Here is a 43,882-nt window from a genome sequence, read left to right on the forward strand (position 1 = left end):
TATGAGAAATTTGGCCTGCTGGGTCAGAACGGCTTGTATGGCCACGTCATCCATTTGGAAGACCGCGAGCGCGACCGGCTGCGCGAGGTGGATGCGGCGCTGGTGCATTGCCCGACTTCGAACACTTTCATCGGCTCGGGTCTTTTTGACATGAACGGGCTGATCCATGACGGCCACCGGGTCGGGCTGGCCACCGATACGGGCGGTGGGTCCAGCTTTTCGATGCTGCGCACCATGGCCGCCGCATACGAGATCGGCCAGTTGCGCGGCCGCCCCCTGCACCCGGCGCAGTTGCTGTGGCTGGGTACAGTCGGCTCGGCGCGAACACTGCGGATGGAGGATTGCATCGGCAATATTGCTCCGGGGATGGAGGCGGATCTGATTGTGATCGACCTTGCCTCGACCCCGGCGATTGCCCAGCGTGAGGCCCACGCAGATGATCTGTGGGAGGCCGTGTTCCCGACCATCATGATGGGCGACGACCGCGCCATTGCCGAGGTCTGGATCGGAGGCACGCAAGCCGCTTGCTGAATGCGCCTTCGGCACATGCCTCCGGCGGAGGTATTTTTAGCCAGATGAAGGGCGGATCCCGCTATTGTGCAAGCGCGCGCGCCAGACGGTTTTGGGTTTCGATGGCGCGTGGCAGGTCGATTGTTGTGATCTGACCGCCCCTCACGATCTGACGTCCTTCGACAAACAGATGTTTGACCTGCATCGGTCCGGCCAGCAGCAGGGCCGCGGGATCCCAACTGCCCGCGCTTTCGATGCAGCGCGTATCCCAAACGGCGATGTCGGCCCGTTTGCCCGGCATCAGTCGCCCGCAATCTGGACGTCCCAGCACATCCGCGCCGCCACGGGTCGCGATCTCAAGCGCTTCGCGGGCGGACATGGCGTCGGCCCCATTGGCGACACGTTGCAACAGCATGGCCTGCCGCGCCTCGAGCATCAGGTTGCCGTTGTCGTTGCTGGCCGACCCGTCCGCGCCCAGACCAACTTTCACGCCCTGATCGCGCATGGTTCGCACCGGCGCGATGCCCGAGCCGAGACGGCAATTGGAGCACGGGCAATGGGCGACGCCTGTTCCGGTTTTCGAGAACAGGTTGATTTCAGCCCCGTCCAGCTTGACGCAATGGGCGTGCCAGACATCGGGACCGGTCCAGCCCAGATCTTCGGCATATTGTCCGGGGCGACAGCCGAATTGCGCCTGGGAATAGGCGATATCCTCGTCATTTTCGGCAAGATGGGTGTGCAGCATGACGCCCTTGTCGCGCGCCAGTAGGGCCGCATCGCGCATCAGATCGCGGCTGACCGAGAAGGGCGAACAAGGTGCGAGGCCGACGCGGCACATCGAGCCTTCGCTGGGATCATGAAACGCATCCACCACGCGGATCATATCGTTCAGGATGTCGCCTTCAGCTTCGACCAGACTATCCGGCGGCAGGCCGCCATCGCTTTCGCCGATGCTCATCGCGCCGCGGGTGGGGTGAAAGCGCAGGCCCAGATCAGAGGCGGCGGCAATCGTATCCTCAAGCCGAGCGCCATTTGGGTACAGGTACAGGTGATCGGAACTGAGCGTGCAGCCGGACAGCGCCAGCTCTGCCAGCCCAATCTGGGCCGAGGTAAACATCTCATCCGGCCCGAAGCGGGCCCAGATCGGGTAGAGCGTTTGCAGCCAGCCAAACAGCAATGCGTCCTGTCCGCCCGGAACCGCGCGGGTCAGGGTTTGATAGAGGTGATGATGCGTGTTCACCAAACCCGGCGTGACCACGCAGCCCTTGGCATCATGCACCTCGCCTTTTGTCGTCAACCCATGGCCAAGCTGCGCGATCTGACCGTCGCGGATCAGAATGTCCGCACTGGTCAATTCGCGACGGTCGTCATCCATGGTCAGGATGGTATCGGCGTTTTTGATGAGAATTTCGGTCATATCAGCACTCCTGCATCTGCCCGTCTCATGCAAGGAGTGTGCGGCCGGTGGAAAACGGGCGTAAGAACCGGCTGTTGCTTACTGTAATTGCAGGCCCGGCAAGCGGCAACCAATTTCAGTGGTTGCGCAGGATCTGCAAGGCTGCGGCGTGGATCTCGGCGTTGGCGGCGGCCAAAGCGCGGCCGCCATTATGGGCCGGCCCGCCCTGCCAGTCGGTGACAATGCCGCCAGCGGCTTCGATCACAGCAATCGGTGCCTGGATGTCATAGGAATTCAAACCGGCTTCGATCACCAGATCCGCCTGCCCTGCCGCCAACAGAGCGTAGGCGTAGCAGTCCATCCCATAGCGCGTCAGCTTGACCTGTTTGGATACAGCTTCGAACCCCGCGCGATCCTGCGCCGTGCCGACCTCGGGGAAAGTTGTGAACAGGATCGCCTCGTCCAGCGTTTTTGTTTTGCGTGTCGCCAGATCAGATGTGCCCAACGGGCCCTTCAGCTGCGCTATGTCTGAGGATCCCATGAACCGTTCGCCGATATAGGGCTGATCGACCACACCCAGGAAAGGTCCATCCGCTGTGCCCAGCGCGATCAGAACGCCCCAGGTCGGTGTGCCGCTGACGAACCCACGTGTGCCGTCAATCGGGTCCAGAACCCACACGCGTCCGCTGCTGCCTTCGGTCTGGCCGTATTCTTCCCCCAGAATACCGTCATCGGGGCGGTGGCGGCTGAGAACCTCGCGCATTGCCTGTTCCGCAGCGCGGTCCGCTACGGTGACCGGGTCGAACCCGTCTTCCAGCTTGTTCGAGGTTTCAAGATCGCGTTGGCGAAAATGCGGAAGAATAGCCGCGCGCGCCGCGTCGGCCATTGCTTCGGCTACATCCATGTCGGTCAAAGGCGTCTGGTGCATGGGCCACTGGTGCGGCCAACGCCCGGCAGAGTCAAGCGATCAGGCGACGTCGCTGAGAACCCGCGCCAGTTCAAACAGACGGCGGCGCTGGTTTTCCGGGATTGCGTAGTAAGAGCGCACCAGATCCAAAGCTTCCTTGTCCCCCATCAGGTCAGCAGGCACCGATTTCTTGTCTGACGGGCTTTTTTCCGCTTCTTCGAGACCTTCAAAGAAAAAGCTGACCGGAACGTCCAATGCCTCGGCGATGTCCCACAGGCGGGATGCGCTGATTCGGTTGGCTCCGGTTTCGTATTTCTGGATTTGTTGAAACTTGATACCAACCTGCTGCGCCAATTGCTGTTGGGTCATCCCAATCAGCCAGCGGCGATGCCGAACGCGCTTGCCCACATGGACATCGACGTGATGAGTCATTGGTATTCTCCTTTACTACACAAACATCTGTACGGGATTGCGCGACGTCCGTGATCGCAACCTTAGCGAGCGGGCCTTAACCACTCCCTAACCTGGATCGTGCCACCCCCCGATTACAGCACTAGGTGCCTATATTGCTGCTTTTGGAATTTTTTTCAAGCTGGTTGAGTCATGCACCCGACATGGTGGTTTGTGGTTGTGTCCCTTTGGACCCTACACCATTGGTTGTATTCGACGGGCCGATTATGCCCGACGTGGCGTGCATATTGACAAGCGACGCGCGACGCGCGCCTATTCCCGCAAATCAAGGGGCGGTCAATCTATGCTGGCATATCGTGTTCAATCCGACGGCGCAGTCGCGCAATTATGTGAGGTCGAGGTTCCGGCCCCGTCTGCGGGTCAGGTGCGCGTTGCCATCAAGGCCTGCGGGCTGAATTTTGCAGACCTGCTGATGCAGAAAGGCACCTATCAGGACACCCCCAAGACCCCGTTCACGCTGGGCCTGGAAATTGCCGGGGTGATCGAGTCGGTTGGCCCGGACATCACGCATCTCAAACAGGGCGACCGGGTCGCGGTTTACTCGGGTCAGGGTGGTTTGGCCGAGTTCGGGGTATTTGACGCAGATCGTGTGATCCCCCTGCCCGACACGACCAGTTTCGAGGATGCCGCTGCGATCCAGATCGCCTATGGCACCAGCCATCTTGCGCTGGATCACCGGGCCCGGCTGCAACCGGGCGAGACCTTGCTGGTCACCGGTGCCGCGGGCGGGGTTGGTCTGACGGCTGTCGAGGTTGGCAAGCTGATGGGCGCGACCGTGATCGCTCAGGCGCGAGGGGCCGAAAAGCTGGCCGTTGCAAAAGATGCGGGTGCGGATCACCTGATCGATGCGTCCGAGGATCTGCGTGAAACCGTCAAAGCACTGGGCGGTGCGGACGTTGTTTACGACGCCATTGGCGGCGACGTATTCAAGGCGGCCTTTCGCGCCACCAACCCTGAAGGTCGCTTGCTGCCCATTGGATTTGCCGGTGGCGAGGCTCCGCAAATCCCGGCCAATCATCTGTTGGTCAAGAACCTGACCGTGATCGGCTTTTACATCGGCGGCTATCTCAGCTTTCGCCCCAAGATCGTTCAGGACAGTTTCAAAACGCTGTTTCGCTGGCACAGCGAGGGCAAGATCAAACCGCATATCAGCCACACCCTGCCTCTGGCGGATGTGGCCGAGGGGATGCAATTGCTGAAAGAACGTAAATCCACCGGCAAGATCGTTATCACGATCTGAGCGCGCCTACCCGACGACCGCCCGCAACTGGCTGCCGCCCAACATGCGGAAGTTCTGCCGGACCAGTTGGGCCAATGCCTCGACAACCGGGTCACGCCCCGAATCGCCGCCGTAGAGGTTGATCATATGCGCGGGCAGGTCCGGAAGCGCACCGCCCGAGTCGATCTGTTCCAGATGCGCGGCCTCGGTCCCGTCCAGCATCGCGTGAACGGCCAGATCGGCGCTGACGGTGGCCTCGATGGTCCGGTCGTTTTCGGTTTCGACAGACAATTCCCACGGGATACCCGCCGCGTCCAGCGCTGCGATCACCTGCGGGCGGAACAGACACCGCCGCCCCAGCGCCAAGGGTAGCGGATTTTTACGCCAGGCAGACCCGCCCGGCGCGCCGATCCAGCGTAGCGGCAGTTCGGCAATCGTCTCAGCCCCGTCCGCCGAAGACGGTTCGGTGGTCAGGATCACATCGCACTCACCGCGTTTGAACATATCCTTCAACTGGAGTGAGTAGGACGAGACCAATTGCACCCGTACGCGCGGGAAGTCGGCATTGAACCGTTGCAGGACACGGGGAATCGCCGGGTAGACGATGTCATGGGGCACGCCCAGCACCACTTCGCCCTCAAACGCCTGATCAGTGAGTTTCGAAATCACCTCATCATTCAACGCAATCATCCGTCGGGCATAGGCCAGCAATTGCTCGCCCGAGGCCGTCAACGCAATGGTCCGTCCGCTGCGGTCCAGCAGTTCAAGGCCCAGAAGCTCCTCCAACCGTTTCAACTGCATTGAAACTGCGGATTGGGTCAGGTGAAGGAATCCGGCTGCGCGGGTTACACCACCCTGATCTGCCACGGCCACGAAAGAGCGCAGGGTTGTAATGTCCAGATTTCTCATCTTCACGATTCCTTATGGGTTACATCATAAATATTCGTTTTCAAAATATGACATGCTTTGCCATATCAATCAAGGAAGTTGATCGATGGCGACAAATCCATCGAAAATCGCAGAAAGGACAATTGCTATGACCCAAATTGCAATCCATCACAGCTGCAAACCCGCCAAACGCTCGTTCGTTTCCTTGGTGCTTCAGGCGCTTTCGGTGAAGCGTCAGCGTCGCAAACTGGCACAACTGGACGATGCCGCGCTGAAAGACATTGGCATTACCCGCGCCGAAGCCTCGGCAGAAGCGGATCGGTTTTTCTGGGACGCGCCGCAAATCTGGAAAAGATGACCTGGATAGTCATGTTTTCCCGAGCGATTGGTGACGCAGTGTCGCCTGTCGCTCGTTTTGTTGGGTGTTTTCGTCGGTTTTCCGCCGGAAAGTCTTGAAACACAGCCATTAGTTGCCGATATTTGAGGGGAAAACCGCCCCGCCCTGTCGGGGCGTTCTAACAGGACGATAAGGGAGACCCTTTGATGGCACAATTCGACACGATCCGGACGGTATCCGGCGCGCGCGCCGCCGAGATTGATCAGGGCCTGCGCGCCCATATGAACAAAGTCTACGGCACAATGTCCGTCGGCATGCTGATCACGGCGCTGGCCGCGTGGGCAATTGCCGGTCTTGCCGTAACAAGCGATCCGACCAATGCGGTCGCTCAGATCGGCGCTGATCGCTATCTGACCAGCCTTGGTGGCACCCTGTTCCTGACGCCGCTGAAATGGGTTGTCATGTTTGCCCCGCTGGGCTTCCTGCTGTTTGGCTGGGGCGCTCTGATGCGGCGCGGATCGGCTGCGGCTGTGCAACTGGGCTTTTTCATCTTCGCCGCCGTTATGGGCGTTTCGATGAGCTCGATCTTCATGGTCTTTACGCCCTATTCGATCACGCAGACTTTCCTGGTGACCGCAATCGCATTCGCCGGCCTCAGCCTGTACGGTTACACCACCAAGCGTAACCTCAGCGGCATGGGCACCTTCCTGATGATGGGCGTGATCGGTCTGCTGGTTGCCATGATCATCAACCTGTTCCTGCAATCGGGCGTGATGATGCTGGCCATTTCGGCCATCGGCATCCTGATCTTCGCCGGTCTGACCGCATTCTACACGCAGGACATCAAGAACACCTATGTGGCACACGCCGCGCATGGCGATCAGGAATGGCTGGACAAAGCTGCCTTTGACGGCGCGCTGAGCCTGTATATCTCGTTCCTGAACATGTTCCAGTTCCTGCTGATGTTCATGGGGCAACAGGAATAACGACTGCAAGGCGAAACGATTACGATGGGCCGGTCAGTGACCGGCCCTTTTCTTTTGCCCTCCGTCCAACAAACAAAAACCCCCGCTGCGAAGGCGGGGGCTGTAATTCCAAATCGTCTAAGTTGTCAGCTGCAGTTCAATGGCACCGCAAACCCGCTGCTCCGCTCGGACGAGCCTTTGCGGAACACGTCCCCCGCAGGAAGGCATCCAGTAAAGCGCTCAGTTTCGCTGCCGAAGGTTGCACCGATCGAATTGTCAACGCGGGTGCTGTTGTTGGATGTGCGCAGCACTCCGAAAAGCGTGCCATTCACGTTGACCGTGCTCAGGTACAGGTTGGTATCGCTGCCCGACAATTGTACGGCGGTGTCCGGGTTCCGGCCGCCATTGTCGATGGCAACACGGGCCACCTTGTTCGGATCGACCTGATCCGAGAGAACTGTAACGGTTGGCAATTCGGCCAGTTCAGCCGGGATATTCGTTGCGGGCGGGACAAAGGCCACCGCGCCCGGAACGTCGGAAATGGTGCGGGGTTCGCCATCAATTCCAGTAAACCCAACACCTTGGCGGTTGAACGGGTCTTCACAAGCCGTAAGGGTCAGAACGGCAATTGTGGATAACAAGATTTTTTTCATGGCGGTCAACATTTTGTGGCGGTTTGCTCAACCGTAAGTGCAGCGGGTCGCAAAAAGCAAGCCGCCGCCCAAACGATTGCCCCTTGCCCTGATGCGCGGCTGCAACGGACTGTGCGATTTAGCAGTCGTTGAATGACATCAATGCCAGCACGAAAAAAGGCCCTGCCGCAGCAGAGCCTTTCCCGAAAGTCAGTTCAGAACGGCAGATTACTTGATCTTGCCTTCTTTGTACTCGACATGCTTCCGAACGACCGGATCGTATTTACGAATGGTCATTTTCTCGGTCATGGTGCGTGCGTTCTTCTTGGTCACGTAGAAGTGGCCCGTGCCCGCGGTCGAGTTCAGACGGATCTTGATTGTCGTCGGCTTCGCCATGGTTGATCTCCTGCGTCCGAAAAGGCAGGGGCCTTTCGGTTGAATTCCTATGAGCGTGCGCTTTTACGCGCTGCACCGCCCATGTCAAGGCCAATCGGCCTCGTGTCGTTCAGGATTCGCGCCCATCCTCAGGCGGACAAGGTCGGGGCGCCCATATAGGCGTGAATCTGGTCCCGTTCCGCGTCGGACAAGCCCAGCGCAGTGGCCAGTTGCAGCAGATACGCCGCCTCACGCTCGTTATCCAGCCGAATCGCGGCCAGGGATGTGGCATAGATCTGCGTTTTGAGCGGCCCGCCCGAAGCCGCCGCCAGCCCCATGACATCGACTGGGGATTCGAGCTGTTCCAGAACAAAGGCGCGTTCTTCGTCGCTGATGTCGTCGCCCAACTCTCCGATGATGGACTGTTTCTCCTGCTCGTCGAGCTCTCCATCGGATTTCGCGGCCTGGATCATGGCGCGCAGCATCAGTTTGGCCTGCTCTTCCATCGCGGCCCCGGCGGGTGTGCCGCTGAACACCGTCTCCATCATGTCGGCCGTTTGCTGGCTGCCGGTCTTGGCAGCACCCTGCATGGCGTTCAGAAGGCCACTCAGACCAGCAGCACCGGCGGCCCCACCGCCCAGCCCCATTTTGCCGATCATGTCCTGTAATCCCGACGCACCGCCCGGCATTCCGAACTGTTCGGCCATTTTGCCAAGCTGGTCCATACCAAAGCCACCGCCGGACCCTTGCATCATTTTCTGCAACCCGGCCATGCCGCCCATTTCCTTGTATTTTTCCATTCCCTTGGCCGCCGCAAAACCTACGGCAACCGATGCCAATGCCTTCATGAAACTCATAACAATCCTCCCGGGTTCACTAATCCCTGTTTACAAGCGTAGCAGCGGAACAGGGTTGAGAACACCATTTGCGAGGTTCTGGGCGGATCGCCACTTATGGGTTGGCCGGATTTTGGATACGCGCGGAGGGCCTGTAAGCCGGATCTTGTTCCGGGGTTGCCCCCTTCGATGACCATTCCTCTAGGCCGTGCATTGCTGCGCGGCTCAAGCTGCCAACCCGGTCCCTCTCGGCCAAGACGCGCTTAGCGGCGGTATCGGCTGACGCCGACCGGCCCGCGCGGGGACCCTATTTGGCATTGCTCCCGGTGGGGCTTGCCGTGCCGCCCCTGTTGCCAGGGGCGCGGTGGGCTCTTACCCCACCGTTTCACCCTTACCTTCGACCGAAGCCGCAGGCGGTCTGATTTCTGTGGCGCTTTCCGTCGGGTTGCCCCGCCCGGGCGTTACCCGGCACCGTTGTCTTGTGGAGTCCGGACTTTCCTCTCGGGTCTTGCGACCCCAGCGGCCATCCGGCCCTCCGCGCGTGGGTTGGGTATGCGCAGTGATTGACGGCGTCAAGAGTGGATAGGGTGCTGAAGGGGCCGGCCCCTTCTTGGCCTGCGGCCAATTCATCCCCGAGATATTTTTGGCCAGATGAAGGGCGGATCAGGTCTGTGGGCCAGACCGGATGAGCGGGGTGAAGTCAGCGGGGCTTAGAGGGCCTTTGCCCCAGGGTCGGTATCGCAGGCGGACCGCGGCGAGAAGGGTGTCGTCGTCCACATTTGCCGTAAAACCTGAGTCTTGGGCCAGGGTGCGGAATGCCTGTGGGGTTGGGTCTGGTAAGGCTGCGCCCTTACCGCGCTTACCGGCCAGACATTGTTTTTCGAGGCGGTGCCAGTCGAATCGGGGGCCGGGGTCGATCTTCCGGCCCGGAGCCATGTCGGAATGGCCAATGACATTCTCAGGTCGAATGGACCAGCGTGCCATGATGCCCTTTATCAACCTTTCCAACGTGGTCATCTGGGGGTCGGAAAACGGGTGCGCGCCCGTATTGTCCAGCTCGACCCCGATGGAGCGCGAGTTGATGTCGTCCTGACCGAGCCATTCACCCGCCCCGGCGTGCCAGGCGCGATCTTGTTCGCGCACCATCTGCCATAGCGTGCCGTCATTGCCGATAAGGTAATGCGCCGAGACCTCGGCCTGTGGATCGCAGAGCCGGTCCAGCGCAGCCCTTGCGCTGTCCATAGCGGTATAGTGCAGGACGATAATGCCCGGTGTCAGCCCATCCCGGCGCGGACCGAAATTGGGTGAAGGATGCCAGACGGCGGACGGGTGATCAGTTGCTGACGGCACTGCGGAACGGGCTGGGATCCCAGCCGCAGGCATAGCCATCGCCATCGGGGTCCAGCCCCTTGCGGTCGCGCTGCGGGCCGCCATTGGACAGGAACTCGATCTGAGCCTGATCCGCCGATGGGAAGCGCGCGCAGTTGCGTTGGGCCTTGGCCTGCAGGTTAAACCCCGCACGACTATAGAGCTGTGTGCCAACAGGGTTCGACGTGCTGAGCGCATATTGCACGATGTTGGGTTGACCGTCCGCACCACGCTCGGGCACGGCGGTCGGGGCGACCAGTTCGTAGGTCTGGCGGTTCTGCTCGATCCGGGCGGCGTCGGATTCGATGCTGCGACGCTCGGACACCGCGGCAAAGTCCTGTTCATCGGAAATTGCGGGGTTGCCGGGCGCAGGTACCGTTGCCTGCCCCGAAGTGCTGGCCAGCGCCGCCGCAGCCTGGTTCGCGATATCTGCGTTTTCGCCCGTCGCCACGGCGGTGCCGGGCGCGCCCAATGGCTGCTGCGATACGTCGACCGGGGCCAGCAACGGGTTGCCTGCAATGCCCTGTCCGGCCAGTTGCGCCTCACGCTGGGCCTGGTATTCCGGCGTGTTGAACCCTGTGCCCTGAACCGGTGCAACCGTGTTACAGGCCGCCACCAGGGCAACAAAAGGGATCACTGGCAAAAGACGCATATAACCGCTCCGATACTGGTGAACTGGCAGCCCGAGGCTTACCACCATTTCGCTGGTTTTGCCACAAACCCGGCGGCGTTTTCCAGCGCGTAGGCGGTGTTGAGCAGATCGCCTTCGTCCCACGGGCGTCCGATCAGTTGCAGACCCAGCGGCAGCCCTTGTTTATCGAGCCCCGCGGGCACCGAGATACCCGGCAAACCGGCAAGGTTCACAGTCACTGTAAAGACGTCGTTCAAGTACATTTGAACAGGATCAGCCTCGGTCATCTCGCCCAGACCAAAGGATGCCGAGGGCGTGGCCGGGGTCAGGATCGCGTCGACGCCTGCGGCGAAGACATCCTCGAAGTCTTTCTTGATCAGGGTGCGGACGCGGCGGGCGCGGTTGTAGTAGGCGTCGTAGAAACCTGCGGACAGAACGTAGGTGCCGACCATCACGCGGCGCTGCACCTCGTGGCCGAACCCTTCGGCGCGGGTCTTTTCGTACATCTCGGTGATGCCGTCGCCCTGTGCCAGCGTCGCGCGGCGGCCATAGCGGACACCGTCATAACGCGCGAGGTTTGAGGATGCCTCGGCAGGCGCAATCACATAATACGCAGGCAGCGCGTATTTGGTGTGCGGCAGCGAGATGTCGACGATTTCGGCCCCTGCGTCTTTCAGCATCGCCGCACCGTCGGCCCACAGCTTTTCGATCTCGGCGGGCATCCCGTCCATGCGGTATTCCTTGGGGATGCCGATCTTTTTGCCCTTGATGTCGCCGGTCAGCATCGCCTCGAAATTCGGGACGGCCAGTTCGGTGCTGGTGGAATCCTTTGGGTCGTGACCGCACATCGCCTCAAGCATGATGGCCGCATCGCGAACATTCTTGGTCATCGGTCCGGCCTGATCCAGCGAAGAGGCAAAGGCCACGATGCCCCAGCGCGAGCAGCGGCCATAGGTTGGCTTGATGCCGGTGATGCCGGTAAAGGCGGCGGGCTGACGGATCGAACCACCGGTATCGGTGCCGGTTGCGGCCAGACACAGGTCAGCGGACACAGCCGAGGCCGAACCGCCCGAGGAACCGCCCGGTGTCAGTTGCGCGTCGTCATTGCCGCGCCGCCACGGGCTGACCGCGTTGCCGTAAACCGAGGTTTCGTTGGACGACCCCATCGCGAACTCGTCCATGTTCAGCTTGCCCAGCATCACGGAACCCGCATCTGCCAGTTTCTGCGATACGGTGGATTCGTATTCCGGCTTGAAACCTTCCAGAATTTTCGAGGCCGCCTGCGAGGGCACGCCCTTGGTGCAGAACAGATCCTTGATGCCGATCGGCAGACCGCACATCGACGGCGCGTCGCCGCCCTTGATCCGCTCATCAGCCGCCTTGGCACGCTCCAGCGCGATTTCGGGTGTCTTGTGGACAAAAGCGTTCAGCGCGTCGGCCTCGTCAATGGCCTTGAGGCAGGATTCGGTCAGTTCAACCGAGGTCACGTCACCCTTACGCAGCGCGTCGCGGGCCTCGGCCAGGCCCAGTTTGTTCAGATCGCTCATGTCTTACTCCACCACTTTGGGGACTGCGAAGAACCCTTCGCGCGCGTCGGGGGCGTTGGCCAGAACCTTGTCCTGCTGACTTCCGTCCGTGACCACATCCTGACGACGTTTCAGGCGCATCGGCTCGACCGAAACCATCGGCTCGACGCCCTCGACATCAACCTCGTTCAACTGCTCGATGAACCCCAGGATAGTGTTGAACTCGGATGCCAGCGCCGGCAGGGCGTCATCCTCGACCTTGATCCGGGCCAGTTTGGCCACCTTGGCGGCGGTGCTTTGGTCAATCGACATCGGAAAACCTCATATACGCTCAGGGGGGCATTTACCCGTCTGTTGCAGCAGTCGCAAGACCGGCAGGCCCCTGCACAGCATATGATTCACACCCCCGCAAATCGCTTGCCATTCAATCTTGCATACCCGTTATGCAAAAAAGTAAACCGTTTAGTTCATTTTATGACTTGAAAAACTGAACTGTACTGTTCATTTTACATCTCACAAGACAACACAAACCGGAGACTGAAAATGAAAAGCCTCATCGCAGCCGTCACTTTGTCCGCCACTCTTCTGGCCGCGCCGGCCATGGCTTTGGGCATCGACTCCACCAACCTGACCCGCAACCTGAGCTTCCCCTCCCCTGTCTCGGAACCGGTCACGCAGGATCAGGTCAAGCCGGGCAAGTAACCAGCCCGCCTCGGCCGGGTCAGAGGCCCCCCGTCTGACCCGGCCCTGATGCAATTGGGTGCTGCACCTTCTGCGGCATCACGCTACGGTGGCTTTGAAAATCAATCGGATGATCAACGCAAAACGCGCATCCGCAAAGCCAACGGAGCAAGACATGAGCGCGCGCAAGCAAGCGGTTCTGGACGCAATTGATGCGGCCAATGCAAAAGATCCCAATCTCGACGATGGCCAACCCGAAGCGCTGCTGTATGGCACGCGCATGAGCGCCGAGTTGGAGCGGCTGTTCCCCGATGCCTCGGACGCGCTGCAAATCGCGGCGCGCGGTCAACATGTCGAACGTTGGAAACTGGCGCGCACGGAATACCCCGAAGGACGGGCCGGGTATCTGGCCTGGCGCAAAGCGCAGGGCGAACATCATGCAGATGTGGTGATGTCCCTGATGACCGAGGGTGGGTATAGCGAAGAAGAGGCCGAAGCCGCCGGACGGATGCTGCGCAAGCAGGGTATCAAACGTGACTCCGAGGTTCAGGCGCTGGAGGACGTGATCTGCTTTGTGTTCCTCAAGTGGTATTTCCAACCCTTCGCCGGCAAGCATTCGGCTGAGAAAATCCAGAGCATTGTCGAGAAAACGGCCCGCAAGATGTCCGCAGACGGGCGCGCGCGGGTGTTGGCAGAGTTCGACCTGCCCGAGCATCTGGCCGCCGCTTTCCAGGCCTGACGCAAACCTGTTCGTGTTTTTGATGCGGTTAATCGGGCATTAACCATTTAACGCTCACTCTGAGACCCGTAGAATCTCCGGAGTCTCAGCCGTGTTCAAGAAACTGTATCTCGCCGCCGGGTTGCTGTGCCTGTTGCTGGGCTGTCAGGAACTGCCGTCCAGCAAGCCGGATGCAAAGGTCATTGCGGTTGGCGATTCGCTGATGGCGTGGAATTCGCCCTCCGGGTCGTCGATTCCGGATGTGATCGAAGAAAACATCGGCGCTCCGGTGGTGGATCGCACTGTATCTGCGGCGTGGTTGCAAACGCAGTTTGACGACAAGGGCGCGCCCCAAAGTGGGGTGCAGGCCCAGTTTGTCAAAGGCGACTGGTCCTGGGCGGTGGTCAATGGCGGCGGCAATGATCTGATGCTGGGCTGTGGCTGTTCGCGCTGCGATGCGGTGCTGGACAACATGATCTCGGAAGATGGGCAAAGCGGCCAGATACCCCGCTTTGTACGCCAGATTCGCGAAACCGGTACGCGGGTTATCTATGTGGGTTACCTGCGCAGCCCCGACCTGTTTACACCCATCGAACACTGCAAGGCCGAAGGCGATGAGTTCGAGGCGCGGATCGCAAGGCTCGCGCAATTGGATGAGGGGGTCACCTTTGTCTCAAGCCAGGATGTGGCGCGGCCCGGCGATGCCTCGTATTTCTCATTCGATCTGATCCATCCGTCGCGCAAATCCAGCCGGATCATCGGCGAACGGATCGCCAGCGTGATCAAGGATCAGGGGTTGTAGCGGCGCGCGTCGGGATGATCACCCGGCGGTAGGCCTCGATCATCCAGCCCAGCATAGTGGCGTTCAGGATGTGCCACAGGAAATGCGTGCCGGTTGGAAACAGCTGACAGATCGGCGCGTCCAGTGCGCGGAAGGTAATCGACAGGATCAGGAGAGCTGCGCCAATCGCCATGTTCTTTGCGAACGCTGGCTCTCGATGCCGCAACAGGAACGAATAAATCAAGATCAGCAAAGGCACAGGGGCATATGCGGCAGAGCCACCCAACCCCGGCACAAGCTGAAACACGGGCGTCGTCACCGCGGCATAGGGGATGAACAAGATCGTCGCGCCCAGCGCATAGCCCGTGGACAAGCCCCAGACATCTTTGTTCACCGCGAAAATATAGATCAGGATAAACAGCAGGATCGGCGTCACGTCGGCAATCGCGGCCCAGACCTGCGCATGGGTGTGAAACAGATAGCTGCCAACGCCAATCGTCGCCAACACCGTGACCAACGCCATCGCAAGCGGCGTTTCCTGGCCCCGCACCCGCCGCCACATGATGAAGGCCGAGATCAGAAAGGCCGCGTTGGTGACCGCATTGATGGGCTCGGCCCAATAGGCGGCGGACAATCGCTCACAATAGCCGTCGATTTGCTGCATCCAGTCCATGGAATTTTACATAGCGAATGCTAGGCTGGAGCCAATAGGCATCGCAGGAGGAATTTCGGCATGAACATCATTTGGTTGGGCCACGGCAGTTTTCGCATCGAAACCGAGGGGCAGGTGCTGTTGGTCGATCCATGGCTGACGGGCAACCCCGTTCTGCCGGAAGACCAGCACGATGCAGCCGTGGACGGCGCGACGCATATCCTGCTGACACACACCCATTTCGATCATGTGGTGGATGTTCTGCCTTTGGCAAAACACCTGAACGTGCCGGTCGTCGGGCAGTACGACCTGATGGGCTATTGGGCCGAGGCCGAGGGGATCGAGACCATCGGTTTCAACAAAGGCGGCACTGTCAATCTGAACGGGGTCAAGGTGACGATGGTGCCTGCCTCGCACAGCTCGACCTTTTCAACACCCGACGGCCTGCGGACCGGAGGCAGCGAGGTCGGCTTCATGATCGCAGCCGAAGGGCGGATGCTGTATGTCTCGGGCGACACTGACATTATGGCGGATATGGAGTGGATGGGGGATTACTACAAACCCGATATCGGCATCCTGTCTGCGGGCGGGCATTTCACCATGGACATGAAAGCGACCGCCTATGCGGCCAAGCGTTATTTCAACTTCAAGGCGGTGATTCCCTGCCATTACAAGACCTTCCCCATCCTCGAACAATCGGCGCAGACGCTGATCGACGGATTGCCCGGAGTGGACGTGATCGAACCCGAAGTGATGCAGCCGATCAAACTGTAAGCCGGGCTTCAGCCCGGCACATCCTTGCGGCGCGCCTCGAAGAAATCCTTCAAAAGCGCCGCCGCCTCGTCCGCGGCGATACCATCATAAACCTCGGGCGCATGATGCGCCTGAGGGTGAGAAAACACCCGCGCACCATGGGCAACACCGCCTGATTTCGGGTCGGATGCGCCATAATACACCCGACGGATACGCGTAGCAGCCAGCGCGGCGGCGCACATCGCGCAAGGTTCCAGCGTTACATAGAGGTCGTGACCCGGCAGACGCTCGGACCCGGCCTCGGCGCAGGCGGCGCGCAAGGCCAGGATCTCGGCATGAGCGGTCGGATCGTTCAATTCGCGCGTTCGGTTGCCAGCCGCCGCAACGACCCGGCCATCGGGCGAGACGATAACGGCCCCCACCGGAACCTCGCCCCGACTAGCTGCCGCGCGGGCCTCGGCCAGCGCCTTGTCCATATGCGATTTGAACACCATGCCCCTGACTGCATCAGAAACCTGCCTTTCGCAAGCGGGCGGGATGGGTTAAGGCCGGGGGCATGAGCAATACCCCTCCTCCCGGCGACCGGATCGCCAAAGTGCTGGCCCGTGCAGGCGTCGCCTCGCGGCGCGAGGCTGAACGCATGATCGAAGCAGGCCGCGTGAGCGTGAACGGCAAGGTGATCGACAGCCCGGCCCTGAACGTGACCGCCAAAGACAGGATCGCCGTGGACGGCAAACCGGTCTCGGAACCCGAACCCTCGCGCCTGTGGCTCTATCACAAGCCGACCGGGCTGGTGACCACGACCAAGGACGAAAAGGGCCGCGCGACGATTTTCGACGAATTGCCCGAGGATATGCCGCGCGTGATGTCCGTTGGGCGGCTGGACCTGAATTCCGAAGGCTTGCTGCTGCTGACCAATGACGGCGGCATCAAGCGCAAGCTGGAACTGCCCTCGACCGGCTGGCTGCGCAAATACCGCGTGCGGGTCAACGGACGACCCAAGGAAGAGGATTTCGCCCCCCTGCGCAAAGGGCTTGTGATTGATGGTGAGCGGTTCCAGCCGATGACCGTCTCGCTGGATCGCCAGCAAGGTGCGAATGCTTGGCTGACCATCGGACTGCGCGAAGGCAAGAACCGCGAGATCAGGCGGGCGATGGAAGATATCGGCTTCACCGTGAACCGGTTGCTGCGTGTCTCTTACGGCCCGTTCCAGCTGGGCGATTTGAAACCCGGTCAGGTAGAAGAGGTGCGCCGCCGCGTGATGCGCGATCAGTTGGGCCTGGATGGTGACACAAAACCCGAAGGTACCGCCAAACGCGCCACCCGCCCGCAAAGAAAACGACTACCGATCGGCAAGAAACCCCGCAAGTGACGCGGGTTTGGCAACCTTCCCCCTAGCGCCAAGCCTGCGCATCCCTTAAATTTTCTGGGAATGCTGCTATTTGGGGGGCGCAATGTCCGGGAGCGGAGTGCAAAAACTGGCCTATGTGGTCCTGCTGGTCCTGATGCTGGGCGTGTGCACCGGCTTGCTGGGGGGGCTTTGAGCATGGCCAAGCGGTTTGGCGGCAAATACAGCCCTCAAGGTGAGTCTTCTTCCGACGCGCCGCTGCCGCGCGGCCAGTTTGATGGCGCGCGGGTCGAACCTGCGGGCGCGCGGGCGAATATTCTGTTTCTGCCTGCGATCCCGTTGGTTTTCCTGTCTCTGAACGACGGCGCGATTGGCATGACCATCGGCCTGGTCGCGGCGGGCCTGCTGACCGCTGCCGCTTTTCTTCTGCGCGAAGGGTTGCGGGCCGAGGCCGCGTATCATTCACGCAAAACCGCCCGCCGCCCAGCCTTTCCCCGGAAGATATTTGCCAGTGTTCTGACCGGGCTTGGCACCGCGCTGGCTGCGTACCGGACCGAGTATCTGGATGCAGAAACCGCCGGACAGGTCAGCCTGCTGGCGCCCGTGCTGTTTGGAGTTGCCGCAACCGTTTTGCATTCCGTGTCATTCGGGTTGGACCCGATGAAGGACAAAGGCATGGAAGGCGTCGATACATTCCAGCAGGATCGCGTGGCCCGTGTGGTCGATGATGCCGAACAACACCTGTCCGAGATGACGGATGCGATCAAACGCGCCGGTGATCGCCGGGTCGAGGCGCGGGTTGAACGGTTTCAGGATACCGCCCGCGATCTGTTCCGCACGGTCGAAGAAGATCCCCGCGATCTGGCCGGGGCGCGCAAGTATCTGACCGTATACCTGCAGGGCGCACGCGATGCGACGGTCAAGTTCGCAGACGTGTATGCCCGTACCCGCGACGGGCAGGCGCTGGCCGATTATTCCGCCTTGCTGGACGATCTGGAACAGAATTTCGCCGCGCGCACGCGGAAGATGCTATTGGATGACCGCAGTGATCTGACGGTCGAGATTGACGTGTTGCGCGACAGGCTGCAACGCGAAGGCGTCCGGTTGGACTGACCGGCTAAAAATTGAGCGAGGAACATCCCCATGTCCGATGAGATCAAGAACAAGGCGGTCGAGGCCGAAACTCTGGTGCAGGAAGTCACCGCCGTGGCGCTGCCCGAACCGATGGCCGAGGTTGTCTCGCTTGAGGAAGCCGACGAACCGGTCAGTGCCGAGATTCGCAAGCGCATGGATGAGATCGATATGGGCAACACCAATTCGATCGTCTCATTCGGCTCGTCCGCGCAGGCAGAGTTGCAAGAGATCAGCCAGGCCATGCTGGCCGATGTGCGCAACAAGGATGTGGGCCCCGCTGGCGATAGCCTGCGCAACATCGTGACCACGATCCGGGGCTTCTCGGTCAGTGAACTGGACGTGCGGCGCGAGCGTAGCTGGTGGGAAAAACTGCTGGGCAAGGCCGCGCCTTTTGCCAAGTTCACCGCCCAATACGAAGAGGTTCAGGGCCAGATCGACCGCATCACAGACGATCTGCTGAGCCATGAGCATACGCTGCTGAAAGACATCAAATCGCTCGACCTGCTCTATGAAAAAACGCTGGGGTTCTATGATGAACTGGCGCTTTATATCGCGGCGGGTGAGGAAAAGCTGACCGAGTTGGACAGCCACGATATTCCGGAAAAAGAGGCCGAAGTTCAGGCCGCGCCCGAAGATCAACAGGTTATGAAAGCGCAGGAATTGCGCGACATGCGCGCGGCGCGCGACGATCTGGAACGCCGGGTGCATGATCTGAAACTGACCCGTCAGGTGACGATGCAGTCGCTGCCCTCGATCCGTTTGGTGCAGGAGAATGACAAGTCGCTGGTGACCAAGATCAACTCGACCCTCGTCAACACGGTGCCGCTGTGGGAAACCCAACTGGCGCAGGCCGTCACCATTCAGCGCAGCGCCGAGGCGGCAGCCGCCGTGCGCGACGCCAATGATCTGACCAACGAATTGCTGACCTCGAACGCAGCCAATCTGCGCGACTCCAACAAGATGATCCGTGAGGAAATGGAACGCGGCGTCTTCGACATCGAGGCCGTCAAACAGGCCAACGCCGACCTGATCGGCACGATCAACGAAAGCCTCGCCATTGCCGACGAAGGCAAGGCCAAGCGCGCCGCCGCCGAGCAGGAGTTGCAGAAGATGGAAACCGAACTCCGCGACACGCTTGCCGCCGCCAAGGCGCGGCGCGACGGGACCGGCGACAATGCAGGAACGGCTGTTCCGGGATAAGGTGGACTGGGCGTGCGGCCTTTGAACTCTGTCAAACTGGCCCTTGGGGGTATCGCGCTGCTGGCGCTGGTCGGCTGTGAGGAAGCCCTGACATCCGCCGTCGTGCCTCCGCCACGCCCCGCAGCCCCACCGCCTGCGGCCAACGCTTATGTACCGCCCTCAGCCGCCAGTCAGGACCTGGCCCGGTTCTATCAGCGCGTCGAACGCGATCTGCTGACGCGCGGCCTGTTGCGGACAGATGGCGGCGGGCCTGACGCGCCGTATGACGCCGACGATCTGACCCGGAATTTCGAGACGATTGCGTTTTACAGCGAATACCCAAACCACAGCGTCTCACTGGGATCGCGCCAGACCGATGGCCAGCTAAGCCGCTGGGATGGGCCTGTGCGCATCCAGACCGAGTTTGGCCCTTCGGTCCTGCCCGCCACGCGGGAAAAGGATGCGGCGGATGTGCAGTCATATGCCGCCCGTCTGGCGCGCCTGACCGGGCACCCGGTTTCGACTGTCAGCCGGAAGGCCAACTTTCACGTGTTCTTCGCCGGCAAGGATGATAGCGCCTATGTGGTGTCCCGCCTCAGGCAGTTGATCCCGAATATCAGTCAGGCCTCGCTGGAACTGGTCGCCAATCCGCGCGCGAATTTCGACTGTTTTGTCTTTGCCTCGGCCACCACATCCTCGCCCAACAAATACGTGCGCGCGGTCACTCTGATCCGCGCGGAACTGCCAGATCTGGTGCGGCTAAGCTGTATCCACGAAGAAATTGCGCAAGGCCTTGGCCTGTCCAATGACAGCCCCGCCGCGCGGCCTTCGATCTTCAACGATGATGACGAGTTTGCCCTGCTGACCAGTCATGATGAGAAACTGCTGCAAATGCTCTACGATCCGCGGCTTCAGCCCGGTGTATCGGTCGATCAGGCCCGCCCTGTTGTCAGGATCATTGCACGCGAATTGATGGGTCAGCCGCTCTGACCCCAAGGACAGGAGAACCCAGATGGGAATTTTCGATTTTCTGACAGGCGAGTTCATTGATGTCATCCATTGGGTGGACGACACCCGTGACACGATGGTCTGGCGGTTCGAACGCGAAGGGCACGAGATCAAATACGGCGCCAAGCTGACCGTGCGCGAGGGTCAGTCGGCGGTGTTTGTGCATGAAGGGCAGTTGGCGGATGTGTTCACGCCCGGTCTTTATATTCTTGAGACCAACAACATGCCGATCCTGACGACCCTTCAGCATTGGGATCACGGTTTTCAGTCGCCATTCAAATCCGAGGTGTATTTCGTCAACACCACCCGGTTCAACGACCTGAAATGGGGCACGAAGAACCCGATCATGCTGCGCGACCCGGAATTCGGCCCAACGCGCATCCGCGCCTATGGCACCTATACAGTGCGGGTGAAGGACCCGGCCAAGTTTCTGGTCGAGATCGTCGGCACCGATGGTGAATTCACCATGGACGAGATCAGCTTTCAGATCCGCAACATCATCGTGCAGGAATTCAGCCGCGTGATCGCGGGATCCGGCATCCCGGTTCTGGACATGGCCGCCAACACCGCCGATCTGGGCAAGCTGATCGCAGCTGAGGTGTCTCCGGTACTGGACAGCTATGGGCTGGACATGCCTGAGTTCTACATCGAGAACATCTCGCTGCCGCCAGCGGTTGAAGCCGCTTTGGACAAGCGCACCTCGATGGGGCTGGCGGGGGATCTGGGCAAGTTCACCCAGTATTCGGCAGCCGAGGCGATGACAGCGGCGGCGAACAACCCCGGTCAGGGTGGCGGCATGGGTGCCGGTCTGGGCATGGGAATGGGAATGGCCATGGCGCAGCAGATGGCGAACATGGCAGCGGGTCAACCGCGCGGCCCGTGGGGATCGCCCGCCCCCGCTGCCCCGCAACCGGCAGCACATGCGGCGCCGCCGCCCCCACCTCCCGTTGAACATGTCTGGCACATCGCCGTGGACGGGCAGACCAGCGGTCCGTTTTCAAAGGCCAAAATGGGACGCATGGCCAGCGAAGGGCAGTTGACCCGTGAGACACACGTCTGGACCGCCGGTCAGGACGGCTGGAAGAAAGCGGGTGAGGTGCAGGAACTGGCGCAGCTGTTTACCATTTTGCCGCCCCCACCGCCGGGTGCGTGACCAGAACGGGCGGACGAGTCAAATGTGCAAGGCTCTGACATGAACGAAGAACACCGCTTTCCCTGCGAACAATGTGGCGCGGATTATCGGTTCAATCCCGGTGACGGTACTCTGACCTGTGACCATTGCGGACATGCCCAACCCATCGGCGCGGGCCCTTGGGGCGGTGCGAAACTGCGCGAGCTGGATTTTGACGCCGCCATTGCCGATCGCCTGCCCGACAGCGAGATCGAAGAAACGCGGGTTTTGTCCTGCCCCAACTGCGCCGCTCAGGTCGAGTTTGACCCGAACACCCACGCCGCCGAATGCCCGTTCTGCGCCACCCCCGTGGTGACGGATACCGGCGTGAACCGCCATATCAAGCCCAAGGGTGTTCTGCCGTTTGCGCTGGACGAACGGACCGCCCACACCGCCATGAACGATTGGCTGGGTCGGTTGTGGTTCGCCCCCAACGGGTTGCAGGACTATGCCCGCAAGGGCCGTAAGATGCAGGGAATCTATGTCCCTTACTGGACGTTCGACGCCGACACCAAATCCAGCTATCGCGGCGAGCGTGGTGTGGTCTACTACGAAACCCGAACCGTGATGCGCGACGGAAAGCGCGTACAGCAGCAGATTCCCAAGATGCGCTGGACCCCCAAATCCGGTCGTGTCGCGCGGTTTTTTGACGATGTGCTGGTGCTGGCCTCACGGTCCCTGCCCAAGGCGTATACGGACGCGCTGGAGCCGTGGGATCTGCCTGCGCTGGAACCTTACCAGCCGCAATATCTGGCCGGGTTCCGGGCCGAGGCCTACACGGTGGACCTCCAAGACGGGTACGCCGAAGCGCGTCAGCACATGGCACGTGTGATCGAACGGGATGTGCGGTTTGATATCGGCGGCGACCGTCAGCGCATTCATGCGGTCGAAACCGACGTGCGCGATGTCACGTTCAAGCACATTCTGCTGCCCGTCTGGATGGCGGCCTATAAATACCGGGGCGAGACCTATCGCTTTGTCGTCAACGGGCGCACCGGGCGCGTTCAGGGCGAACGTCCCTGGTCGGCGATCAAGATCACGATTGCCGTGGTTCTGGGCCTGCTGGCGGCAGCGGGTGTTGGCTACCTGATGGCAACCGGTCAGCAGTAGCGGCGCAAAACCAGCCCCTTGCACATCCTGATGGCGGCGGTCATCTTCGGCGCGATTGCCGGGAAGGAGAGGATCGCCGTGACATTATCCGCGTTGAACACATTGTTGACGGATCGATATTCGTGCCGGGCATTTCGCCCGGACCCGGTGCCGCAAAAGGATATCGAGCAGATCGTTGCCAGTGCCTCACAAGTGCCCAGCTGGTGCAATGCGCAGCCCTGGCAGTTGGTGATCACAAGCGGAGAGGAAACGGATCGGTTCCGCCGCGCGCTGCGAGATGAAGTCGAAACCGGAACGCCTGCTCCGGACCTTGCTTTCCCCAGTTCTTATTCAGGCGTCTACCAGGATCGACGGCGCGCCTGCGGCTGGGCCTTGTACGCAGCCGTTGGCGTCGAACATGGCGACCGGGCGGGATCGGCGCGACAGATGATGGAAAACTATGCCCTGTTCGGTGCCCCCCATTGCGCGATCCTGTCCAGCCCGGCCGAACTTGGGCCTTATGGTGCAATGGACAGCGGCGGGTTCGTCACCGCGTTCACGCTGGCCGCGCAGGCGCTTGGGGTTGCAAGCATCCCGCAAGCGGCAGTCGCAGCCTACAGCCCCTTCCTGCACAAGTATTTCGATATTCCTGATGATCGGTTGATCCTGTGCGCGATCTCGTTCGGCTATGCCGATGCCGATCACCCGGCGAACAGTTTTCGCACCGACCGGGCCGCATTGGGTGACATTGTCGACTGGCGCGGCTAAACCGGCAGGTAAAAATACCGAAGGGGAGAGCTTTGCGCGCAGTCATACAACGTATCTCACATGCCAGGGTCTCGGTGGATGGGTCTGTTATCGGGCAGTCCGGCCCCGGCCTGATGATCCTTGTCTGCGCCATGCAGGGAGATGACGAAAGTCAGGCCGCGAAACTGGCCGCAAAGATAGCCCGGCTGCGTATCTTCAAGGATGAAGCGGGCAAGATGAACCGCTCGATGGTCGATAGTGGCGGATCGGCCCTGGTGGTCAGCCAATTCACGCTGGCGGCTGATACTTCAAGCGGCAACCGCCCCGGCTTTTCCGCGGCGGCCCCGCCGGATGTCGGGGAACGCCTGTATGAAGCCTTTGCCAAAGACCTCGCCGCGCATGGTATCCCGGTGGAAACGGGGCAATTCGGGGCGGATATGGCAGTTGAACTGGTCAATGACGGGCCGGTGACGATCTGGATGGAAAACTGATGACGCGTACCGAACAAGCAATCGATTTCTGGCGGGCTGGCGTGGCGGCGGTTGATGGGTACTCGGCGACAAAAGCGGCCCTGCCCGGTGTTCCCCGGCCCGACCGCATACTGGCTGTGGGCAAACCTGCCGCCGCCATGGCACGGGCAGCCTTGGATCAGTTCGGGGATGTTCCGACCCTTGTGGTGACCAAGGACGATCACGGGCGCGATCTGCCGGATGGGGTTGAGGTGATCGAGGCCTCTCATCCCGTGCCGGATCAACGCAGCCTCAACGGGGGCCGCGCCCTGCGTGAAGCGGTGGAGCAGATGGCAGCGGGATCGCATCTGTTGCTTCTGGTGTCAGGCGGCGCCTCCTCGCTGGCCGAGGATCTGGTGCCCGGTAAATCCTTGCAGGACCTTGCCGCCCTGAACCGACAGCTGCTGGCCGAAGGGCTGGACATCACCGCGATGAATGCAGAACGGCGCAAGCTGTCGCGGGTCAAAGGCGGTGGGCTGTTGTCGCATTTCAAGGGCGGCAAGGCCACGGTATTGGCGATCTCGGACGTGCCCGGGGACGATCTGAACGTCATCGGATCCGGTATCGGTGCCCTGCCCCGGACATATGACTTTGATGCCAGCACCCGGATCATCGCCTCAAACGCGCATGCCCGCGACGCCGCAACCAAGGGCGCGCAGACGGCCGGTCTGCAAGTTCATGCCAATGAAGAAGCGCTTCACGATGACTATCTGGCGGTTGCGACCTATGTCGGGCAGCGCCTGCGGGATATGGGACCCGGCGCAATGGTCTTTGGTGGCGAGCCGACGGTTGTTTTGCCGGACTCTCCGGGCCGTGGCGGGCGCAATCAGGCCCTTGCGCTTGCGCTGGCCAAAGAGATCTCGGGCCTCGAAGATCTGGTCGTCGTCGTAGGCGGAACGGACGGAACCGATGGCCCGACCAACGCTGCCGGGGGTGTCATCACAGGCGCAACCTGGGCAGAGGGGGCCGAGCAGGCGCTGAATGCCGCAGACAGCGGCACATTCCTTGAACAGGCGGACGCTTTGCTGGTGACCGGGCCGACAGGTACCAATGTGATGGACCTGATTGTCGCAATCCGAGGCTGATCTGACGCTTTGGACCCCACCTTTCGGGCTCAGCCCGTCACTTTTGTTTCATGAACTACGGATAGCACCGCCGACACGAAACTCTGCCAGCCCGCGGTCAGGAAATATGATTGCGTCTGGCATCAATGCACGCGGAACAATAAAACTTGCCCGGTCGCCGGAAATACGCCAACGTTGACTCATGCGTCAATAATAAGCCCCTCAAGGGCACACATCACTCAACAGGGAGATACACCAAATGAACGAACAACTCACGCACATGGCCAGCCAGGTCACTGCGGGCAAACTCACGCGCCGCGAATTCATGGGGAAAGCTGCGGCCTTGGGTGTGTCGGCGGCAATGGCCAGCACAATGTTTGCCGATGCCGCACGGGCGGCAGGCCCGAAAAAAGGCGGCGATCTGAAACTGGGTCTTCAGGGCGGCGAGTCCACCAACTCGCTGGACCCGGCAACCTATGCAAGCTCGGTTCCGTACATGAACGGGCGTCACTTTGGGGACACGCTGGTCGAAGTTGCACCCGACGGCACGATCGAGTCACGTCTGGCCGAAAGCGTCGAAGGCAGCGCGGATGCCAAGGTCTGGACATTCAAGCTGCGTCAGGGGGTCGAGTTTCATAACGGCAAGACCATGACCAGCGAAGATGTTCTGAAGACCATGGAACGCCATTCGAACGAAGATTCGAAATCCGGTGCCCTCGGCATCATGAAGGGCATCGAATCTATGAAGGCCGATGGCGACAACTTTCAGGTTACTCTGACCGAAGCAAACGCCGACCTTCCCTATCTGTTGTCGGACTATCACCTTGTGATTCAGCCCGATGGAGGCATGGACAACCCAGCCGCCGGTATCGGCACAGGTCCATACCAGGTTGAAGTCGACGAACCCGGCGTGCGCCACCTGTTCACCAAGTTTGCCAACTACTGGAATGACGACGCCCATTTTGACAGCGTCGAAAACGTTGTGATCAATGATGCGACTGCACGGACTGCTGCGCTTCAGGGTGGACAGGTTCAGCTTGCAAACCGGATCGAGCCGAAGGTCGCCGACCTGCTGGGCCGCGCGCCAAACATCACGGTCCAGTCGACACCGGGCCGCGGTCATTATGTGTTCATCATGCACTGCGACACGGCCCCGTTTGACAGCAACGAGTTGCGCACCGCGCTGAAATACGCGATCAACCGTGAAGAACTGGTCGACAAGGTTCTGCGTGGCTATGGCTCTGTCGGGAACGACATGCCGGTCAATGCGGCGTATCCTTTGTTCGATGAAACAATCGCCCAGCGCGAGTTCAGCGTCGAGAAAGCGGCAGAGCACTATAAGAAGTCCGGCCATGACGGCTCACCCATTGTTCTGCGCGTTGCGGATGGGGCCTTCCCCGGTGCCGTGGACGCCGCATCGCTGTTCCAGCAAACCGCTGCACAGGCCGGTATCCCGCTTGAGATCAAGCGTGAACCCAATGACGGCTACTGGTCCGAGGTCTGGAACGTGCAGCCCTTCTGCGCCTCGTACTGGGGTGGTCGTCCGGTTCAGGACCAGATGTATGCCACCGCCTATCTGTCGACCGCAGACTGGAACGACACGCGATTCAAGGTACAGGCGTTCGACGATCTGCTGTTTGCCGCACGGGCCGAGCTGGACGCTGACAAGCGCAAGGGCCTGTACAGCCAGATGGGTATGATGGTGCGTGACGAAGGCGGATTGATCTGCCCGATGTTCAACAACTTTGTCGATGCCTCCAGCAATACGCTGGATGGATGGGAAACCGACCCGAACGGCGAGCTGATGAACGGTCAGGTTTCGCGCAAATTGTGGTTCGCATAAAACGGACCCCGGATAATGCATCCCATCATCAAACTGGTGTTCCAGCGCTTGGCGCTGGGACTCCTGCTTCTCTTCGGTGCATCGGCTCTGATCTTCGGCCTCACTGAAGCCCTTCCCGGGGACGCTGCGCAAGCGGTTCTCGGCCAATCCGCAACCCCCGAGGCGCTGGCGAACCTGCGCGAGGAAATGGGCCTAAACCGTCCGGCCCTGACCCGTTATTTCGAATGGCTGGTTGGCATCGTACAAGGTGACCTGGGCCAATCCCTGACAAACAAGCTTGATATTGCCGAATCCGTCGGCAGCCGGTTGAGCAACACTCTGTTCCTGGCGTTCTGGGCCGCGATTATCTCGGTGCCGCTTGCCATTTTCCTGGGCCTTCTGGCTGTTCGTTATCGGAACCGCTGGCCCGACAAGATGATTTCGGCCGTCACCCTGACGACGATTTCGATCCCTGAGTTCCTGATCGGCTATGTGCTGGTCTATTTCGTGGCCGTGAAGCTGGGTATGTTCTCGCCGCTGGCGATGATCAACGACAGCATGTCCCTTGGGCAAAAGCTGAACTCGATCGCGTTGCCGGTCATCGTTCTGACCCTCGTGGTGCTGGCGCATATGATGCGCATGACCCGCGCCGCCATCCTGAACGTGATGCAGTCTGCCTATGTGGAAACCGCCGAACTGAAAGGCCTGAGCAACTTTCAGGTCATCTACCGTCACGCCTTCCCCAACGCCGTTGCGCCGATTGTGAACGTGGTGATGCTGAATCTGGCCTATCTGGTCGTTGGCGTCGTCGTGGTCGAGGTGGTGTTCGTCTATCCCGGCATGGGCCAGTATCTGGTGGACCATGTGACCAAACGTGACGTGCCCGTTGTTCTGGCCTGTGGGGTGATCTTTGCGGCCATCTATATCGGACTGAACATGATTGCAGACATCGTTGCCATTCTGGCCAACCCAAGGCTGAGGCATCCGAAATGAAGAACATCCCTATCTCTGCAATGATCGGGCTGGGTTTCACAGTCCTGTATTTTATCATCGCCCTGTTCGCGCCCCTGCTGGCACCCTACGGCATGGCCGAAGTGGTCGGCGACGTGTGGGAGCCGTCCAGCAAAGAATTCTGGCTGGGCACCGACAACATTGGCCGCGATCTTCTCAGCCGTATGATCTATGGCGGGCGCACGACGATCTTTATCGCCACGGCGGCAACGATCCTAAGCTTTGTGACCGGCTCGGTTCTGGGCTTTCTGGCCGCTGTGCTGGGGGGCTGGGCCGATCAGGTCATGTCGCGGACCGTTGACCTGATCATGTCGATCCCGTCGCTGATCTTCGCGCTGGTGGTTCTGGCCATGGTGCCGGTCACCATTCCGGTTCTGATCATCGTCATGGGCCTGCTGGATGCGACCCGCGTCTATCGTCTGGCACGCGCCGTCGCGGTGGACATCGCCGTCATGGATTATGTCGAGGCCGCCCGCCTGCGTGGTGAAGGCCAGGTCTGGGTCATCTTCCGGGAGATCCTGCCCAACGCATTGTCTCCGCTGGTGGCTGAACTGGGCCTGCGTTTCATCTTCATGGTTCTGTTTGTCTCGACCCTGTCCTTCTTGGGGCTGGGCGTCCAGCCGCCGCTGGCGGATTGGGGCGGCATCGTGAAGGAAAACAAGGACGGCATCGTCTATGGCATTGGCGCGGCGCTTTATCCCGCAGTCGCTATCGCGACGCTGGCAATCTCGGTCAACCTTGTGGCTGACTGGGTCCTGAACCGCACCACATCGCTGAAAGGAGGCCGGGGATGAGTGAACCGCTTCTCAAAGTCCGCGGGCTGAAGATTGGCGCGACGGTGTACCCGCCGGGCGAAAAGCCTCATGATATCGAAATCGTGCACGGGGTCGATTTCGACCTCGAACGCGGCAAGGTGCTGGGGTTGATCGGCGAATCCGGGGCCGGCAAATCCACCATCGGTCTTGCCTCGATGGCCTATGGCCGGGGTGGCGTGAAGATCACCGGCGGTGAGGTCTGGGTCAACGGACGTGACATTCTGAAAACGTCCCATGGCGATATTCGCAAACTGCGCGGGGGTGAGGTCACTTATGTGTCCCAATCCGCCGCCGCGTCCTTCAATCCGGCCAAAAAGATCATGGATCAGGTGGTTGAAGCAGCGGTCGAACAGAAAAAGTTCAGCCGCAAGGTTGCCGAAGGCCGGGCGCGTGAATTGTTCGCCAAGCTAGGCCTGCCCGATCCGGACAATATCGGGGATCGGTATCCGCACCAGGTCTCGGGCGGTCAGCTACAGCGTTGCATGACCGCGCTGGCGCTGTGCCCCGAGCCTGATCTGGTGGTGTTCGACGAGCCCACAACCGCGCTGGACGTGACCACCCAGATCGACGTTCTGATGGCCATCAAGGAAGCCATTGCCGATACCGGCGTTGCCGCGCTGTATATCACGCACGATCTGGCGGTCGTGGCGCAGGTCAGCGATGACATCATGGTTTTGCGGATGGGTAATACGGTCGAATACGGCGACACCGACCAGATCATCAACAACCCTAAGGAAGAGTACACGCAGGCTCTGGTCTCGGTCCGTTCGATTGAGCATGAAGAGAAACAGCCCACGCCGGATCCGGTGCTGACCGTCGACGGCATCACCGCGCGCTACAAGGGGCTGAATTTCGACGTGCTGCACAACGTCAACGTCGAGCTTCATCCGGGGCAGACGCTGGCGGTTGTGGGCGAATCCGGTTCGGGCAAGTCCACACTGGCGCGGGTGATCACCGGCCTGCTGCCGCCACGCGATGGCGAGATCACCTTTGCCGGTCGCAAGCTGTCGTCCGACCTCAAGGGCCGCACCCGCGAGGACCTGCGCGAGTTGCAGATGATCTACCAGATGGCAGACGTGGCGATGAACCCGCGTCAGACCGTTGGCACGATCATCGGCCGCCCGCTGGAGTTCTACTTTGGCATGCGTGGCGCGGAAAAGCGCAAACGGATCATCGAGTTGCTGGACGAGATCGAACTGGGCGAAAAGTTCATCGACCGCTATCCGGCAGAACTGTCCGGTGGTCAGAAACAGCGTGTCTGTATTGCGCGGTCGCTGGCGGCCAAACCCAAGATGATCATCTGTGATGAGGTCACCTCGGCGCTGGACCCGCTGGTGGCGGATGGCATTCTGAAACTGCTGCTCGACCTGCAGAAGATCGAGAACGTGGCCTATCTGTTCATCACCCACGATCTGGCAACGGTCCGGGCGATCAGCGACAGCATTGCGGTGATGTATCAGGGGCGCGTGGTCCGCTATGGCCCGAAATCACAGGTGCTGAGCCCGCCGTTCGACGACTATACCGACCTGCTGCTCAGCTCGGTGCCCGAGATGCATCTGGGCTGGCTGGAAGAGGTTGTCGCCCATCGCAAGATGGAAAGCGCCGGGAACTGATCCGGGGCCTTAGAAAGAAACCGGCGGGTCGATGGCCCGCCGGTTTTCATTTGGCTCAGGCCTTTTGACCGTAGCGTTGATGGTGTCGGGTCAGAACCTGCCTCAGTTCATCCCGGTAACGCATCCCCTGCAAGGTTTGGCGCAGCCCGCCTTCGGCATCGAACAGCAACAGGGTCACATGGGGCACGCCGTATTGATTTGCGAATCTGGCCCCGTCCTGCTGGCTGACATCGGCGACCAGATAGATCAGATCGCATTCCCCGAACTGCTTCATCGCCTTGCGGGTTTCGCGCTGTAGCGCGGTACAGGTCGAACATTGCGGGTCGTGCACCTGCACCACGACCGGTTTGCCCTGCCCGACCCGCGTCAGGTCATGCTCGGCCTGCATTGCCCGGACGGATCGTATCGTGAAAAACCCACCGCCGCCCACAACTGCCGCAGCGATTGCACCATTGCGCGCCAGCCTCAGAACATCGCGACGCGACGCGCCCTGTGCCGAAGTGGCTTTCGCCTTCTCGATCTGCGCCTTTTTTCGTTTTGAGACTTTAGCCATGGTTCGTCCCGAGTGTTTTCGCCTGGTCAGAAGCATATGCGTTCGCGCGGTCAGGCGACCTCACAATCGCGGCATCGGCTTCAACGCGCCTTCGACCGGCAACATGTCGTTTTTCGCATTGCCCGGCGCGGCCCGGCGCGTCAAACAGGCATCAGCAGTAGCAAAGGACGCCTGACATGGACCGCAAACTCCTTCTCATCATTCTGGACGGTGTTCCCTGGCGCAACTTCCGTCGCCTGTTCGGCAATCTGGAAGGCTGGGTCGACAGTGGCGAGGCAAAGGTCTGGAAACTGCGCGCCGTGCTGCCTTCGACCTCGGCCAGTTGCTATGCCTCGATCCACACCGGTGTGACGCCGCAGGAACATGGCTGTACCGGCAACGGCAACGTCTTTCGCCTGAGCCATAAGGACGTGTTCAGTCAGGTCCGCGAAGCCGGTGGCGTGACCGGAGCCGTGACCCACAGCTATTGGTCGCAATTCTTCAACCGCCACCCGTTCGATTATGTCCGCGATGTTGAATATGACGAGCCGGACAGCATGACCATCAACCACGGTCGGTTCCACACCATGACCGGCTATGGCAGCGCCAATCAGATGACCCCGTCGGATGTCGATCTGTATGCGACCCTGACCAACCTGTGCCTGCGCTTTGGGTTGGATTACGGCATTCTGCACACCTGCACGCTGGACAGTATGGGCCACCGCTTCTTCCATGATTGCGAGGAAATGGACCACGCCTGCTTTGTCGCGGATGAAATGCTTGCCCCCTTCATCCCGCGTTGGCGGCAATTGGGCTATGACGTCATCGTAACCGCCGATCACGGTCAGGATGAACGCGGCCACCACGGCGGGCGCGGGCCATTGCAGCAGGAAACTGCGCTGTATTATTTCGGGGATGCAACCGGGCCCGACGCGGACGCGGTAATTGAACAGGTGCAACTGGCGCCCACGATCCTGAACCGCATGGGCGCCCCAATTGCGGACACCATGAAGGGGAAACCGTTCCTGACGTGATCTTGGGCTTTAGTCGTAGGACCAGATGCCCTGACCCAAAGCCTCGATCGCGACAGAGATGCGCTCAAAACTGTCCGCCGCGCGTTTGACCGAGGTTCGGGCGCGCAGGTATCCGTGGACCAGGCCCGCCTCGTTGATCCAGTGCGCCTGCCCGCCGGCGGCAGAGATACGTTCGCAATAGGTCGAGCCATCATCACGCAGCGGGTCGCAATCCGCGGTGACAACAACGGTCGGTGGCAGGCCCGAGAAATCGCTGTCGTGAAGCGGCGCGTAGGTCGGATCGTCGTGCGGGGCGGGGCCGCCACAGCGGACATTCTCGTAAAACAGAATCTCGTCGCGGGTCAAAAGCGGCGCGTGGGCGTGTTCGACATACGAACCCTTCGAGTTGTCGCCGCCCAGACCCGGATAGATCAGGACCTGGCCGAGTATTTCCGCCCCCTGCCCCCGAAGCTGATGGGCGACCGCAGCGGCCAGATTGCCGCCTGCACTGTCACCGGCCAGAACCATAGGGTCACCGAATTCCGACACGACCCAGTTCACCGCAGTCAGGCAATCCTGAAACTGCGCCGGGTGCACATGTTCGGGGCAAAGCCGATAATCCACCGCCACGATTCGATACCCTGTCTGTGCGCAGATCTCGGCGCAGACGTCGTCATGACTGTCCAGCCCGCCAACAACAAATCCGCCGCCGTGGAAATAGACCACAGTCCGGGTGGGATCTCCGGCCGTATAAATGCGAACAGGCACGCCATCGGCGCGCCTGTCCTGTGTTTCAACACCCTTTGGGCGGGGCTGGCGAAAGTCCTGACACATCGTGTCATAAACCCGGCGCTGATCCTCAATCGACAGATCAACCGCGTCGTCAGGATAGCTTTCCGCCGTGCGTCTTATGAACGCCCAAGTTTCCTCATCAATCAGACGTTCATAATCCATGTTCCCTCCCGGTCAGGCAGCCCACTCCCATGGCCGGGTGAACGACCCCAGCACTTTGCTGACATCGTCCTCTGACGCGCCGTTCGCGTCAAGCTGCGCGACTAGGCCGCGTTTCTTATCGTCAATGACCGAGACCACGCGCGCATCGACGCCTGCCGTTTCCAACGCACCGTTGTAGATCCGGGTAATGGCATGTTTGCGCAGATCAGGCTTGAACACCTTGCCGACGGCAGTTTTGGGCAGTTCCGACAGGATGGTCATATGCTTGGGCTGTGCCGCGCGTTCGTGGACATGCACCTTGCAGAACTCCATCAGAGCCTCTTCGGTGACCGAGGCCCCCTCGACCAGTTCGACAAAGGCGCAAGGCACTTCGCCCGCATGCGCATCGGGTTGGCCGATGGCACCGGCAAAGGCAACGGCTTCGTGACCCAACAGCGCCTCTTCGATCTCGGCCGGGTCGATATTGTGACCGCCACGGATGATCAGATCCTTGGCACGACCGGTAATCCACAGATAACCGTCCTCGTCAAAACGACCCAGGTCGCCTGTACGCAGGTATTTGTCATAGTGGTACAGGTTCACGTTCTTGTCGGCTTCGGTATAGGTGTTGCCCGCAAAGACGCCCGGGTTTGAAATACAGATTTCTCCGATCTCATCCGCTGCACATTCCTTGGGTCCATCGGGGCCGTCCTGCAGTATTTTTACATCCGTGTACGGGAACGGGATACCGATCGAGCCGATCTTTTTCTCGCCATCCACGGGGTTACAGGACACCAGACAGGTGGCTTCAGTCAGGCCATAGCCTTCCACAATGGTAACGCCGGTGGCTTCCTCGAACCGGCGGAACAGTTCAACCGGCAGCGGCGCCGAGCCCGAGAAGGCGGTTTTGACCGAAGAAATATCCGCATCTACCGGGCGCTGCATCTTGGCCGAGATTGCCGTGGGCACCGTGATGATGAAGCTGACCTTCCAACGCTCGATCAGTTTCCAGAAATTGTCGAATACGCCATCGCCACGATACCCTTGCGGTGTCGGGAAGATTACATGAGCGCCAGATGAAACGGCCGCCATCATGATGACGTGGACGGCAAAGACGTGGAACATGGGCAGCGGGCACATGATGACGTCAGTTTCATCGAACAGCAGCGTATGACCCAACCAGCCATTGTAGACGAGGCCGGAATACTTGTGCTGTGCCACCTTGGGCATACCTGTCGTACCGCCGGTGTGGAAATAGCAAGCGACGCGGTCTTCCTTGCTGTCCTCAAAGGTCAGCGTCTTCGGTTGTTTGGCCAGCTCTTTGTTGAAGTTCTTGTAATCCGCATGGGCCAGCTTTTCCTTGTCGCCCATCTTCGGACGCAACAGAGGAACAATCCACGATTTGGGCGGCGTCAGATAGCGGTTCAGGTCGATTTCCAGAATGGTATTGACCTTGGGCGCGTGTCGAACGGCCTCTTCCACCTTTTGCGCCACATCCGTTTTCGGGAATGACTTCAGCGTCACGACGACCTTGGCACCCGTCTCACGCAGAATCGCTGCGATTTGCTCGGGCTCCAGCAGTGGGTTGATCGGGTTCACGATCCCAGCTACGGCACCGCCCATCATGGTCACCAGGGTCTCGTTACAGTTGGGCAGCACATAAGCCACCACATCCTTTTCCCCAACTCCAAGCGAGCGGAACAGGTTCGCCGCCTGATTGACCTGTCCCAGAAGGTCCGACCACGTCAGCGTTTCGGCCTTGTCATTGGGGCCTGAAAATATTTGGAAACTGACTGCGTTGTGATTTGGAAATTTCCCGGCTGTCCGTGACAGCAATTGATGAAACGTAACCGGCAGGTCACGATCCTCCCACGGCATTTCCTGTTCAACACGCGTTTTGTCTTCCAGCCCAACAAAGGCCATGTGGCTCCTCCCGTCTTATAATCTCCCGCGCGCCACACGCGGTTATGATCCGTCCTAAGATGGGATCACAACCTTGCCGACGCAAGCAAGCGCTTAGCGACGAAAATGCTCAAAATGTAGAATGACGCTGCGGCGGAACCGGGAATTTCGGTACGTCACTTCATTCCGCAGCGACCCCGTCGGTGAATTGCAGCCGCGCCAGACGGGCATACAGGCCATCCTGTGCCACCAGATCGTCATGGGTGCCCTGCGCAACGATACGCCCGGCCTCCAACACAACAATCCGGTCTGCCTTTTTCACGGTTGCCAGACGGTGCGCCACGATCAGCGTCGTGCGCCCCGCCCGCATCTGATCCACCGCACCCTGCACCGCGCGTTCGCTTTCCGCATCCAGGGCCGAGGTCGCCTCGTCCAGCAGCAGAACCGGCGCGTCGCGCAGAATAGCGCGGGCGATGGCGATGCGCTGTTTCTGACCGCCCGACAACATCACGCCCCGCTCGCCCACAAAACTGTCATAGCCTTCGGGCAAAGCCGCAATGAACTCATGCGCGGCAGCGGCCCGCGCGGCAGCCTCGACCTCGGCATCCGAGGCGTCCAGACGGCCGAACCGAATGTTTTCGCGCGCCGAGGCGGCGAAGATCACCGGATCCTGCGGGACCAGCGCCATATGCGTCCGAAACTCTGCCCGATCCAGATCCTGCAGGTCTGCGCCATCGATCAGAACACGCCCTGCATTTGGATCGTAGAACCGTTGGATCAACTGGATCACGGTGGTCTTGCCCGCGCCCGAGGGGCCCACAAATGCAACTGTCTCCCCCGGTTTCACCTGCAAGGACAGATTGTCCAGCGCAACCACATCCGGCCTTGCGGGATAGCGGAAGCTAACATCCTCAAACCGGATCTCACCGCGAACAGGCAAAGGCAGCGACTTGGGCTGCGCCGGGTCGGTCACCGTGTCTTCCGCGTGCAGCAATTCGACCAGACGCTCGGTCGCGCCAGCGGCGCGCTGCAGTTCGCTCCAGATTTCGGACAGGGCGGCAACCGAGCCTGCCATGATGATCGAGTAAATCACGAACTGGATCAGAACGCCCTCGGTCATGACCCCGTTTCGTACGTCATTGGCCCCCATCCACAGCACCCCGACGATGCCCGAGAAGACCAGAAAGATGACGATGACTGTCAGTACCGCGCGGGTCTGAATGCGCCGCAGCGAGACGACATAGGACGTCTCGGTCATCTGATCGAACTGCGCGCGGCTGGCCTGTTCGTGGGTGAAGGCCTGAACCGTCTGGACCGCGCCCAAGGCCTCACCCGCATTGCCCGAGGACGCGGCGATCCAGTCCTGATTCTCGCGGCTGATTGCCCGTAAGCGGCGGCCCAGAACCAGGATTGGAACAATGACCACCGGGATCAGCAACAGAACCAGCCCGGTCAGCTTGGCCGAGGTCAAAAGCATCAGCACCAGACCACCGACAAACATCAGCAAGTTGCGCAGGGCAATCGAGACGGACGAGCCCAGCACCGACTGAATCAGAGTCGTGTCGGTGGTGATCCGGCTGAGCACTTCGCCGGTCATGATGCGTTCGTAAAACTCGGGGCTCATGCCGATGACGCGGTCAAAGACGGCCTTGCGGATGTCGGCCACCACCCTTTCACCCAGGCGTGTGACCAGCGCGTATCGGATACCTGTTCCAACCGCCAGAATGCCCGCAATAACCAGTGCCGCCAGAAAATACCAATCCAGCAGTTCGCCATCCTGAATGCGGAAATTGTCCACCACGCGGCGCACCGCCAAAGGCAGGGTCAGCGTCATGCTCGCCGTCAGAATCAAGGCCAGAGTCGCACCGAGCATCAACAGCTTGTAAGGCCGCATAAACGGCCAGAGCGCCCGCAGCACGCCGATTTTCTTGGAGGTCGCGCGTTCCTCGCTGGCCCCGGGTGCCGGTGCGGTCGGTTGACTGGTTTCAGTCCGTCTTGCCATGTGGGGCCCTTGTTTCCTGAACTTTGCTGGGTCCATGCTTCTTGGCGGCAGCGGCATCCGGGGTCAAGCAGGACCCAGTTGATTGCTGGTCCGACAGGGCCATTTGACGCAGAAATTTAAGGGGAAACAACTGGAGCGGGTAGACGGAATCGAACCGACATAGCCTGCTTGGAAGGCAGGGGCTTTACCATTAAGCTATACCCGCTCACGGTTTGGCTTTCCTATGTGAAGGTCAAGTGGGCGTCAAGAGCGATCTCGCCCCAGTATGCGTTGGTCTGATTTTGGGGTTTTGCCAGATGCTGTGACATCAGCTTTTGTCGGCCAGACGCCAGACCTCCTGCTCATCAAATCCACGGATTGCCTTGGACCCCATTGGCTCGAGGTCGAATTGATCTTTGAGAATATCCGCGACCTCATCCTGAACCGTGATCTGCATCGGATCCGAGAATTCCTGAAGCCGTGAAGCCAGATTAACGGCGGGGCCGAAGATGTCGTAGACATATTTCTGAATACCCACCACGGACCCAACGACAGACCCTGACGCCAACCCGATGCGGCACCGCCACTGATGCGGATGGCTGAGGTTGCGGCGGTTCAGGTAGCGCACAAACCGAATGGCCGTGTTGGCAATCGCCTTGGCATGATCCGGCGTCGGATCAGGCAGGCCCGCCACGGTAATATAGGCATCCCCGATTGTCTTGATGCGCTCGCAACCAAATTGCTCACCAATGCGATCAAACGCACTGTAGATGTCGTTCAGTTCCGTAACGGTAACGCTGGGTTCTTGCGCGGCGACCATTTCAGTGAACCCGACGAAATCCAGCATCAGGACGGATACCGGATCGTATAGCTGCGGCGTGACGACGCCGAAGGTTTTGTATTCTTCGTAAACCGACCGTGGCATCAGGTTGAGCAGCAGCTTTTCGACCTGCTCTTTTTCGCGCTTCAACTCGCGAGTGTTGCGCTCGACCATCATCGAATAGGAATCGATCATGGATTCCAGCTCTTTGATGCGGGTGATATTCTGGCAGACCAGAACTAGCACGTCATCATGCGCCACCGTGAAGTCGAGCGCGATGACCAGCGTTCGGCGCTTTTTCTTGAAACTGATCTCGGACGTATGCCGCCCGGTCTCATGCAGGCTTTGCTGCACCGCGCTAGTATCGAGATCAGGAAAAAGCTGTTGCAGTTGATCCGACGGGGTGTCGCCGCTGAACCATTCGTCAAACGTGTCGTTTCGAAAACCGAACTGCAGTGTCTGGCGGTCGAGCAGGGCAACGCCCACGCCAATGGCGCGAAGCAGTTGTTCGTTTATGGCTGCAATAGTCATGGCTTACCTACAATCAGAGGGCGCCGTTTCGCGAATTCGGCGACAACGGCCGCAATATCTTCTGTAGCCACGTTGTGTTTTTGCAAAGCGTCTTGCAACACCGTTTCCAGTTCATCGAAATGCGCATTCGTGATTTCAAGGTGAGAATGCAGCTGGCGAAGCTGGTTGTCTGTGTAGGACTCCGGACCGCCCAGCAGCGAGGCAATGAATTTGGTCTGATGATCGACCATCTTGGTCATGTCCACATGATCGAAGAAGGGGCCAACCTCATCATTGTCCAAAAGCGTGTCGTAGAATGAGATCACGATCTTGCTGATCTTCGAGAACCCGCCGTATTTCTCGTAAAGTGTGCGTTCAGCCATTTCGAAACCCCTTTTGACAAACCGATAAAGAAACGCGACCCAGATGCCTTGGTCGCCAAGTCTCAACGCCCTTGGATGCAAAACCGCAAGAGCGTTGAGTTACCGTGTCACACCGTCAGCGACGCTGGGCGATGACCTCGGCATATTCGGACGAGATGCACAGGGAACCGTTGGTCGAGATGTCGAACTTTTCGATCAGCGCCATAAGGTCGGCCTGCAATGCCGCCTGCCCCGTTTCGTCCAGCGCATCAAAGGCCTTTTGCATGGGGCCATAGAACGTCCGGAAGTATTCCAGGAAATGCTCGGCCGAGCGGTAGCGGAACATAAAGTTCTTGCGCCGGAAGGAAATAACCTCGCACTTGTCTCCAAAGGTGTCCTCGACCCAGTCCTGTTTGCCCCACATCGCGGGGGAGTTCACGCCAGCGGGCGGCGGCACATGCTTGCCGATGGTCTTGAACAGTTGGCCGATAAAGCTTTCGGGTGTCCAGTTCGCCATGCCGATCTTGCCGCCGGGTTTGACCACGCGCTGAAGTTCGGCCGCGGATTGCTGTTGATTGGGCGTGAACATCACCCCGAAGGTGGACACAACCGCGTCGAACGACTGATCCGCAAAGGGCAGGTTTTCCGCATCCGCCACCTCGTAGGTCACGAACAGGCCCTCTGCCTTTGCGCGTTGGCTGCTGGCCTCCAACAGGGCCTCGACATAGTCGGTCGAGGTCACGTCGCAAAAGCGCCGCGCAAAGGCCAGAGTGGCATTGCCATTCCCGGCCGCGACATCCAGCACCTTGGCGCTTGGGGTCATGTCCATGGCCTCGGCAAGCTCTTCGCCGGTGATTTGAAGGGTGACGCCAACCTTGCTGTAATCTCCAGATCCCCAGGCAACGTTTTGCTTGGCCTTGATTGCCGTAAAGTCTGTTGTAGAGGCGATAGCTGTTTGAATACCCATGATTTTGTTCCTTTTGATGGTATGCTGGCCTGACACCAGCGGGTTTTGAAAATTCGCATCGTCACATGCGGGTTAAGCAGCTTTCCGATCCGGCCAGCTGATATTCATGACGGGCCGTTCCGCACTGGCCACGTGCTCAAGAATTCTTGGGTTGACCCAGTCGGGCTGAAAGACCGGTGCCATATGGCCCAGCTCTGGCAGCAGCGCGATCCGTGCGTTGGGCAGGGCCTTGGCGATCGCAACCGACGTGTGCTGAGCGATTTCCGGAGATTCCAGACCGGTCATGACCAGCGTCGGAACTTCGATCCCGGCCAAATCCTTCAATGTCCAGGTCTCGGCAAACCCATTGGCAAAGTCGGTCATGATGGACGCGATCATCCCGCTGAACCGATCTTGCGCAGGCGCTGGAAGCGCATCCCAGAACCCCTTTTGATTCCAGAAATCCAGGAAATGACGCATACCCGCAGCGGGATTGCCGTCTGCTGCCGACGCCGTCACCATGGCCGCAACCAGTTGAATTTGCCGAAACAGGTCTTTGCTGTCTTCAGTCCCATGCTTGAGGAAATGAAAGGCGGCGGGTTCGTAAACCGTAAGGCTTTTCACCAGATCCGGGCGCATCAGCGCGATCTTGATCGCGATACCGCCACCGTTGGAATGCCCAACCAGATGGACAGGGCGACCCATCGCTTCGATTTCGCGGATGACCGGCATGGCGGAAACGGCCGCACCGGTCTGGGACGCGTCACCTGTAAGGGGCGCTTGGCCATAGCCGGGCAGATCAACGGCGTGAACCGAAAAGCGGCCGTCCAGATCCGCTGCCAGCGGCCCCCATTGCCCGCCGTTAGAAGCAGAAGAATGCAACGCGACAATAGGAGCGTTGGTGAGTTCAGAAGTGTTAAATGAAATAGTCATCGTACTTACCCAATTGCGTTTGTGATGGGCAATAACTGACCTTTCATTGTTTCAATGTGATTTCTGAATGCGGCGCAAAGTGTTTCAGTTGTTGCTTGGTGAAGTGGTTCACACAACTGGCTATCCGGTTCGAAAACAACCAGCTTTCGGGCTGAAGCTGGCGCGGCGGGGCGCGCTGTGAAACAATTGAAACACAAGAGGCCGATTTTGAAATGGCACTGAAACAATGGTATCTTAGAAAATCAGGATGACGATGGGCATGGCGAACAATCTTGAAGAGATTGAGAAGGCACGAGACCTTCTTCGCGACGCCATTGAATCGCTCAAGGAAGGGTTCGCCCTTTATGATGACGACCGTCGCCTTGTGATGTTCAACCAACGCTATGCCGAAATGAACAAGGGGGTTGCCGATCTGTTGGAGCCCGGTCTGGATTGGGAAATCCTCATGCGTGAGACCGCGCGCCGGGGGATCTACGCTGACGCCATCGGCAACGAACAGCAATGGGTTTCTGACAGGCTGGTCAACGGCATCGAGTTCATTCAGGATTTTGAACTGACCGAAACGGATGGGCGCACCTATCTGGTCTCGGTCCATCCCACCAAGCTGGGTGGCTTTGTCGTCACCCGCGAGGACATTACCGACCGCAAACAGGCCGAGGTGGAAGAACGCGACGGCGATCTTCTGATCCGACAGGTTCTGGATGCCAGTTCGGCAGTGGTGACAATGGCCCGGATTGGCGATGGGCAGATCCTGTATCGCACACCAGCGGCCCTGCAGATGTTCGGGCCGTCCAGATCTGCGCGAGAGCACTATCTGAACCCCGAAGAGCGCGCGGATTTTATTACTCTGCTGTTGGCTGACGGTCAGGTCGAAGATTACAAGCTCGATCTGGTGAATGCGCAGGGAAGGACATTTCCGGCGTCCATTTCTTCGCAATTGATCGACTACAAGGGCGAAGAGGTCATCGTCACCAGCATCATCGATCTGACTGTTCAGAAAGAAGCCGACGCCCTGATCCGCCAGGTGATGGAGGCCTACCCGGCCGCTATCAACATGACGCATGCCGACACTGGCGAGGTTCTATTTGCCACGCCGGAAATCAAGGCGCTGTTTGGTGACAACAAAAGTTCCAAATCCTACTACGCAGACCCCGAAGAACGGGATCGCTATTTAAAGGACCTTCGACAAGCAGGTGCGCTGAAAGACCGGCGCATGGAATTTGTGGATGCAAAGGGGCGCAAGTTCTGGGGCGCGGATTCTTCGCGCCTTATTGAGTTCAACGGCGAAGAAGTCATCGTTTCCAACACCCGCGATCTGACGGACGAACTGGCAATCGAAGCAGAGCTTGAAAAACAGCGAGAGCTGCTGTTCCAGAACGAAAAGATGTCCGCTTTGGGTGAGCTGCTGGCAGGCGTCGCGCATGAACTGAACAACCCGCTGTCAGTTGTTGTGGGCCACTCGCTGATGCTGAAAGAAGAGATTACGGACCCCGACCTGACCGCCCGGATCGAAAAAATCGGCAGTGCCGCGGAACGCTGCGCCAAGATCGTGAAGACTTTTCTAGCGATGGCACGCCAGCAGCCCAGCAAGATCGAACAGGTCGATGTACCCGGTATGATCGAAACCGCCGCAGATGTTGCGGGCTATGGCAGCACCTCGGGCGAGATCAGCATCACACGCAACCTGCCCGCCGATTTGCCGCCGATTGCCGGGGACGCCGATCAACTGACGCAGGTCATCCTGAACCTGATATTCAATGCAGAACAGGCCATGACTTCCAGCGGTGTTGGCGACCGGATCACCCTGTCGGCGGCGGCCAATCCCGGCGCAGGAATGGTCGAGGTGACGGTCGAAGACAACGGCCCCGGAATTCCCAAATCCATCCGCCCCCGCATTTTTGAGCCCTTCTTCACAACAAAAGAGGTTGGCGACGGAACCGGGATCGGGTTGGCCTTTTGCCACCGGATCGTGCTGTCTCATGGCGGGCAGATCAGGCTTGATCAAACTGTCCTGTCGGGCACCTGTTTTCGGATCACGCTGCCTGTTGCGGTGTCCAACACAGATGAGGCTGATGAACCGCACGACCCAGTCCCGACCGTGGCTCAACACCGCGTGTTGGTGGTGGATGACGAGGTCGAGGTGGGCGAGTTGAATGCTGAAATTCTCAGGAGAGAAGGCTTTCACGTCGATTTCGTCTCATCTGGCGAAGAGGCGCTGAACCGCCTGCAATCCGCCGCTTATGACGTTTTCCTGAGCGATCTGAACATGCCTGACGTAGATGGCCGTAAGATATACGAGGCGCTGGTGTCCCGCTTCCCCGACATGCTGCCCAGAACCGCATATATCACCGGCGACACGATGGGCGAAAGCTCCTTGGGGTTGTTGCAGGACTCCGGCCTGCCCTATCTGGAAAAACCGGTCTCGCCGACTGAGCTCAGAACACTTGTCGGGAAGCTGATTGCCGACCGGAAGGACGAAGCAGATGGATAATCAAAAAACCCATATCCTGGTTTGCGATGATGAAATCGACGTGCGCGAAATGCTGCAGGAATACCTCAGCAAACGCGGCTACCAGGTGTCGGCGGCATCCGGAGGCGAAGAACTTCGGGCAATTGCTGCCGCTGAACCCGTGGACGTCATGATCATGGACATCAATATGCCGAAAGAAGACGGCCTTTCGATCCTGAGGTCCCTTCGCCCCGAGAATACAACTCCGGTGATCATGCTAACCGCAGCAGGCGACGTGGTGGATCGCATCATCGGCCTTGAAATGGGTGCCGACGACTATCTGGGCAAACCCGTTGACCTGCGTGAACTGGAAGCCCGGATCAAGGCCATCCTGCGGCGCGGTTCGATGAATGACAGCGCGTCTTCTGTAAAACCCGGTGAAGACTACGCGCTGTTTGGAGATTACACTTTGGATAAAGAGGCCGCAAAGCTTCTCGCCGCGGATGGGACCGAGGTTCAACTCACGGCGATGGAGTACAATCTGCTCAAGGTCTTTGCGGAAAACAAAGGGCGTGTCTTGAACCGGGATCAGCTGCTGGAACAGGCCCATGACCGCAGCTGGGACCCTTTCGACCGAAGCATCGACATCAGAATCTCAAGATTACGCCGCAAGCTGGAGGCCAATCCCGAAAAGCCTGAAATCATCAGAACCGTTAGGGGAATTGGCTATTTATATGATCCCAAGTGATTGGCGGTTCTTGGGGGCTGTGCGCAAGTTGCATTACATGGCACCATTTATGTCGATCGCGCAAGCGCTTTAAACCCCGAATTCTAGTGTAACTTACCCGTCGACTGGTTAGGCGCGGCTTCAAAGTATTGCCAGAGGTGAACGGCGTACGGAAAGACTATTCCGGGAGGAACAGGTTCAACCTGTGCGCTCTGAAGCGGCTCGTCTGGCACTGCGTTCGACTGTAATGGTTTCGGGCGTAGGAATTGCACCTTTGACTATCAGGTCATGGTTTGAAGGAACCGTGGCTGCAGTGGGGCCGCGAAAGCCCTGATAACGACGAGGTGAAGACGTTAAGCAATTGATCCAGTGGATCAATAGTAGTCTGAACGGGCTGGGTTGGGGTTTTCTGACACTGGTTGCGGGAGCAGGATTTGAACCTGCGACCTTCAGGTTATGAGCCTGACGAGCTACCGGGCTGCTCCATCCCGCGTCAGAGTCAGATTTGTTTCATCGTAAGAGAGATATGGGCTTTTACTAGGTTTGGCGGTGACCTACTCTCCCGGGGCTTAAGCCCAAGTACCATTGGCGCGGCAGTGCTTAACTTCCGGGTTCGGT

45 protein-coding genes, 2 tRNA genes, 1 rRNA gene and 1 other RNA gene (1 of these 49 only partly in view) are annotated in these 43,882 nt (G+C 59.7%); 24 read left to right on the forward strand and 25 right to left on the reverse strand.

The genetic code is table 11. The features are described from left to right. Nucleotides 1-531 carry the 3' portion of a guanine deaminase gene (guaD, locus tag ACR0AC_RS17275; protein ID WP_480875063.1) on the forward strand. The gene continues 759 nt to the left of window position 1, outside the view, so the window shows 531 of its 1,290 coding nt (coding positions 760-1,290); its start codon lies off the left edge, out of view; the stop codon is at nt 529-531. A 61-nt stretch (nt 532-592) separates the two neighbouring features. Here the strand turns inward: guaD and ACR0AC_RS17280 are convergent, their stop codons facing one another. The 3 genes from ACR0AC_RS17280 to ACR0AC_RS17290 form a co-directional block, all read right to left on the reverse strand. Then, nucleotides 593-1,927 (reverse strand): 8-oxoguanine deaminase, encoded by a 1,335-nt coding sequence (locus tag ACR0AC_RS17280; protein ID WP_480875066.1) that lies wholly within the window; start codon nt 1,925-1,927, stop codon nt 593-595. A gap of 115 nt (nt 1,928-2,042) precedes the next feature. Next, nucleotides 2,043-2,834: a histidinol-phosphatase gene (hisN, locus tag ACR0AC_RS17285; RefSeq protein ID WP_170519921.1), complete on the reverse strand. Its 792-nt coding sequence runs from the start codon at nt 2,832-2,834 to the stop codon at nt 2,043-2,045. Nucleotides 2,835-2,873: 39 nt separating this feature from the next. Continuing rightward, nucleotides 2,874-3,245 carry a helix-turn-helix domain-containing protein gene (locus ACR0AC_RS17290; RefSeq protein ID WP_170454946.1) on the reverse strand — a complete coding sequence of 124 codons (372 nt, stop codon included), beginning with the start codon at nt 3,243-3,245 and terminating at the stop codon, nt 2,874-2,876. A gap of 322 nt (nt 3,246-3,567) precedes the next feature. Here ACR0AC_RS17290 and ACR0AC_RS17295 point away from each other — a divergent pair, with 322 nt between their 5' ends. After that, nucleotides 3,568-4,524, forward strand: coding sequence for an NADPH:quinone oxidoreductase family protein (locus ACR0AC_RS17295; RefSeq protein WP_480875070.1), 957 nt, complete (start codon nt 3,568-3,570; stop codon nt 4,522-4,524). A 6-nt stretch (nt 4,525-4,530) separates the two neighbouring features. Here the strand turns inward: ACR0AC_RS17295 and ACR0AC_RS17300 are convergent, their stop codons facing one another. Next, nucleotides 4,531-5,412 (reverse strand): LysR family transcriptional regulator, encoded by an 882-nt coding sequence (locus ACR0AC_RS17300; protein ID WP_170454950.1) that lies wholly within the window; start codon nt 5,410-5,412, stop codon nt 4,531-4,533. Nucleotides 5,413-5,539: 127 nt separating this feature from the next. On the opposite strand from ACR0AC_RS17300, the gene ACR0AC_RS17305 reads away from it, so the two are divergent. Next, the gene (locus ACR0AC_RS17305; protein WP_170454952.1) at nt 5,540-5,749 is read left to right on the forward strand and encodes a YjiS-like domain-containing protein; all 210 of its coding nucleotides are present in this window, start codon (nt 5,540-5,542) and stop codon (nt 5,747-5,749) included. Nucleotides 5,750-5,934: 185 nt separating this feature from the next. Then, complete coding sequence (locus ACR0AC_RS17310; protein WP_170454955.1) at nt 5,935-6,714, forward strand: Bax inhibitor-1/YccA family protein; 780 nt, start codon at nt 5,935-5,937, stop codon at nt 6,712-6,714. Between the two features lie 125 nt (nt 6,715-6,839). Here the strand turns inward: ACR0AC_RS17310 and ACR0AC_RS17315 are convergent, their stop codons facing one another. From ACR0AC_RS17315 to gatC, 8 genes are all read right to left on the reverse strand, one after another. Continuing rightward, nucleotides 6,840-7,346, reverse strand: a complete 507-nt coding sequence (locus tag ACR0AC_RS17315) for a hypothetical protein (RefSeq protein ID WP_170519917.1) — start codon at nt 7,344-7,346, stop codon at nt 6,840-6,842. 207 nt (nt 7,347-7,553) lie between these two features. Continuing rightward, nucleotides 7,554-7,721, reverse strand: coding sequence for a 50S ribosomal protein L33 (gene rpmG / locus ACR0AC_RS17320; protein WP_037309480.1), 168 nt, complete (start codon nt 7,719-7,721; stop codon nt 7,554-7,556). Between the two features lie 128 nt (nt 7,722-7,849). Then, the gene (locus tag ACR0AC_RS17325) at nt 7,850-8,557 is read right to left on the reverse strand and encodes a DUF533 domain-containing protein (protein WP_480875074.1); all 708 of its coding nucleotides are present in this window, start codon (nt 8,555-8,557) and stop codon (nt 7,850-7,852) included. 118 nt (nt 8,558-8,675) lie between these two features. After that, nucleotides 8,676-9,075: RNase P RNA component class A (gene rnpB, locus ACR0AC_RS17330), an RNA gene on the reverse strand. 124 nt (nt 9,076-9,199) lie between these two features. Beyond that, the gene (locus ACR0AC_RS17335) at nt 9,200-9,919 is read right to left on the reverse strand and encodes an N-acetylmuramoyl-L-alanine amidase (RefSeq protein WP_480781615.1); all 720 of its coding nucleotides are present in this window, start codon (nt 9,917-9,919) and stop codon (nt 9,200-9,202) included. Then, on the reverse strand, nt 9,870-10,556 hold the full coding sequence (locus tag ACR0AC_RS17340; protein WP_170454963.1) for a hypothetical protein: 687 nt from the start codon (nt 10,554-10,556) through the stop codon (nt 9,870-9,872). The genes ACR0AC_RS17335 and ACR0AC_RS17340 overlap by 50 nt, the downstream gene beginning before the upstream one ends. Before the next feature lie 38 nt (nt 10,557-10,594). Beyond that, a complete protein-coding gene (gatA, locus tag ACR0AC_RS17345) occupies nt 10,595-12,082 on the reverse strand; it encodes an Asp-tRNA(Asn)/Glu-tRNA(Gln) amidotransferase subunit GatA (protein ID WP_170454965.1) in 1,488 nt (495 codons plus the stop codon). 3 nt (nt 12,083-12,085) lie between these two features. Further along, nucleotides 12,086-12,373, reverse strand: a complete 288-nt coding sequence (gatC, locus tag ACR0AC_RS17350) for an Asp-tRNA(Asn)/Glu-tRNA(Gln) amidotransferase subunit GatC (RefSeq protein ID WP_170454967.1) — start codon at nt 12,371-12,373, stop codon at nt 12,086-12,088. A gap of 231 nt (nt 12,374-12,604) precedes the next feature. Between gatC and ACR0AC_RS17355 the strand changes: the two genes are divergently transcribed. The 3 genes from ACR0AC_RS17355 to ACR0AC_RS17365 all read left to right on the forward strand — a co-directional run bounded on the left by ACR0AC_RS17355 (nt 12,605) and on the right by ACR0AC_RS17365 (nt 14,262). Next, nucleotides 12,605-12,763: a hypothetical protein gene (locus tag ACR0AC_RS17355; protein WP_170454969.1), complete on the forward strand. Its 159-nt coding sequence runs from the start codon at nt 12,605-12,607 to the stop codon at nt 12,761-12,763. Between the two features lie 154 nt (nt 12,764-12,917). After that, nucleotides 12,918-13,481, forward strand: a complete 564-nt coding sequence (locus tag ACR0AC_RS17360; protein WP_480875079.1) for a DUF4202 domain-containing protein — start codon at nt 12,918-12,920, stop codon at nt 13,479-13,481. A gap of 91 nt (nt 13,482-13,572) precedes the next feature. Next, nucleotides 13,573-14,262, forward strand: coding sequence for an SGNH/GDSL hydrolase family protein (locus tag ACR0AC_RS17365; RefSeq protein ID WP_170737468.1), 690 nt, complete (start codon nt 13,573-13,575; stop codon nt 14,260-14,262). Here the strand turns inward: ACR0AC_RS17365 and ACR0AC_RS17370 are convergent. Further along, nucleotides 14,243-14,914, reverse strand: coding sequence for a ceramidase domain-containing protein (locus tag ACR0AC_RS17370; RefSeq protein WP_480875082.1), 672 nt, complete (start codon nt 14,912-14,914; stop codon nt 14,243-14,245). The genes ACR0AC_RS17365 and ACR0AC_RS17370 overlap by 20 nt on opposite strands. A gap of 60 nt (nt 14,915-14,974) precedes the next feature. On the opposite strand from ACR0AC_RS17370, the gene ACR0AC_RS17375 reads away from it, so the two are divergent. Further along, nucleotides 14,975-15,667, forward strand: a complete 693-nt coding sequence (locus ACR0AC_RS17375; protein WP_480875085.1) for a metal-dependent hydrolase — start codon at nt 14,975-14,977, stop codon at nt 15,665-15,667. Between the two features lie 8 nt (nt 15,668-15,675). On the opposite strand, the gene ACR0AC_RS17380 is transcribed toward ACR0AC_RS17375, so the two are convergent. Further along, nucleotides 15,676-16,140 carry a nucleoside deaminase gene (locus tag ACR0AC_RS17380; protein ID WP_480875087.1) on the reverse strand — a complete coding sequence of 155 codons (465 nt, stop codon included), beginning with the start codon at nt 16,138-16,140 and terminating at the stop codon, nt 15,676-15,678. Nucleotides 16,141-16,202: 62 nt separating this feature from the next. Between ACR0AC_RS17380 and ACR0AC_RS17385 the strand changes: the two genes are divergently transcribed. The 13 genes from ACR0AC_RS17385 to ACR0AC_RS17445 all read left to right on the forward strand — a co-directional run bounded on the left by ACR0AC_RS17385 (nt 16,203) and on the right by ACR0AC_RS17445 (nt 30,156). Continuing rightward, nucleotides 16,203-17,018 carry a pseudouridine synthase gene (locus ACR0AC_RS17385; RefSeq protein WP_480875090.1) on the forward strand — a complete coding sequence of 272 codons (816 nt, stop codon included), beginning with the start codon at nt 16,203-16,205 and terminating at the stop codon, nt 17,016-17,018. Nucleotides 17,019-17,192: 174 nt separating this feature from the next. Further along, nucleotides 17,193-18,107 (forward strand): 5-bromo-4-chloroindolyl phosphate hydrolysis family protein, encoded by a 915-nt coding sequence (locus ACR0AC_RS17390; RefSeq protein ID WP_170624410.1) that lies wholly within the window; start codon nt 17,193-17,195, stop codon nt 18,105-18,107. Nucleotides 18,108-18,137: 30 nt separating this feature from the next. Next, nucleotides 18,138-19,328, forward strand: coding sequence for a toxic anion resistance protein (locus tag ACR0AC_RS17395; RefSeq protein WP_170454986.1), 1,191 nt, complete (start codon nt 18,138-18,140; stop codon nt 19,326-19,328). 12 nt (nt 19,329-19,340) lie between these two features. Beyond that, on the forward strand, nt 19,341-20,297 hold the full coding sequence (locus ACR0AC_RS17400) for a DUF2927 domain-containing protein (protein WP_170454988.1): 957 nt from the start codon (nt 19,341-19,343) through the stop codon (nt 20,295-20,297). Between the two features lie 22 nt (nt 20,298-20,319). After that, entirely contained in the window at nt 20,320-21,468 is a 1,149-nt protein-coding gene (locus ACR0AC_RS17405; protein WP_170454990.1) for an SPFH domain-containing protein, read from the forward strand. Between the two features lie 39 nt (nt 21,469-21,507). Next, nucleotides 21,508-22,596 (forward strand): TFIIB-type zinc finger domain-containing protein, encoded by a 1,089-nt coding sequence (locus ACR0AC_RS17410; RefSeq protein WP_480875095.1) that lies wholly within the window; start codon nt 21,508-21,510, stop codon nt 22,594-22,596. A 30-nt stretch (nt 22,597-22,626) separates the two neighbouring features. Beyond that, a complete protein-coding gene (locus ACR0AC_RS17415) occupies nt 22,627-23,343 on the forward strand; it encodes a nitroreductase (protein ID WP_170519893.1) in 717 nt (238 codons plus the stop codon). Between the two features lie 32 nt (nt 23,344-23,375). Beyond that, entirely contained in the window at nt 23,376-23,813 is a 438-nt protein-coding gene (gene dtd / locus ACR0AC_RS17420) for a D-aminoacyl-tRNA deacylase (protein ID WP_480875096.1), read from the forward strand. After that, complete coding sequence (locus ACR0AC_RS17425; protein ID WP_480875099.1) at nt 23,813-24,916, forward strand: glycerate kinase type-2 family protein; 1,104 nt, start codon at nt 23,813-23,815, stop codon at nt 24,914-24,916. The genes dtd and ACR0AC_RS17425 overlap by 1 nt, the downstream gene beginning before the upstream one ends. 238 nt (nt 24,917-25,154) lie before the next feature. Further along, a complete protein-coding gene (locus ACR0AC_RS17430; RefSeq protein WP_170455000.1) occupies nt 25,155-26,738 on the forward strand; it encodes an ABC transporter substrate-binding protein in 1,584 nt (527 codons plus the stop codon). A gap of 15 nt (nt 26,739-26,753) precedes the next feature. Beyond that, nucleotides 26,754-27,710: an ABC transporter permease gene (locus tag ACR0AC_RS17435; protein WP_170455002.1), complete on the forward strand. Its 957-nt coding sequence runs from the start codon at nt 26,754-26,756 to the stop codon at nt 27,708-27,710. After that, nucleotides 27,707-28,522: an ABC transporter permease gene (locus ACR0AC_RS17440; RefSeq protein ID WP_170455004.1), complete on the forward strand. Its 816-nt coding sequence runs from the start codon at nt 27,707-27,709 to the stop codon at nt 28,520-28,522. The genes ACR0AC_RS17435 and ACR0AC_RS17440 overlap by 4 nt, the downstream gene beginning before the upstream one ends. Further along, the gene (locus ACR0AC_RS17445) at nt 28,519-30,156 is read left to right on the forward strand and encodes an ABC transporter ATP-binding protein (RefSeq protein WP_170624420.1); all 1,638 of its coding nucleotides are present in this window, start codon (nt 28,519-28,521) and stop codon (nt 30,154-30,156) included. The genes ACR0AC_RS17440 and ACR0AC_RS17445 overlap by 4 nt, the downstream gene beginning before the upstream one ends. A 55-nt stretch (nt 30,157-30,211) precedes the next feature. Here ACR0AC_RS17445 and ACR0AC_RS17450 read toward each other — a convergent pair whose 3' ends face one another. Further along, on the reverse strand, nt 30,212-30,709 hold the full coding sequence (locus ACR0AC_RS17450) for a thioredoxin domain-containing protein (protein ID WP_170455007.1): 498 nt from the start codon (nt 30,707-30,709) through the stop codon (nt 30,212-30,214). 176 nt (nt 30,710-30,885) lie between these two features. Here ACR0AC_RS17450 and ACR0AC_RS17455 point away from each other — a divergent pair, with 176 nt between their 5' ends. After that, on the forward strand, nt 30,886-31,722 hold the full coding sequence (locus ACR0AC_RS17455) for an alkaline phosphatase family protein (protein ID WP_170455009.1): 837 nt from the start codon (nt 30,886-30,888) through the stop codon (nt 31,720-31,722). A gap of 9 nt (nt 31,723-31,731) precedes the next feature. Here ACR0AC_RS17455 and ACR0AC_RS17460 read toward each other — a convergent pair whose 3' ends face one another. The 8 genes from ACR0AC_RS17460 to ACR0AC_RS17495 form a co-directional block, all read right to left on the reverse strand. Then, nucleotides 31,732-32,655: an alpha/beta hydrolase gene (locus tag ACR0AC_RS17460; protein ID WP_170624424.1), complete on the reverse strand. Its 924-nt coding sequence runs from the start codon at nt 32,653-32,655 to the stop codon at nt 31,732-31,734. A gap of 12 nt (nt 32,656-32,667) precedes the next feature. Further along, entirely contained in the window at nt 32,668-34,557 is a 1,890-nt protein-coding gene (locus ACR0AC_RS17465; RefSeq protein WP_170455014.1) for an acyl-CoA synthetase, read from the reverse strand. Nucleotides 34,558-34,717: 160 nt separating this feature from the next. After that, nucleotides 34,718-36,538 (reverse strand): ABC transporter transmembrane domain-containing protein, encoded by a 1,821-nt coding sequence (locus tag ACR0AC_RS17470; RefSeq protein WP_480875105.1) that lies wholly within the window; start codon nt 36,536-36,538, stop codon nt 34,718-34,720. A gap of 131 nt (nt 36,539-36,669) precedes the next feature. Beyond that, nucleotides 36,670-36,743, reverse strand: a tRNA-Gly gene (locus ACR0AC_RS17475). Nucleotides 36,744-36,845: 102 nt separating this feature from the next. Further along, nucleotides 36,846-37,868, reverse strand: coding sequence for an adenylate/guanylate cyclase domain-containing protein (locus ACR0AC_RS17480; protein ID WP_170455018.1), 1,023 nt, complete (start codon nt 37,866-37,868; stop codon nt 36,846-36,848). Continuing rightward, nucleotides 37,865-38,230: a group I truncated hemoglobin gene (locus ACR0AC_RS17485; RefSeq protein WP_480875108.1), complete on the reverse strand. Its 366-nt coding sequence runs from the start codon at nt 38,228-38,230 to the stop codon at nt 37,865-37,867. Before ACR0AC_RS17485 ends, ACR0AC_RS17480 begins: the two co-directional genes overlap by 4 nt. Nucleotides 38,231-38,345: 115 nt before the next feature. After that, a complete protein-coding gene (locus ACR0AC_RS17490; protein WP_480875111.1) occupies nt 38,346-39,176 on the reverse strand; it encodes a class I SAM-dependent methyltransferase in 831 nt (276 codons plus the stop codon). 72 nt (nt 39,177-39,248) lie between these two features. Further along, a complete protein-coding gene (locus ACR0AC_RS17495; protein WP_480875114.1) occupies nt 39,249-40,088 on the reverse strand; it encodes an alpha/beta fold hydrolase in 840 nt (279 codons plus the stop codon). A gap of 259 nt (nt 40,089-40,347) precedes the next feature. Between ACR0AC_RS17495 and ACR0AC_RS17500 the strand changes: the two genes are divergently transcribed. Together ACR0AC_RS17500 and ACR0AC_RS17505 are read left to right on the forward strand one after the other, a co-directional pair. After that, nucleotides 40,348-42,579 carry an ATP-binding protein gene (locus ACR0AC_RS17500; RefSeq protein WP_480875117.1) on the forward strand — a complete coding sequence of 744 codons (2,232 nt, stop codon included), beginning with the start codon at nt 40,348-40,350 and terminating at the stop codon, nt 42,577-42,579. Beyond that, on the forward strand, nt 42,572-43,285 hold the full coding sequence (locus tag ACR0AC_RS17505; protein WP_480875121.1) for a response regulator: 714 nt from the start codon (nt 42,572-42,574) through the stop codon (nt 43,283-43,285). Before ACR0AC_RS17500 ends, ACR0AC_RS17505 begins: the two co-directional genes overlap by 8 nt. A 395-nt stretch (nt 43,286-43,680) precedes the next feature. Here the strand turns inward: ACR0AC_RS17505 and ACR0AC_RS17510 are convergent. Next, nucleotides 43,681-43,757, reverse strand: a tRNA-Met gene (locus ACR0AC_RS17510). Nucleotides 43,758-43,805: 48 nt separating this feature from the next. After that, a 5S ribosomal RNA gene (gene rrf / locus ACR0AC_RS17515) occupies nt 43,806-43,882 on the reverse strand; the annotation flags it as partial.

The organism is Ruegeria sp. H7, assembly GCF_056532945.1.

What these genes read in the sequence shown, in the direction of transcription:
- ACR0AC_RS17280 (WP_480875066.1), bottom strand. Translation starts at nt 1,927, where the DNA reads ATGACCGAAATTCTCATCAAAAACGCCGATACCATCCTGACCATGGAT.
- hisN (WP_170519921.1), bottom strand. Translation starts at nt 2,834, where the DNA reads ATGCACCAGACGCCTTTGACCGACATGGATGTAGCCGAAGCAATGGCC.
- ACR0AC_RS17290 (WP_170454946.1), bottom strand. Translation starts at nt 3,245, where the DNA reads ATGACTCATCACGTCGATGTCCATGTGGGCAAGCGCGTTCGGCATCGC.
- ACR0AC_RS17295 (WP_480875070.1), top strand. Translation starts at nt 3,568, where the DNA reads ATGCTGGCATATCGTGTTCAATCCGACGGCGCAGTCGCGCAATTATGT.
- ACR0AC_RS17300 (WP_170454950.1), bottom strand. Translation starts at nt 5,412, where the DNA reads ATGAGAAATCTGGACATTACAACCCTGCGCTCTTTCGTGGCCGTGGCA.
- ACR0AC_RS17305 (WP_170454952.1), top strand. Translation starts at nt 5,540, where the DNA reads ATGACCCAAATTGCAATCCATCACAGCTGCAAACCCGCCAAACGCTCG.
- ACR0AC_RS17310 (WP_170454955.1), top strand. Translation starts at nt 5,935, where the DNA reads ATGGCACAATTCGACACGATCCGGACGGTATCCGGCGCGCGCGCCGCC.
- ACR0AC_RS17315 (WP_170519917.1), bottom strand. Translation starts at nt 7,346, where the DNA reads ATGAAAAAAATCTTGTTATCCACAATTGCCGTTCTGACCCTTACGGCT.
- rpmG (WP_037309480.1), bottom strand. Translation starts at nt 7,721, where the DNA reads ATGGCGAAGCCGACGACAATCAAGATCCGTCTGAACTCGACCGCGGGC.
- ACR0AC_RS17325 (WP_480875074.1), bottom strand. Translation starts at nt 8,557, where the DNA reads ATGAGTTTCATGAAGGCATTGGCATCGGTTGCCGTAGGTTTTGCGGCG.
- ACR0AC_RS17335 (WP_480781615.1), bottom strand. Translation starts at nt 9,919, where the DNA reads ATGCCTGCGGCTGGGATCCCAGCCCGTTCCGCAGTGCCGTCAGCAACT.
- ACR0AC_RS17340 (WP_170454963.1), bottom strand. Translation starts at nt 10,556, where the DNA reads ATGCGTCTTTTGCCAGTGATCCCTTTTGTTGCCCTGGTGGCGGCCTGT.
- gatA (WP_170454965.1), bottom strand. Translation starts at nt 12,082, where the DNA reads ATGAGCGATCTGAACAAACTGGGCCTGGCCGAGGCCCGCGACGCGCTG.
- gatC (WP_170454967.1), bottom strand. Translation starts at nt 12,373, where the DNA reads ATGTCGATTGACCAAAGCACCGCCGCCAAGGTGGCCAAACTGGCCCGG.
- ACR0AC_RS17355 (WP_170454969.1), top strand. Translation starts at nt 12,605, where the DNA reads ATGAAAAGCCTCATCGCAGCCGTCACTTTGTCCGCCACTCTTCTGGCC.
- ACR0AC_RS17360 (WP_480875079.1), top strand. Translation starts at nt 12,918, where the DNA reads ATGAGCGCGCGCAAGCAAGCGGTTCTGGACGCAATTGATGCGGCCAAT.
- ACR0AC_RS17370 (WP_480875082.1), bottom strand. Translation starts at nt 14,914, where the DNA reads ATGGACTGGATGCAGCAAATCGACGGCTATTGTGAGCGATTGTCCGCC.
- ACR0AC_RS17375 (WP_480875085.1), top strand. Translation starts at nt 14,975, where the DNA reads ATGAACATCATTTGGTTGGGCCACGGCAGTTTTCGCATCGAAACCGAG.
- ACR0AC_RS17380 (WP_480875087.1), bottom strand. Translation starts at nt 16,140, where the DNA reads ATGGTGTTCAAATCGCATATGGACAAGGCGCTGGCCGAGGCCCGCGCG.
- ACR0AC_RS17385 (WP_480875090.1), top strand. Translation starts at nt 16,203, where the DNA reads ATGAGCAATACCCCTCCTCCCGGCGACCGGATCGCCAAAGTGCTGGCC.
- ACR0AC_RS17390 (WP_170624410.1), top strand. Translation starts at nt 17,193, where the DNA reads ATGGCCAAGCGGTTTGGCGGCAAATACAGCCCTCAAGGTGAGTCTTCT.
- ACR0AC_RS17395 (WP_170454986.1), top strand. Translation starts at nt 18,138, where the DNA reads ATGTCCGATGAGATCAAGAACAAGGCGGTCGAGGCCGAAACTCTGGTG.
- ACR0AC_RS17405 (WP_170454990.1), top strand. Translation starts at nt 20,320, where the DNA reads ATGGGAATTTTCGATTTTCTGACAGGCGAGTTCATTGATGTCATCCAT.
- ACR0AC_RS17410 (WP_480875095.1), top strand. Translation starts at nt 21,508, where the DNA reads ATGAACGAAGAACACCGCTTTCCCTGCGAACAATGTGGCGCGGATTAT.
- ACR0AC_RS17415 (WP_170519893.1), top strand. Translation starts at nt 22,627, where the DNA reads ATGGCGGCGGTCATCTTCGGCGCGATTGCCGGGAAGGAGAGGATCGCC.
- ACR0AC_RS17425 (WP_480875099.1), top strand. Translation starts at nt 23,813, where the DNA reads ATGACGCGTACCGAACAAGCAATCGATTTCTGGCGGGCTGGCGTGGCG.
- ACR0AC_RS17430 (WP_170455000.1), top strand. Translation starts at nt 25,155, where the DNA reads ATGAACGAACAACTCACGCACATGGCCAGCCAGGTCACTGCGGGCAAA.
- ACR0AC_RS17435 (WP_170455002.1), top strand. Translation starts at nt 26,754, where the DNA reads ATGCATCCCATCATCAAACTGGTGTTCCAGCGCTTGGCGCTGGGACTC.
- ACR0AC_RS17440 (WP_170455004.1), top strand. Translation starts at nt 27,707, where the DNA reads ATGAAGAACATCCCTATCTCTGCAATGATCGGGCTGGGTTTCACAGTC.
- ACR0AC_RS17445 (WP_170624420.1), top strand. Translation starts at nt 28,519, where the DNA reads ATGAGTGAACCGCTTCTCAAAGTCCGCGGGCTGAAGATTGGCGCGACG.
- ACR0AC_RS17450 (WP_170455007.1), bottom strand. Translation starts at nt 30,709, where the DNA reads ATGGCTAAAGTCTCAAAACGAAAAAAGGCGCAGATCGAGAAGGCGAAA.
- ACR0AC_RS17455 (WP_170455009.1), top strand. Translation starts at nt 30,886, where the DNA reads ATGGACCGCAAACTCCTTCTCATCATTCTGGACGGTGTTCCCTGGCGC.
- ACR0AC_RS17460 (WP_170624424.1), bottom strand. Translation starts at nt 32,655, where the DNA reads ATGGATTATGAACGTCTGATTGATGAGGAAACTTGGGCGTTCATAAGA.
- ACR0AC_RS17465 (WP_170455014.1), bottom strand. Translation starts at nt 34,557, where the DNA reads ATGGCCTTTGTTGGGCTGGAAGACAAAACGCGTGTTGAACAGGAAATG.
- ACR0AC_RS17470 (WP_480875105.1), bottom strand. Translation starts at nt 36,538, where the DNA reads ATGGCAAGACGGACTGAAACCAGTCAACCGACCGCACCGGCACCCGGG.
- ACR0AC_RS17480 (WP_170455018.1), bottom strand. Translation starts at nt 37,868, where the DNA reads ATGACTATTGCAGCCATAAACGAACAACTGCTTCGCGCCATTGGCGTG.
- ACR0AC_RS17485 (WP_480875108.1), bottom strand. Translation starts at nt 38,230, where the DNA reads ATGGCTGAACGCACACTTTACGAGAAATACGGCGGGTTCTCGAAGATC.
- ACR0AC_RS17490 (WP_480875111.1), bottom strand. Translation starts at nt 39,176, where the DNA reads ATGGGTATTCAAACAGCTATCGCCTCTACAACAGACTTTACGGCAATC.
- ACR0AC_RS17495 (WP_480875114.1), bottom strand. Translation starts at nt 40,088, where the DNA reads ATGACTATTTCATTTAACACTTCTGAACTCACCAACGCTCCTATTGTC.
- ACR0AC_RS17500 (WP_480875117.1), top strand. Translation starts at nt 40,348, where the DNA reads ATGGCGAACAATCTTGAAGAGATTGAGAAGGCACGAGACCTTCTTCGC.
- ACR0AC_RS17505 (WP_480875121.1), top strand. Translation starts at nt 42,572, where the DNA reads ATGGATAATCAAAAAACCCATATCCTGGTTTGCGATGATGAAATCGAC.